Raw genomic sequence first — 57,671 nt, 5'->3', positions numbered from 1 at the left:
GAGGGTGATCGCGGGGTCTTCGTGACCTCCGACACGCAGTTGCGCGAGCTTGAGTTCGGGATCGAGAACACCTCGGACGAGGCCGAGACCGTGCGCCTTCTCTACGCGACACCGTTCGTGGAGCAGGAAGAGGTCTCGATGGAATTGACCCTCGACCCGGGCCCGGATGAACGAGATGTCGATGACATGCGCGGCGTCAGCGCGTGGACCATCGACGTCGCACCCGGGGCCCGCGAGGTTGTCCACATGACGGTCGATCTGAGCTGGCCCGAGGGCATGATGCTGAACTGGCGTCCCTGAGCGAAAAACGCTTGGGCCGTCGCGCACCACGCGCGGCGGCCAAACATCCCGGCGTCAGAACCGTTCAGCGCGCAGCACTTCGCAATCGACGACGCTGACCACCCCAATATGGCGGTCCACCACCGAGAAGGCCGCTTCGAGCAGGGAATCGAGCCGATCGGGGCGGATGATGCAGATCACCGACACCATGCCGCCCGCGCGGGTGACTTGGCCTTCGCGGCTCCAATGGCCCGAGCGTCCCGAGCCGCCCAGAACCGGCAGGATGGTGAACCCCGTGACCCCCGCGTCGAGAAGCGCCTTGGTCAGGCGGTTTTCCATGACCGCCTCGATCGTGATTTCCACGCGTTTCGCCTGATGGGTCTCCATGAGGTCAAGCTCCGGTCAGGGCACGGACAACCGCGAGATAGAGCGGAATACCGAGCGTCAGGTTGAAGGGGAACGTCACGCCAAGTGACAGCGTCAGGTAGATCGACGGGTTCGCCTCGGGCAGGGCCACGCGCATCGCGGCTGGCACGGCGATATAAGAGGCCGAGGCCGCAAGCGTCATCAGTAGGACCACACCCCCCGGGCTGAGACCCAGCAGGAGGCCGAAACCAAGGCCAAGCGTTGCGCCGATGGGGGGCATGAGCACACCGAAGAGGAACAGGGCCGGACGCAGGACCGACCGCGCCTCGCGCAGGCCGCGCCCCGCGACAAGACCCATATCCAGCAGGAACAGGCAGAGCACACCCTGGAACGGCGCGACGATGAAGGGCGCGATCATATCCAGCCCCTCATCCCCTGTGATCCAGCCAATCAGGAAGGACCCGACAAGAAGCACGATGGACCCGTTCAAAAGGATCTCGCGGATCAGGCCGCTTTCCATTTTAGCCGAGGATTGCCCGAAGCGTGCGATGATCCAGAGCGCCGACAGGATCGCAGGCGCTTCCATCACGGCGGCGACGGCGACCATGTATCCTTCGGACGCGATGCCCGCGCCTTGCAGAACGGAGGACGCTGCCACGAAAGTCACGATGGAGATCGAGCCGTAATGCCCGGCGACGGCGGCCGCATCCGTCACGCTGAGCCCGGACATCAGCCGCAAAAGCCCGAAGGCGATGATCGGCATCGCGAAAGACAGGACAATCCCGGCCCCAAGCGATAAGAGCAGCGTGGCGTCGATCCCGTGCGCCGCGACGCTGGCCCCGCCTTTGAACCCGATCGCAAACAGCAGGTAGAGTGACAGGCCCTTGGCAACCGCCTCGGGGATCGACAGGTCGGACCGCGCGAACGCCGCGGCAAACCCGAGCACGAAGAACAGGATGATCGGCGAAAGCAGGTTGCCCACGGCCAAGGCAAGCATGTCACTCATAGGAACCTCTTCGCTCGGCAGGTCATTGCAGCGGACCTAGTGTGCTGCACGCAAAAGGTAAAGAATCAGCCATGGCTGAACCGGCGGACGGACCCGTCGAAGGTTTCCAGGTCCATGTCCGAGATATTGGCCCAGATCCCGTGCAGCGTGAGCTGGCCCGCGTCCACCGCCTCCTTGACGAACGGATAGCCCATCAGGTTTTCGAGGCTGACCTGGATGCCCTCTTTCTCCAGCGCTGTCTGGCGCATGGCCTTGTCCTCGATATCCTTCACCTGCTCGAACCCAGGCCGCAGCACGTCGAGCCAGCGGCCAACAAGGCTTTTCTGCTCCAAGAGCGCCTCGTTGTGGCCCGTGCACATATCGATGCAGCCGCGCACCCCGCCGCAATTCGAATGCCCCATGACAAGGATATGCTCCACCTTCAGCGACGTGACCGCGAATTCCACGGCTGCGCCCGTGCCGTGGTGCTGACCGTCCGGCGTATAGGGCGGCACGAGGTTTGCAATGTTGCGGTGAACGAACAATTCGCCCGTCCGCTGACCGAAGATCGAGGTGATCGCCACGCGGCTATCGCAGCAGGCAATGACCATCGCGCGGGGGCTTTGCCCTTCCTCGGCCAGCTTGCGAAACCATTCGCGGCTTTCGGGAAAGGAATGCTCCATCCAGTCGTGGTACCGATCCAGCAGGTATTTCGGCAGCGATTTCACACGGTGCATGGCAAACCTCTTTTCAACCTTGGGACGTGTTAGCCTGCATTCAGGGAAAATTGCAGGTGCTTTTCGCCGCGCGCTCAATCGTTTTTTCAACGCAAGCGTGGCATCACCACCCGCGCGGTGGGGACCGTTGGTGGAGTGGAGTGAGGTATGAAGCCGTTCGTTCGAGAATTGCGGCCCGATGAACCTGCGCGGTTCAATCCGGACAAGCTCGAGGATCTTTGTTTGCGCATAGGCGAAAACCGGGCCGAGGCGGAGGTCGCGCTTGCGCTTGACCGCATAGCAAAGGCCTTGGCCGACTTGCCCGACAGCAAACGCATCGCCGGTGGATTGCGACAGGTGATCACGAACCTGCGCGACGATGCCGATTTGATCGGCATGTCGACCCTTGCCCGCGCGGCGCGAAACGCGCTCGATTGCCTCGACACCGGCCATGTCGTGTCTCTTTCGGCGGCGCTTGCGCGGTTGGAGCGGGTCGGCGACCGTTCGATCCAGGCGGTTTGGGACCTTGAAGATCTTTCCGGCTGATCGACCCTTGCGGCGCTGTTTCCAGAGGATAGGTTAGCGCCGTCTTTCCCGTGGGGTTCGTTCATGTCGCTTGCCTTTTCCGCACCGGTCGATGGTGCGATCCCGATCCGCCTGGTTGCGCCCGAGGATTGCGAAGAGACACTGGCCACTCTGCCCGATGCCGCGGCCTCCTGGACCCGTCATCATGGGTTCACCGGAACACTTGGCCAAACCTGCGCGTTGCCGGGTGAGAGTGGCAAACCGATGGCCGTTCTTGTCGGGCGGGGCGGCCCCTCGGACCGCGCGCGGCAACGCTTTGCCGCGGGGGCGGCGATCGCCGCTTTGCCAGAAGGCGACTACCGGATCGAATCCCTGCCAGACGGCACCGAGGGCCAAGAAATCGCGATCGGCTATCTGCTGTCACTGTACCGTTTCGAAAAATACCGCGCGCAATCGCCCACACTCGCGCGCCTTTCTCCGCCCGATGGTGTCGACGCTGCGCGCCTGGAACGCATCGCCGCTGCCGAAGCCCTGACCCGTGATCTCGTGAACACGCCTGCCGAAGATATGGGACCCAATGCGCTGGAAGCCGCCGTTCGCGCGCTGGCCACCGAGTTCGGAGCCGAGGTGACGGCCACCCACGGCGACAGCCTGCTGGACGCGAACCTGCCGCTCATTCACACGGTCGGCCGCGCCTCGGACGAGGAGCCGCGCCTGATCGAGATGACCTGGGGCGACACCGGCCCTTCCGTGACGCTCGTCGGCAAGGGCGTGTGTTTCGACACGGGTGGTCTCAACCTGAAACCCGGCGCCTCCATGGGGTTGATGAAAAAGGACATGGGGGGCGCGGCAAACGTGCTGGGGCTTGCCCGCATGATCATGTCCGGGTCCGAAAAGATGCGCCTGCGCGTCCTGATCCCGGCGGTCGAGAACGCCGTTTCTGGCAACGCCTTCCGCCCCGGCGACATCCTGACGGCACGCAATGGCATGACGGTCGAGATCAACAACACGGATGCCGAAGGGCGGCTTGTCCTGGCGGATGCGCTCGCGCTTGCTGCTGAAACGCCGCCGGACCTGCTGATCTCGATGGCAACGCTGACCGGCGCGGCCCGCGTTGCGGTGGGCCCGGATATCGCGCCGTTCTTCACCGATGACGATGGGTTCGCGACCGCGTTGACCTCGGCGGCACATTCGGTCGCCGACCCGGTTTGGCGACTGCCGTTCCACGCGCCCTACGAGGCGATGATCGAACCGGGCATCGCCGATCTGGACAACGCGCCCAAGGGCGGCATGGCCGGGTCGATCACCGCGGCCCTGTTCCTCCGGCGCTTTACGGCCCCGGTCACGAAATACGCCCATTTCGACATCTACGCTTGGCAACCCAGCCCCGCGCCTGCGCGGCCCAAGGGCGGCGTCGGCCAAGGCATCCGCGCGATCTACGAAGCCCTTCCCGAGGTGTTGCAACAATGAGAGATCCCCGCATCACCGCCAGCAACGGAGAGGTCGCTCACAGCTCGCTCAAGGGCGAGGTCGAGGCCGAACGCTACACCGATGGCCGCTGGATGATGGTTCAACAGCCGATCGTGAACGTCTCTCAGGAACCACGCGGCCCCCGCGTCAGCCAGCTTTTGTTCGGCGAGCGTTTCCTCGTTCTCGAAACGCGGGACGGGTTCTCCTTCGGGCAGGCGGAACGGGACGGTCAGGTTGGCTGGGTCCTGTCCGGCGCCCTGACGGGCCCCGAAGAGGCGACGCATTGGGTCGTCGCACCGGCGACGCACCTTTACCCGAAGCCCGACCTCAAGGCGCCGCCCGATGTGGCGCTGTTCTTTGGCAGCATGGTGCGCGTGACCGGCGAGCGCCCCGAATACCTGCGGATCCACACCGGCCATTTCATTCCACGTCAGCACCTGATGCCCATCAAGGCGCGCTTTGCGGACCCGGTCGGCGTGGCCGACCTGTTCCTTGGCACGCCGTATCTCTGGGGTGGGTCCAGCCGTTGGGGCCTCGATTGCTCGGGCCTTGTGCAAACCGCGCTGGTCGCCTGTGGCGTGGACTGTCCGCGGGACAGTGACCAGCAGGAAGCATTGGGAGACGAGATCGGCACCGATGATGCCTTGCAGCGCGGCGACCTGGTGTTCTGGGGCGGGCATGTCGGGTTCATGGCCGGACCCGATATGCTGCTGCACGCCAACGCGCATCACATGGCCGTGGCCTACGAGCCCTTGAAAGAGGCTGCCGACCGGATCGAAGCCAATGGCGGCGGCCCGATCACCGCGCGAAAGCGCGTCACGCTGGGCTGATCACTCTACCGCGCGGATCAGTTTGCGGTCGAGCACGCGCAAAACCGTTTTGAGGTCATGGCCACGCTTCAGGATCTGGCCATCCATCCCGATGACCGAGTATTGGCCCTGCTTGTCGCGTAACTTCGGCCGTTTCTCGATCCGGTAGATCGGATGTTCCGCCGTGCGCCGGAACACCGCGAAGACGGCCACATCGCGCAGATGGGAAATGCCGTAGTCACGCCATTCCCCTGCGGCCACGAAGCGCCCGTAGAGACCAAGGATCACGCCCAGCTCGCGGCGGTCGAACGCCACCTGCTCGGGCTGGGTTTGCGGGCCCGTGGGCTGAAAATGCATCACCATGAAGCGATGGTGGGGGTGGTGCGGACCGAAATCAAGAAAAACGCGCCGAAAAGAAAAGGCCCCGCATCTTTTCGGGGCCTTTCCGGAGTGGTGGCTCAGGTGCCGCTGTCAGGCGCGCACAAGGTTCTCGTAAGCGGTCGAGATATCGCGCGCCATCTCGCCAACTTCGAAGTTGTAGTCTCCGATCTGGCCCACTGGCGTGACCTCGGCCGCCGTTCCCGTCAGCCAGCATTGCTGAAAACTCTCCAGCTCCTCGGGCATGATGTGACGCTCGTGCACCTTGATCTGGCGATCTTGGAGCATGCCAATGACCGTCTGCCGGGTGATCCCGTTCAGGAAGCAATCGGGCGTGGGCGTATGCACCTCGCCATCCTTCACGAAGAAGATGTTGGCGCCGGTCGCCTCGGCCACATAGCCGCGATAATCCATGAAGAGCGCGTCCGAGCATCCCTTGGCCTCGGCCGCGTGCTTGGACATGGTGCAGATCATGTAAAGGCCGGCAGCCTTGGCATGAACGGGGATCGTTTCAGGGCTGGGACGCTTCCACTTGGAAATGTCCAGCTTGGCGCCCTTGAACTTGGCATCGCCATAATAGTTGCCCCAGCTCCACGCGGCCACGGCCAGGCGCACCGGGTTCTTGGCAGAGCTTACCCCCATATCCTCGCCCGACCCGCGCCACGCGACCGCGCGCACATAGGCATCAGTCAGGCCGTTGGCCTTCATGACCTCGTATTTCGCGGCTTCGATTTCGTCGATCGTCCAGGGGATGTCGATATCCAGCATCCGCCCCGAAGCGACAAGGCGTTCAGAGTGCCGGCGGGATTCGAAGATCTTTCCGTTATAGGCGCGTTCGCCTTCGAACACGCTGGACGCGTAATGCATGGCATGGGTCAGAATGTGCACGTTTGCATCGCGCCAATCCACCAGTTTGCCATCCATCCAGATGACGCCATCGCGATCGTCATAAGCTCCTGCCATCGGTCCCTTCCTTCGCCAATGGGCCGGCTCTCCGGCGGTTTCTTTTCGAAAGTTGCGTAGATTTCGTCCGTATCGGACATAAAGTTGCGCAAAATCTGGTCGTGGCTATCAATTGATTCTTGGAAAGTCAACAAGGCTGACATAAAGTGATGGCAACAAGCCGAACGCAACCGGCAAGGAAGGGACAGGCGATGGCAGAGCGCAACGCGAGCCCCGCTATGGGCAGCAGGGGGGAAAGCCTGCTGTTTCTGACCGAAGATCAACTGCGCCGCGGGATCGAGGCGATGTTCTTCGCCTATCGCGGCTTCACGGCGGACCCCGACCGCATCCTCCAGGAATACGGCTACGGGCGGGCGCACCACCGGGCGATCCACTTCATCAATCGCACGCCCGGCACGACGGTGAACAACCTTCTGTCGATCCTTGGCGTGACCAAGCAGTCGTTGAACCGCGTGCTTCGCGCGCTCGTCGAGGACGGGTTGGTCGAAAGCCGGGTCGGCACCCGCGACAAGCGCGAGCGTCACCTTTACCTGACGGATGAGGGTAAAGCGCTGGAACGCGATTTGTCCGAAGCGCAGCGCGCCCGTATGCGGGCCGCGTTCAGAAATGCCGGGCCCGAGGCCGTCGCGGGGTTTCGTGCCGTGCTGGAACAGATGATGGACCCCGAAATGCGGCGTCACTACCTCGACGGGGTCGATAACGGGTGATGGCCGATATCGGTGCACATCTTCTGATCGTCGATGATGACGAGCGTATTCGCGGACTCCTGCAAAAGTTCCTGATCCGCAATGGCTTCATGACGACCGTCGCCCGCGATGCGGCCCACGCGCGGCGCCTTCTTGCCGGGCTGGATTTCGACCTGATCGTGCTCGACGTGATGATGCCGGGCGAAGACGGCATCAGTCTGACAAAATCGCTGCGTGAGACGATCCACACGCCCATTCTGCTGCTCACCGCCAAGGGTGAGGCCAGCGACAGGATCACGGGGCTGGAAGCCGGGGCCGATGATTACCTGCCCAAGCCGTTCGAGCCGAAGGAACTGCTGCTGAGGATCAATGCGATCCTCAGACGGATGCCGACCCAGCCGGATGAAACCGAAGTGCCGCAGGTTCTGTCACTTGGGCCGATCCGCTACGACATCGAACGCGCCGAGATGTGGCATGGACAGGAGATGGTCCGCCTGACCGCGACCGAAGCCGCCCTGATGCGGATCTTCGCGGGGCAGCCGAACGAACCCTTCAGCCGCGCGGACCTTGTCGGCCTGTTGAACCGCGACAAGGGTGGGCCTGCCGAACAGGTTCAGGAACGCGCAGTGGACGTTCAGATCACGCGCCTTCGCCGCAAGATCGAGGTGAACCCGAAGCAGCCGCGCTACCTTCAAACGGTGCGGGGCGCGGGCTACATGCTGGCCCCGGATTGAGGCAAAGATGACCACGCTTCTTGTAGAAAACCACGCCGGCCTGTCACACCAGATGCCGCCGGGCCATCCCGAACAGATCGCGCGGCTTGAGGCCGTTTTCTCGGCCCTGTCGGACCCGGCCTTCGACGCCTTGACAAGAGCCGAGGCGCCCCTGTGTACCGAGGATGATCTGTTGCTGGGTCATCCCGCCGACTACGTGGCCGCCGTCAAAGCCGCGATGCCCGAAAGCGGCCTGAAATCCCTGGACCCCGACACGCACGCCTCGCCCGGAAGTTGGGACGCCGCGCTGAAGGGGGTGGGCGGATGCCTGATGGCGGTCGATGCCGTCCTGTCCGGTGCGGCGACCAACGCGTTTGTCGCCACCCGTCCGCCCGGCCATCATGCGGAAAAGACCCGGGCCATGGGCTTTTGCTTTTTTGGCAATGCAGCGATCGCGGCCAAACACGCCCTCGATCGTCACGGGCTGTCGCGCGTCGCGGTCGTTGATTTCGACGTGCACCACGGAAACGGCACGCAAGACATTCTCTGGGACGAGGGCCGCACGCTTTTCGTGTCGTCCCACCAGATGCCTCTATACCCCGGTTCCGGCAGCGCCGGGGAACGCGGCGCCAGCAACAACATCCTCAACCTGCCGCTGCCACCCAATTCCGGCGGGGCCGAGATGCGAGCAGCTTACGAACGCCGCGCCTTTCCGGCGCTCCGGGCCTTCGAGCCAGAACTGATCATCATCTCTGCCGGGTTCGATGCGCATCACGACGACCCGCTTGCGAACCTTGTCTGGACGACCGAGGATTTCAACTGGATCACCCGCGCCCTGCTGGACCTTGCCGATGAGCTTTGCGGCGGGCGCGTGGTCTCGACACTCGAAGGCGGCTATGATCTGACTGCGCTCGCGACGTCAGTCGCGGGGCATGTGACGGAATTGATGGAGCGAGGCGCATGAGCGACGAAAAGCCGATCGAGAAGATGAGCTTCGAGGAGGCGATCCGCGAATTCGAGCAGGTGGTCACGGCGCTTGATCGCGGTGATGTCGCGTTGGAAGAGTCCATCAACCTTTACAAGCGCGGTGCGGCCTTGAAGGCGCATTGCGAAACCAAGCTGAAGCAAGCCGAGGAACAGGTCGAACAGATCACCCTCGACGCGGGTGGCCAACCCACCGGGACGACGCCGGCCGAGGGGCTTTGAAGACCGATGTTCAAGACCGCACTGGCGGAGGCGCAAGGCGCCATTGGCGACTTTCTGATCCATCAACTGGCACGCCTTGGGGATGATCGCGTCTCCGAGGGGATGCGCTATGCGACCAACGGCGGCAAACGCCTGCGCGGGTTCCTTGTGATGGAAACCGCCGGGCTGTTCGACGTGCCGCCAGCCCAATCGCTGTTCGCGGCCGGGGCCGTGGAATGCGTGCATGCCTACAGCCTTGTGCATGACGACCTGCCTTGCATGGATGATGACGACCTGCGGCGCGGCCAGCCCACCGTACACAAGAAGTGGGACGAGGCGACGGCGGTCCTGGTCGGCGATGCGCTCCAGACCTTTGCGTTCGAATTGCTGGCTCGCCCCGACGCGGGCGATGCCGCGCAGCGCATCGAATTGGTCGCCACACTGGCGCAAGCCAGCGGTGCCGAGGGGATGGTACTTGGCCAGGCCCAGGACATTGCGGCCGAAAGCGCAGGCACCCCATTGACGCTGGACCAGATCACCGAGTTGCAGGGCAACAAGACCGGCCGCCTGATCGAATGGCCCGCGATGGCCGGTGCGATCCTTGGTCGGGAAGACCCCGAGGCGCTTTTGACCTATGCACGCGCGATCGGCCTCGCCTTCCAGATCGCGGATGACATCCTCGATATCGAGGGGGACGCGGACAAGGCTGGCAAGGCGCTGCGCAAGGATGCCGATGCGGGAAAGGCCACCTTCGTGTCGCTTCTTGGCCTCGACGGGGCCAAGGCCCGCGCAGGCGACCTTGTCGACGAAGCCTGTGCGGCACTATCGCCCTACGGCGAAAGGGCGCAGAACTTGCAGGCGCTGGCGCGCTACATTATCGCTCGCGATATGTAAATCTGACCTGACAGTTCACGGCCCGGGAGGCCAGCGATGAGCGAGCGACCCCATACACCGATCCTTGATCGCGTCAAAAGCCCGTCCGATCTCAAGGGCTTGAGCGATGCCGACCTCGACCGCCTCGCGCATGAATTGCGCGCCGAGGTGATCTGGTCGGTCAGCCAGACCGGCGGGCATTTCGGCGCAGGCCTCGGCGTGGTCGAGATGACCGTGGCGATTCACGCCGTGTTCGACACGCCACGCGACAAGCTGATCTGGGACGTTTCGCACCAGTGCTACCCGCACAAGATCCTGACGGGCCGCCGTGAGCGGATGCAGACCATCCGGCAGAAGGACGGCTTGTCAGGGTTCACCAAGCGCTCGGAGTCGCCCTACGACCCGTTCGGCGCGGCGCATAGCTCGACCTCGATCTCGGCGGCGCTCGGCTTCGCCATGGCGCGCGAGTTGGGCGGTGATTGCGACACCGGACATGGCGACGCGATCGCCGTGATCGGTGATGGCGCGCTGTCGGGCGGCATGGCCTACGAGGCAATGAACAACGCGGGCCACCTCGGCAAGCGCCTGATCGTCATCCTGAACGACAACGAGATGTCCATTGCGCCCCCGACCGGTGCGATGTCGTCCTACCTGTCGCGTCTTTACGCTGGCGCCCCGTTCCAGGAATTGAAGGCCGCCGCCAAGGGCGCGGTATCCCTCTTGCCGGAACCCTTCCAGGAGGGTGCGCGTCGCGCCAAGGAGCTGCTCAAGGCCGCGACCGTGGGCGGCACGCTCTTCGAGGAACTGGGCTTTTCCTATATCGGCCCCATCGACGGGCACGATATGGAGCAGCTTCTGGCCATCCTGCGCACCGTCAAGGCGCGTGCCGACGGGCCGATCCTGATCCACGCGATCACGAAGAAGGGCAAAGGCTATGCCGAACATCGCCCCGACCGCGGCCATGCCACGGCGAAATTCGATATTCGGACCGGCGAACAGAAGAAAGCGCCCTCCAACGCGCCGAGCTATACCAAGGTGTTTGCCAACGCCCTGATCCGGGAGGCCGAGGACGACCCGCATATTACCGCCGTCACGGCCGCGATGCCCGATGGCACGGGTCTGGATTTGTTCGGCAAGCGCTTTCCCGCGCGGACCTTCGATGTGGGCATTGCCGAACAGCATGCCGTGACCTTTGCCGCCGGGATGGCCGCCGGTGGGCTGAAGCCGTTCTGCGCGATCTATTCGACCTTCCTGCAACGGGGCTACGACCAGATCGTGCATGACGTCGCGATCCAGCGTCTGCCCGTGCGCTTTGCCATCGACCGGGCTGGGCTGGTGGGGGCCGATGGCGCGACCCATGCCGGCAGCTACGACACGGCCTTCCTCAGCAACCTGCCGGGGTTCGTCGTGATGGCCGCCGCCGATGAGGCGGAGCTGGTACATATGGTCCGCACCGCGCTTGAAATCGAAGATCGTCCGTCGGCCTTCCGCTACCCGCGTGGCGAAGGGGTGGGTGTCGAGATGCCGGAACGCGGCGTCGCACTCGAAATCGGCAAGGGCCGGATGATCGCCGAGGGCAACCGGGTTGCATTGCTGAACTTCGGCGCGCGGCTGAAAGAGGTTCAAGACGCCGCCGAAGCGCTTGAGGCCAAGGGGATCAAGCCCACCATCGCGGACGCGCGTTTCTCGAAGCCGCTGGATGAAGAGATGATCCTGCAACTGGCGCGGCACCATGAGGCGTTGATCACGGTCGAAGAAGGCGCCGTTGGCGGCTTCGGCAGCCATGTCGCGCAGCTCCTGGCGGAAAAGGGCGTTTTCGACACCGGCATCAAGTATCGCTCGATGGTTCTGCCGGATATCTTCATCGACCAGGCCAGCCCGCGCGACATGTACGCGGTGGCCAAGCTGAACGCCGAGGATATCGAGGCCAAGGTCCTGGATACCTTGGACGTGGCGCGGATGGAAAAACGCGCCTGAGGCGCGACCGCCAACGGCGGCGGGATACCTCCCGCCCTATCGGTCCAGCCGTTCCTCGATCTTGCGCAACCGTTCCAGCACCTCGTCGCGATAGGCGTCTGTCGCGGCGTTGCTTTCCTCTGCATGGGCATCCTGCATCGAGTTCACGATCAGGCCGACCAGCAGGTTCACCACGGCAAAGGTGGTGATCATGATGAAGGGCACGAAGAACACCCACGCGTAGGGGTAGACGTCTAGGACAGGGCGAACGATGCCCATCGACCAGGACTCCAGCGTCATGATCTGGAACAAGGTGTAGAGCGACGCGCCGAGTGTTCCGAACCAATCGGGGAAGGTTTCCCCGAAAAGCTTCGTCGCCATGACGGCCCCGATGTAGAAGATGATCCCCATCAGCAGGAACACCGAGCCCATGCCCGGCAGCGCGGTCACGAAACCCTCGACCACGCGGCGCAGGCGCGGCGCGACAGAGATGACGCGCAACACCCGCAGGATACGCAACGCCCGCAGGACGGACAGGCCCTGCGCGGCCGGAACCAGCGCAATGCCGACGATGACGAAATCGAAAAGGTTCCACCCCGACCGGAAGAACCGCGTCCCGTAGGCGATCATCTTGGCTGCCAGTTCCACGACGAAAATGGCAAGGCAGATGCGATCCAGCGTCAGGATAAGCGCCCCGGCGGTTTCCATCGCGGTGTCGGATGTTTCCAGCCCGAGGATGACGGCATTGAACACGATCACGGCAATGATCGTGTAGCGGATCTGGGGCATCTCCAGCCAATCGGCCAAACGCTGCCGGAACCCGGGGTTCGTGGTTGTATCGCTCATCTATCCCTCGCGCGGTTACGCCGGGATATGGGCAAGGCGAAGCGCCGCCGCAAGTTCGACATGCGCGCTCCACCGAAACTGATCGACGGGTTGCACCCAATCGATGGTATAGCCCCCTGCAACGAGCATTGCCGCATCACGCGCGAAGGTGACGGGATTGCAGGACACCATGGCGATACGGGGCACCTGTGCCTCGGCCAATTCGCGGGTTTGCGCCTCGGCCCCGGCGCGGGGGGGATCAATCACCACGGCATCGAAGCGAGAGAGTTCCTCGGGCAACAAGGGGCGGCGAAACAGGTCGCGGGTCTCGGTCGTGACCGGGCGCAGACCCTGGGCATGGCGCGCGCCGGAATCGAGCGCGGTCAGCAGGTCGGCGGCCCCTTCAACGGCATGGACCGTCGCCTTGGCGGCGAGCGGTAGGGCAAAGGTGCCGCAACCGGCAAAAAGATCGGCGATCACCGTGGCGTCGTGGGTGGCCTCCTTGACGCTGGCGAGAAGCGCGCGTTCGCCCTCCTCCGTGGCCTGCAGAAACGCGCCAGCGGGCGGGCCGACCATGGCTGGGCCAAACTTCAGGATCGGGGCGGCGTCCATGAAGACGGGCTCATCCCCCCAGGTCAGGCGTGTGAAATGGCTGGCGAACTGCGGCAGGGCGGCACGCAGCGGCCCATCGAGCGGCTTGCCCCCGGACACGGCGAGGTCGATACCCGTCGCGCTTTCCGTCAGGGCGAAGGCTAGCGTGGCCGAGCGTGATGCGCCAAGGCGCGTGATCTCCTCCAAGACCGGAACAGTCGCCATGAGCGCCGGTGTCAGCACATGGCAATCCGTGATCTGGACGACGACATCCGAGCGGCGGGCATGAAACCCCACCAGCGCGCCCTTCTTGGTGCGCTTGCCCGCCAGCGTCGCGCGGCGGCGCGATCGCGGCGGCGAAGTCAGGGTCTGCCGCATCGGCGCCGTCAGGTCGTGGGCGGCAAGCGCGGTGGAAATCACCTCCGCCTTCCAGTCGGCGACGAAGCGGTCGCTGGCATGCTGCAGGGAACACCCGCCACATTGCCGGTAATGGGGACAGGGCGGGCGCACGCGCTCGGGGGATGGCGACAGGATCCTTGCCCCGTCCATACGATCACCCTCGACCTCACCCGCCACGCGTTCGCCCGGCAGGGCCATCGGCACGAACACAGCCCCGCCTGGCCCGCTGCCGACCCCATCGCCGTGGTGGCCAAGACGGTCGATGGTGAGCTCAGTCGTCATGCGCGATGGCGGGGGTAAAGGCATAGCCTTCGGGGGAAAGGATGGTCGCTTCGCGCAGACCGTGGGGCTTGTTCGCGACATGCTCGATCACGAGGTGCCCGGCCGCATTGGCACGGGCCACGGCCGCATCGGGATCAACACCGAAAAGATAGAACTGCGCGCCAGCGCCGCGTGGCGGATTTTCCGGCACCAATGACATCAGAGGATGGCTGCCATAGGTCGGATCGGCATGAAGCTGCAGGATCGTTTCGTCGTGGCGGATGATCGCGAAATCGTCGGACAGGCGAAACACCGTCAGACCGAAGATCTCGACAAGAAACGCGGCAAGTTCGCGGACATCACCTGTCAGAAGGTTGACGCCCATCCCCTTCAGGCTGCGTCCGAATTCTTCGGCTGGGACGGCGTCTAGATCCATGGCCTCGCCTCTTTGCTTCTCGCGCCAAGCTGCCGGAAAGACCAAAGAAACGCCAGCCTATTCGGCCGCTGCGGCCTCGTCGGACTGGATGAACCCGCCCGACTGGCGCGACCAGTAGCGCGCGTAAAGACCGCCCTGCGCCAGCAGGTCTTGGTGGGTGCCGTCCTCGACGATACGGCCAGCGTCCAGCACGATGATGCGGTCCATTTCAGACAAGGTGGACAGGCGGTGGGCGATGGCGATCACCGTCTTGCCCTCCATCACGTCGTGCAGGGTTTTCTGGATCGCGGCCTCAACCTCGCTGTCGAGGGCGCTGGTCGCTTCGTCCAGCACAAGAACCGGCGCATCCTTGAGGAAGGCGCGGGCCAGCGCGATGCGCTGCCGCTGCCCGCCGGACAGCTTCACGCCCCGCTCGCCCAGATGCGCGTCGTACCCGCGCCGCCCGCGATGGTCGGTGAGCGTTTCGATGAACGCATGCGCTTCCGCCCGCTTGGCGGCAGCGATGACCTCGGCGTCGGTTGCGTCGGGGCGACCGTACCGGATGTTGTCCATGGCCGAGCGATTGAACATCGCGGTTTCCTGCGTGACCATGGCGATCTGCTGGCGCAGGCTGTCCTGCGTGACCGTGCGGATGTCGATCCCGTCGACGGTAACGCGCCCGGCCTCGACATCGTAGAGGCGCAGAAGGATCGCCACGAGCGTGGATTTCCCAGCGCCCGAGGCGCCGACGATGCCCAGCTTCTGACCCGGCTCGATGGTCAGGTCGATCCCCTGGACACCGCCCACCTTGCGACCATAGGCGAAATCGACCCCTTCATAGGCAATCTGGCCCGCGATGGACGCCATCGGCCGGGCACCTGGCGCATCCGTCAACCCATGCGGCGGGGTCAGGGTGCGCATGCCATCCTCGACCTCGCCCACATTGGCGTAGATGGCCATGAGGGTGAAACTCACCCAACCCGTCATCTGGGCGATGCGCATGGCGATGGCCCCGGTAGCCGCGATCTGGCCCGCGCTGACCTCGCCCACCTGCCACAGAAGCACCGCGCCGAGGACAAGCACGACCGGCAACACGCCCGCCGTGGTCATCAGCGCGAAGCGAAACCCGGTGGACAGGTAGCCGAAAGACAGCGCTTCCTCGCGATAACCGCCGAGTGCTTCGAGCGCTGCCTCGTCCTCGTGGCTGGTGTGCCCGAACAGCTTGACCGTCTTGATGTTGGTGATCGTATCGACGATCTGCCCCGTGACGTTGGCGCGCGCAGCCGCCCGCCGCTTGGAGCGCTCGCGGATGCGCGGCATGAACCATCGGATCATGACCGCGTAAAGGCCCAGCCACAGGACCAGCGCGGCGGCGATGCGCCAGTCGATCAGGGCCAACATGCCCACCGCCCCGATCAGTGTCGCGATGGCAAAGGCCGCAGCGTTGATGACCTCGGTCACCACGTTGACCAGCGCAGTGGCCGTCTGCGCCTGTTTCTGAGCGATCCGACCCGCGAAATCGTCGTCAAAGAAACTGACCGCGTGCCCGAGCGACCAGCGGTGCAGCCGGCTCTGGATCAACGGGGCGAGGTTGGGCGGCAGGACGATCCCGTTGAAGGCCGCCGATGCCCCGAAAAACAACGGCCGCAGCAGCAGGTAGAACGCGGCGTACCCGACGATCAGGACCCAATGCGCGGCGAAATAGCCCTGCGGGTCGGCCCCCACCGTGGTGTCGATCACGACGCCCAGGAAATAGGCCGCGCCCACTTCGAGCACGCCAGCCAGCCCCGAAAGCACCGCGGCGAGGATCAGGATGCGCCACGACCCGGCAAGGCACCACCTGATGAACGCCCACAAGGTGCGCGGCGGCGGCCCCTCGGCTTGGGCAAACGGTTCGATCAGACCGGACAGCCAATTGAGAATGGGGGCAAAACGCGTCATTCGGCTGCCTCGGTCTCGTCCGTGCCGATGAACCCGCCCGATTGCCGCGCCCAGAAGCCAGCATAGAGACCCCCGCGCGCCAAGAGTTGATCATGTGTGCCTTCCTCGGCCACATGCCCATCTTCCAGCACAAGGATCCGATCCATCTGCGCGATGGTCGACAGGCGGTGCGCGATGGCGATGACTGTCTTGCCCTCCATCACGCCATAGAGCGTTTTCTGAATCGCGGCCTCCACCTCGCTGTCGAGCGCGCTGGTGGCTTCGTCCAGCACCAGGATCGGCGCATCCTTCAGGATCACGCGCGCCAGCGCCACGCGCTGCCGCTGCCCGCCGGACAGTTTCACGCCCCGTTCGCCGACATGCGCATCATACCCTTTGCGTCCCTGCGGATCTTCGAGGTCGAGGATGAACTCATGCGCCTCGGCCCGTTTCGCAGCGCCCAGCATCTCGTCCTCGGACGCGTCTGGACGGCCATAAAGGATGTTGTCGCGCACCGAGCGATGCAGCAACGAACTGTCCTGCTGCACCATGCCGATCTGGTGGCGGAGGCTATCCTGCGTGACCTGCCGGATGTCCTGCCCATCGATCAGGATGCGGCCACCCTCGACATCGTAGAACCGCAAGAGCAGTTTGACCAAAGTCGACTTGCCGGCACCCGACCGGCCGATCAGGCCCACCTTCTCGCCGGGGTGAATGGTCAGCGATATCTTGTCGAGCCCCCCGGCCCCACGCCCGTAGTGGTGGCTGACCCCGTCGAAGGTGATCTCGCCCCTCTCGAACCGCAGCGGCGTCGCGCCGGGTGTGTCGGTCAGGGTGATCGGCGCGGTGATCGTCTCCATCCCCTCGGCCACCACGCCGAGCGATCGGAAGAAGCTGCTGACCGCCCACATGATCCAGCCGGTCATGGCGTTGAGCCTGAGGGTCAGCGCGGTGGCCGCCGCGACCACACCGACGCTGGCCGCGCCCGTGGACCACAGCCAGATGGCCCAGCCGACTACGGCCACGATCAGGATACCGTTCAGGGCCGTCAGCGCCACGTCCATCACGGTGAAGATCCGCATCTCCGCGGCAAAGGTCCGGCGTGTGGTCTCGATCGACTCCTTGGCATAGTCGATCTCACGCTCGTGATGCGCAAAGAGTTTCACCGAATGGATGTTGGTGTAGCTGTCTACAACGCGGCCGGTAGTGGCAGACCGGGCGTCCGCGCTGGCCTTTGACGCGGGCCCAACGCGCCGGATCGTCCAGCGCAACAGCAGCGCATAGAGGCCGAACCACGCAAATAGCGGGATGGCGAGGCGCGGGTCGGCGCCGGCCAACAGCACCGCAGCCCCGATCAGGTAGGCCAGCGAGAAGGTGATCGCGTCAAAGATCTGGAAAACGGCCTCGCCCCCACTGGTGGGGGTCTGCATGATCCGGTTTGCAATCCGGCCAGCAAAATCGTTCTCGAACCAGCCAACGGATTGGCGCAGAACCTGTTTATGCGCCCGCCAACGGATCAGCGTTCCGAAATTCGGCAAGATCGCATTGTTCAGAAGCGCGACGTCGAGGCCTTGGATCATCGGCCTGAGGAACAGGATGAAGAGCGCCGCGAGGATCAGTTCCAGGCCGTGATCGGCCAAAACCGCGGCAGGCTCTCCCTGCCCCATCAGATCGACGATGCGCCCCATGTACCAGATCAGCCCGATCTCGATGGCCGCCACCACCACGGACATCACCGCGGTCAGCGCGTAGAGCCGCTTGAAGGGTTGCGAGTAGTCCCACAGGAACGCGAACAGGCGACGCGGCGGCGCGTCGGTTTCCGGGTAGTCGACATAGGGGTCGACCATGTTTTCGAATAAGCGGAACATTGACGGGGCTCACGATCCTGAAGATCAGATATAGGTCAGAGCTTAGGCAAAAACCATGACAGCCGAACCAGCTAATGCCATGGCCATGACCCGGGCAAAGACACGCCACGCACCGGGTGTCGTCAGGAGATACCCCAGAAGCGACCCGGCAAAGCTCCAGAACAGGCAGACGAACAGGTTGATGCCCGCAAATGCCGTGGAAAGCCGTGCCGCCTCTCCCCATGGCGACAATCCCGCCGCATAGCCGGACGCCGCACTCAGGATCACGGCCCAGACCTTGGGGTTGACCCATTGGAACAGGACAGCCCGCCCGATGCTCCAGGGCCGATCTCCCCGGGCGTCGGGCGCGCCGGACGGTCGCGATTGCCACAGGCGCCACGCCATCCACAGAATCCAGCCCGCCGCCACGAGTTTCAGTGCCTGCTCGACGCCCGGCAGCGCAGCCATCAACGCCCCCATGCCGAGCCCCGCAAAGGCAGCCAGCACACCCACTCCCAAGGCCACGCCCAAGACGTGCGGCAGGCTGGCGCGGAACCCGAACCGCGCACCCGAGGCTGTCAACAGGATGACGTTCGGGCCAGGCGTGAACAGGCCAAGGAAGACAAAGGCATAAAGCGGGTCCATGGCGATGCCCAAGACCCCGGCGAAGGCCGACTGTCAAGCGCCCTGCGCCATGCATCTTTATCCTTCAAATATGCCCGTCGGCGGCGAAGCCGACGCACGCTCAGAGGGACAAGAGCGCTTGTTTGGTCAGCGTGAACCCGGACGCGATCCAGCGCGCTTCCAGCCGTGCAAGTTCGCGCCCAAGCTCCGGCCCTTCGAAAGCCGGCATGAGATCGGCGGCCTTGATCGGGAAAACGGCTTGGCCACCGAGTTGCGCTCTGTGCAGATCTTGCGGCCCGAGAGGGGTTTCAAACTGGGCGGCCCGCAAAAGCAGCACATCCCGCGCACATTCGAAGCCATGGCGGTAACCCAGTTCGCCCGGCCCCTTTCCGCTGCCCATTTCCTCGCGCAGCGTCTCAAGCTCTTTCGCTTCGGCCCGGCTCAGGCGCAAACGGTCGGCCACGCCCTCGCCGCCCAGCGCGGCAAGGCGACGGATCGCGTTGGGCGCCAAGCCGCCTTCGACCGCAACGAGTACCGGCAAAAGCCGCGCGTCCGCGCCCGGCAAGGTCTGGCTCAGGACACCGGATGTCGCCATGGCGGCGACGGCCGGGGCCGGATCCTGCGCGGCGAGGAGTTTCTTCATCTCCGCGCCGATGCGTTCTTTCGAAAGACGGTCGATGCCACTCGCCATCTCGGCGCAGGCGGCCAAACCTTCGGGGTCGATCCCGCCCGTGGGGTCGGCATACCACGCATGAAAGCGGAAGAACCGCAGGATGCGCAGGTAGTCCTCGGCGATACGATCACGGGCATTCCCGATGAACCGCAGGCGCCGGTCGTTCAGGTCCGCCAAACCTTCGCCGGTCGGGTCGATGACGGTACCATCTCGAGTCGCATAGAGCGCGTTCATCGTGAAATCGCGCCGATGGGCGTCTTCCTCCAGCCGTTCGGTGAAGGCGACGGTCGCGCGGCGCCCGTCCGTCGATACGTCACGGCGGAGCGTCGTGATCTCGTAGGGCGTGTGATCGGCCACCAGGGTCACGGTCCCATGGTCAAGCCCCGTGGGCACGGCCTTGATCCCGGCGGATTCCGCCAATTCGACAACACGTTCGGGGCGCGCATCGGTGGTGATGTCGATATCCGAGACATCGAGATCCAGAAGTCCGTTCCGCACGGAGCCGCCCACGAACCATGCGCGGTGGCCGCCGTCTTCTATGGCGTCGATCACCGCTTGGGTGGCGGGCGCGGTAAGCCAATCGGTGGTCAACTTCATGTCGCCACCCGATCGGCAAGGGATTTGAGGATACGCGCAGTTGCCCCCCAGGTGTAATAGGGCCCCCAAGGCGCGACGTAGAAATGCCGCCACGTGCCGCGCCAACGACGGCGCTCGACGCGGTAGCTGCCCGGGTTCATCAAGAAAGACAAAGGCACGCGAAAAACCTCGGCCACTTCCCCTTCCTCCGGCACTGCCTCAAACGCATGGCGAACACGCGCAAGGATCGGGGTCACGGAATAGCTCGTCACCGTTTCATGCGGCGGCAGGTGGGCCAGTAGCTCGACATTGGTCGGGTCGAGGCCGATTTCCTCATGCGCCTCGCGCAGGGCTGCCGCGGCCGCATCGGCATCGGTCGCGTCAATCTTGCCGCCCGGAAGCGCGATCTGGCCGGGATGGTGTTTCAGATGCGAGGCCCGCTTGGTCAGGATAACGCGATCCCCCAGCACCGGGATCAGCACTGCCGCCGGGCGCAGTTTGCGACCCTCGGGCAAGCTGACATCCCGGTTGAGATCATAATCCGACGACGGCGCGGCGGGACGCTCCGCCAACCGCGCCACCATCGTATCGAGATCAATGATCGGGGCCATCCTCACCTTCCTCGGGCGCACGCTCGGCCTCGAAACCCAAAGTCTTGGGATCGAATTCGTAATGCGCACCGCAGAACTGACAATCGGCGGTGACGATGCCGTCTTCGGTTGTCATGTGGGCGATGTCCTTGGCCGAGTAGATGGACAGGCTTTGACGCACCCGGGCATGCGAACACGTGCAGCCGAATTGCACCGGTTGGGCGTCATAGACACGGGGGCCTTCCTCGTGGAACAGCCGCAAAAGGAGGTCGGTCGGCGCAACGGTCGGGCCGATCAGTTCGAGATCCTCGACCGTATCCAGCAGGATATTGGCGCGGTTCCAGTTCTCGCCCTCGTCATCCTCAAGCAGGTCTGCGCCGGACAGCAATCCGCCCTCGCCCGATCCGCCCTCGGGCGACGACGCAAAGGGCGAGGCCTTGGGCATATGCTGCAACATCACGCCTCCAGCCCGCCATGCCTCAGGGTGGCCGGGTTCGGTCGAACGACCATACCCCAAGGCAAAGCGCGTGGGCAGTTGCTCGGATTGAGCAAAATACGTCTCCGCGCAGGACGAGAGCGAGCCGCCTGCAATCGGCGTGATCCCTTGATAGGGCGCGGATCCTTTGCCCTGATCCAGAAGGATGGCGAAGTAGCCCTTGCCGATCTGGCCGAACGCATCGCTCGCTTCAGTCAGCCGCTCTGCATCATAACTGGCAAAGCCACGAATCTGGGCTGGCGTGCCCTCTTTCGACGGGGCGTAGAAATCCGTGGCGATCAGGCGGATCGGCCCATCCCCGCGCACCTGAAGTGACAGTTTCCAGCGCAGGTCGATCGTCTGACCGATCAACGCGGTCAACAACGTCAGTTCGGCAACCAGCGCCTCGACCGGCGCGGGATAGTCATGCTGTGTCAGGATACGGTCGAGCGTCTGGTCAAGCCGCGCCACCCGACCGCGAATGTCAGAGCGGTCCAGTTGGAAGGGCAACACGGTGTCATCCCAGGCGATCCGGGTTGTCAAAGTCATGGCATTTGATCCTAGCGCATTTCGGAGGTTGCGTTCCCATATAGGCGCGCGCCCCGCAATCCCCAAACCGGTGCCATGGTCATGCCACAGGCTTGTTTGATACGTGGCGTTCAACGACAATATCGAAAATGGTCAAACAGGCCGGGCAGAGCATGAAGATCCTATTCGTTCACCAGAATTTCCCTGGCCAGTATCGCGAGTTGTTCCGCTGGTTCGTGGAGCAGGGTGAGCATGACGTGGTTTTTCTGACCCAGCGGCAGGACGTGCCCAAGATCAAGGGCGCCAGGATCGTCACCTACAAACCGCATCACAAGCCGCCGAAAGGCACCTATGCCCTGACGCAGTATTGGGAGGAATGCGTTGGTGCGGGCTTCGGCGCGGCGACGGCGGCGCAAGCTCTGGACAAGGCCGGGTTCAAGCCCGACATCATCATCGGGCATGTGGGCTGGGGCGAGCTGACCTTCATGAAAGAGGTTTGGCCAGACGTGCCGATCATCGGCTTTTTCGAATACTACTTCCTGGCGCGTGGCGGATCGGTCGGGTTCGATCCGGAGTTCCCGGCAAGCGAACACGCCCCCTTCATCATGCATGCCCGCAACGCGGTGAATTTCGCAAATATCCAGACGGTCGATCTAGGCCACTCACCCACGCAATGGCAACGCGACACCTTCCCCGAAAGTTTCCGGGACAAGATCTATGTGTGCCATGACGGGATCCGCACCGACAAACTGGTCCCGAACGCCAAGGCCTCTGTGCCGCTCGGGCGATTGGGGCGGGCGGTAACCCGCGAGGACGAGATCTTCACCTACATGGCCCGCAACATGGAACCGACGCGCGGCTTCCATGTCTTCATGCGGGCGCTTCCCCACATCCTCGAAGCGCGCCCTAACGCGCGCGCGCTCATCATAGGAGGAAACGAGGTTTCCTACGGCAAGGCGAGCGACCGGAAGGGAGGCTACCGCGCCGAGATGGAGCGCGAGGTTGGCGACCGGGTCGATTGGGACCGGGTGCATTTCCTCGGGCGAGTCCCCTACGAGGCATACCAGCAGATCATCCAGGTCAGCCGGTGCCATATCTACCTGACCGTGCCGTTTGTCCTGTCGTGGTCGCTGCTGGAATCGATGTCCATGGGCGCGACCATCGTGGCCTCCGATGTCGCGCCGGTGCGCGAGGCGATCACCCATGGGAAGACCGGGCTGCTCGTCGATTTCTTCCAGCCCGAGAAACTGGCCCAACAGGTGGCCGACGTGCTGGAACGCCCGGGCACCTATGCGCATCTGGGGCCAGCGGCGCGGCGTCATGTGGTTAAGACCTACGACTTCCAGACGGTCGCCCTGCCCGAGCACCTCAAGCAGATCAACGACCTTTTGCCGTCAGCGAGACGCGTCGCGCTGCCTTGACCGCGATCAGTTCGAGGCCAGCGCGTTGGTCTGACCGACAAGCCCGAAGGCCGACCCGATCAGCCCGAAGATGGTCTGCGTGCGCGTCACGGGGCTTTCGGTCACGAGGACGAGGTCGCCCGGATTGATCTGGAAATTGCGTGCGCTGAACAGCCCGTCGGCGGTCGTCAGATCAATCGTGAAGACCACTCGTTGCTGGTCAGGCCCGGCATTGTCGGGGCGCACCGCCGACTGGGGGTATTCCCGCAGGACAAGGATGCCGCCGGGATCTCCGCGGCTGGATTGCACGCCGCCAATGATCGACATGGCGTCAAGCGCTGTGACCGCGTCGCGCGGGAAGACGTGCTGGCTTTGGTCGCCGGCAGCCCCGAGCGACAGGAAATACCGCCGGTCTTCTTCCACGATCACGCGGTCACCCGCGTGCAGCAGCGTATCGAGGTTCGGCTCCGCGAAAAGCCGGTCCACGGATGTGCCGTAGATATTGCCGTTGCGGATCAGACGAACTTGCGGGTTCGCCAATCCGCGTGCAACGCCACCGCCATCTGCGATCAGGTTCAGGATCGTGTAGTTGCGGTCCGGCATGGGGAAGCGCCCCGGCGCGCCGACACCACCGACAAGATCGACGGAATTGCCGCGCCCGCCCTCGACGGTCAGCTGCACCTGCGCCTGCGGTACGATCATGCCGATCTCGTCCTGAAGGTGCTCACGCGCCAATTGCAGCGTCATGCCCGCCACGCGCGTGTTCCCAAGGTATGGCACAAAGATCGTGCCATCCGGCGCGACAACAATGGATTCAAGCAAAGCCGACGGTTCGCCATTGGTGATGAGCGAATCGTCGATGCTGTCCCACACCGTCACGCTCAACCGGTCACCCGGGGCGATCACTTGCGTCCGCGCGCCACCCGACGCGGAAATCCAGCCATGGGCGCGGCCACCGGTTTCGGGCCAGTCCGCCACGATGGGCAGGAAGGCGCGGTTCACCGCATAGACCGCAAAATCGGATGTTTCCGCCTCTCCGGAGGCTGAGACGATTTCGCGCTGAACCGGTGCACCACCCGGAAGGGCAGAGCACGCGGCCAGAAAACTGGCGATCACGAGAGATGTGAGCAGTCGGAAGAACGAAGCTGCGGGCATCTGGTCGACGCATCCCCTTGTCGGCACCATGCGATACCTTGATAGCGGACGTGGTCTTCGGGTCAATCGTCCGAAGCCGAAACAGGTTGTTCGGTGCTATTTTGTCGTACTGCGGTTCAATGACTTTGATTCAAATGCAATTCCGTGATTGTTAGCGCGTATATTTGAAGTTCAAGGTGGTTTCGATGGCGGCACGACGCATCCTTTTGACCGGTGGGGCGGGCTATATCGGGTCGCATACCTATCTGGCGCTACACGACGCCGGATACCGCGTTACGATCCTCGACAATTTCGCCAATGCGCGGCGCAGCGTCATCAACCGGCTGGAGATGATTACCGGCGCGCCGGTCCACTTCATCGAGGCCGACGTGCGCGATTCCGTGGCATTGGGCAACCTGTTCAACGAGACCAATTTCGACGCTGTCGTCCATTTCGCCGCGCTCAAGGCTGTGGGCGAAAGCGTGGCCCGACCGCTGGACTATTTCGATGTGAACGTTGGGGGCCTGACAACCCTGCTGCGCTGCATGGACAGTGCCGGATGTCGTCGCCTCGTCTTTTCCTCATCGGCAACCGTTTACGGCGTTCCCGACGTCACACCGACCCCGGAAAGCGCCGAGTTCCGCGCCATGAATCCGTATGGCCAGACAAAAATCACATCGGAACAGGTGCTGGATTGGGTCTCGGCCTCCGACCCGCGATGGGCCATCGGCATCCTGCGTTACTTCAACCCGGCCGGCGCGCATGCATCCGCCATGATCGGCGAAGACCCGAGGGATATCCCGAACAACCTGATGCCCTACATCGCACGCGTGGCGACCGGCGCGTTGGAGAAGGTCTCGGTCTTCGGTGACGATTACGAGACCCCCGACGGCACCGGGGTACGCGATTACATCCATGTCGAGGATTTGGCGCGTGGGCACCTGCTGTCTCTGAAAAAGCTGTTCGAGACGGATACGGGTCACACCGTCAATCTTGGCACCGGGCGTGGGTATTCCGTTCTGGAGGTCATCGACGCCTACAAACGGGCGTCAAACAAGGACCTGCCCTACGAGATCGTCGGCAGGCGCGCGGGCGACGTGCCGATTTACGTGGCCGAAGCCAGCAAGGCGGCCGAAATCCTCGGGTTCGAAACGGAAAAGGGCATGGACGAGATGTGCGCCAGTTCCTGGGCATGGATCAACAGCCCCCATAGCGGAGATGATGCATGACCGAGCCGCGCACCGCGCTTGTCACCGGCGCAGCCGGGTTCATCGGCTACCACCTCTGTGTGCGTCTTCTGGAAGACGGGTGGCGTGTCATCGGGCTGGATGCCCTGACCGATTACTACGATGTCGCCCTGAAAGAACGGCGCCAGTCGATGCTTTTGCAGTCTCAGGGGTTTTCCGCCGTGAACGAGCGGATCGAAACGCCGGGCGTCCTGCATGACCTGATGGACGCGCACCGGCCCGACGCCGTGATCCACCTCGCTGCGCAGGCCGGCGTTCGCTATTCGATCGAGGCACCGGAAAGCTATGTCGAGGCCAACCTGATCGGCACCTTCCGCCTGTTGGAGGCGATGCGGGCCTTTCCCCCAGCGCACAGCCTGCTGGCCTCCACCTCGTCGGTCTATGGCGCAAATACCGAGATGCCCTATGCCGAGACGGCAAAGGCAGATACCCAGATGTCCTTCTACGCCGCGACGAAGAAGGCTAACGAGGCGATGGCGCACAGCTATGCGCATCTCTACGACTTGCCCGTCACGATGTTCCGCTTTTTCACGGTTTACGGGCCGTGGGGGCGCCCTGACATGGCGTTGTTCAAGTTCACCAAGGCGATCCTCGAGGGCGACGCGATCGAGGTTTACAACCACGGAGACATGCGCCGCGACTTCACCTATGTCACGGACCTGGTCGACGGGATCGTGCGGTTGATCGACTCTGCCCCGGTCCGGCCCGACACCCCCGACGACATCGCCGAGGGGGACAGCCTGTCGCCCGTGGCACCCTACCGAGTAGTGAATATCGGCAACTCGGAACCCGTCCCGTTGTTGGAGTTCATCGAAGCCATCGAGGACGCGACCGGGCGGACCGCCGAAAAGATCATGATGGACATGCAACCCGGCGACGTTCCTGCGACGTGGGCCGATGCTCGCCTTTTGCAGGCGTTAACCGGATATCGACCCAGAACCCAGGTCCGCGATGGCGTGGCACGGTTCGTGGCATGGTATCGCGACTATTACCGGGTCTGACCCAGCCGCTTGTTTCAAGGCGGCCCCTGGCTGCTCCGAAGTCAAACCCCAAAACCAGCGCATAGCGCTGGCCGCGATGCAGATGCCAGCATGCGAAACGTCGCCTAATCACGATCCTGAGACGGCAAACAATCGCGCAATTCTGCGCATATTGTTGATGTGCCTTCTGGTGACGGCCGACCTTCGGTAGGTGAAGTAACCTAACGTTAAGGACCGGCCCGTATCATGCACCGTGAAATGCATGATGAAACCTTCGCAAGCGGGTGGACGACACCCATAGCAATTACGCACCACCCCCATCCACGACCAGAAAACGACACCGCGAGTTCACAGGAGCGCCTGATTGAGGGCGCAATCGACACCTATCGTGAGTCCAAGTTTTCGCCCGGAATGATGAGCGTTCCGTCACAGAAGGGCCGTGCAGGGACCCTGCGGAGCGGTCGACAATACGAACTTGAATGAGGTGAGCTTATGAGAAGCCACTTGTTGGCCGCCCTTGCGGCTTGTTTCACCCTCGCAGTCGGCGTGCCTGCGGAAGCAGACCGGGTGACCTTCAATCGTGACTACGTGATCGTCGCCAGCGGCAATGGTGGAAGCGTAATCGACTACGCCAGGCGGGCCTCTCAAGTGCGCGCCACGGGCGCAACGGTGCAATTTTCCGGCCGATGCCAATCTGCATGCACCCTGTACCTGTCGGCTCCACGCCAAAACGTCTGCATCATGCCGGGCGCGTCCTTCACTTTCCACGCGGCTTACGGCTCGAATCCCGATTTCAACCGTTGGGCCACCAACTACATGCTGGACCGCTACCCGTCCTGGGTACAGACATGGATCGCGGCCCACGGTGGGCTATCCCGGCGCCTGTTGCGGATGGACTATTCCTACGCATCCCGCTTCATTCCCACGTGCGAAGACCGCCGTTACGCAGCCGCTGACATTCGGGGCTGACCCGCGCACGACCAGTGGCCCAGGGCGGCAGAACTGCCGATATCCAAGAAGTAATTCGCTCAAGATATGCGGAACAGGGGCGCAACTGCGGCCCTGTTCAACGCCAAATTCGTTGACACGTCCGCACGAACTCGGGCAACCATTTGAAAGGTAGCCTATTTTTTCCCTTTGAATGAAGTCCAATTCGCCAATGCCCGACGAGGCCCAAATTCAGAATTACGATGTGGTCCTGCTGGCGGACATGGCGCGGTCAAGCGATGCCGGGTTGCGTTTGCGCCATGAGATGCTGGCCTTGCGCAGCCAGGGGTATCGCGTCGGCTTGGTCAACCTTGCGCCAGCGGACGGTCGCAAACCCATTCTTCCAGATATTTCCTTGTGCATTCGCGAAGGGCTGGCCGACCCCCTCACGCCAGGGGCAGAGCTTCGCGCGAAACTGGCGGTCGTCTACTCCCCCGGCCTGATAAAAGAGCCCGTCAAAGACCTTGCGGGCTTCAAGGCCGACAAGGTCGTTCTGGTTCTGGATCGCGCGCCAAATCTGGGCCAGATGGGGCTATGGCTGAGCTTCAATGTTGGACAGATGATCCTTGCGCCGACCAACCGGTGGGTGCGCGCAAAACTGGACGAGTTGCAGCTACCGATCGAGATCGAGGAAGAAGACTGGCGCTCCGTCGCACGCGCAATCCGACCGGCAAGTGACCACCGCCCCACGGCGCGGACTCGGGTCCTGGGGCGGATCAGCGCCCCCGGCGGCGCTCAATGGCCGACGACGGCAAAAGAAATCGCCGCCACCTATCCCAACGATGCATCCCTTGATTTTCGCGTCATCGGCCCCCCGCCATCCGAGGTCGTTGCCAAAAGCAAGGTCACCAAGCATTGGTCAGTCCTAGGCGCGGCGGACACGACGGTCGCACGGTTCCTGGAGCCGCTCGACGTCTTCTTGTACTTTCCCAGCGCATTGACCCCGGAATTCCCGGAAGCCGCGATCGCAACAGCCATGGCTTCGGGTAAGCTTGTCGTTCTTCCGCCCCGGTTTTCACCGCATTTCGGGCCCGGTGTGCTGTATTGCGAACCCGAGACCGCCCTCGCAGAGATCGAGCAGATTTTCGAAGACGAAGATGAGCTGGACAACCTGCGCGAACAGGCGCGCAGCTATGCTGCCCTGCTGTTCGGGCAAGACACCTATCTTCGGCGCATTGCCCGCCTCATCGGACGCCCTGCAGCCGAGGCGCCTCGGCAGGCGCCGCAAGCCAAGAAATCAACGGTTCTCTTTGTGCCCTCGAATGGCGTCGGTTTGGGCCACGCGACCCGACTTTTGGCCATCGCTCGTCGCATGGGCGATGGGATCGAGCCCATTTTCCTGGGGTTTGGGCAAGCTACCGGAGTGCTCGAGTCCTTCGGATACACCGCGGAGTATTGCCCGTCCTACTCGGATATCGGGGCGGAGATCGCCGACTGGGACGAGTGGCTGCGCTACGAGCTTGGCGACGCGCTGGAGCGCCATGACCCCGCCGCCGTCATCTATGATGGGAACCACCCGACACCCGGCCTTGTGCATGCCGCGCTGGCGCGCGGGGACTGCCGGCTTGCCTGGGTCAGGCGTGGCATGTGCCCCGAGAAGCCATCCCCCTACTTGGAAAACTCGCGCTTCTTCGACTGCATCATCGAACCAGGCGAACTGGCGACCGAATACGACACCGGTCCCACCGCACTCAGGCGGCACGAAAGCGTCTCGGTCGCGCCGATCCGCCTTCTGGACAAGGAAGAGCTGCTGTCGCGCGACGAGGCGCGCGCAAAGCTGAACCTGTCGGGCGACAAGCCCGCGGTGTTGGTGCAACTCGGGGCGGGCGCGAACCGCGACATCCTCGATCTTACGGACCGTATCGTCACCGAGTTGCAACGGTTCGACGGTGTGCAGATCGTCATCGCGGAATGGACGAACACGGCCGTGCGCATGCCGCACTGGCCGGGGACGAAGCTGCTCAGGGGGTTCCCGATCAGCCAGGTCTTCAATGCGTTCGATTTCTCCGTCTCCGCGGCCGGCTACAACACCTATCACGAAGTCGCGGCCTTCGGGTTGCCGACCATCTTTGTCGCGAACCGCCATCCGTCGATGGACGATCAAGGCGCGCGCGCGGAGTTCGCACAAGACAACGGCTTTGGGTTCGACCTTCGGGAAGAGGAGATGCACCTCTTTCCGTCGCTTTGCGAAGCAATGCTGAATGCTAGGGCCAACGCGTTCCTCAGGCAGGCCAGCCGAAAGTTCGAGACAGAAAACGGCGCTGACGAGGCCGCGCGCATCCTTTCGCAAATGGTGTTGGGCCAATGACGAAGTCAGAAAAATCGGGCAAAACACCCGCCGCCAAACCATCGCCGCACAGCTTCCAGACGACCGGCGTCTACTACAAGCTGGCCGAGAAAGCGTCGGAAGAGCACGTGGTCGAGATCGGGTGGTCCAGCGCCCGCACCCCCGCCCCCGTCCGCGCCCACGAGCTGGTGCCCGAGGATCTGGCCGCCGCATGGCCCACCTGGCCACATCCCAGAAAGGCCCTGACCCCGAGAACCGGGAACAACAGCCCCCAGCCGATCGGCAGCGTGGGTGTGATGTTCGTGGCCCTGTTCGGCCTGAACGCCGAACAGATCGCCGGCGCAACCGCCAGCATCCAGCGGCGTTATCGCACCGCTCGGAACTTCCGCCCCCTGTTTCTGACCGACAATCCCGACACGTCCGCCTTCCGTCACGCCGGGCTGACTTATGAGTACTTTCCGAAATCGGTCTTTGGCGGCGAGGATCGGATTGCCCTGTTCGAGGCACGCTTTCAGCGCCTCTGGCGCAAATGGCGCGGGAGCATGCTCATCGATTTCAGCAAGGCAGGCTTTCTGTCACAGCGGCTTTCAACCTACGGAGAGCTTATCGACCGGGAAACGGCGCCGGAGAACCGCTATGACCCCCGCAAGGCCCGGCCCGCGCCGCCCAAACCCGCGCCGACGGACGTCATCGCGCTGCAAGCGGCCTATCGCGCCAGCGGGCTCGATCAGGAGCCAGACAATTTCGTGCTCTACCGGATCATCGGCAACGATCTTCCGCCCCGGCACGAGCTTGGCCAGACACTTCGCAACGTCCAGTTCATCCTTGAGAACGAACCACCCCTGAAACTGTGCGAAAAGCGCTGGGTCGTGAACAGGATTGCCGACCCGGACCAGGAAGCCGCGGTCATCGCGCTGTTGGAACGACACGGTCAGCCGTACCTGCACATCCCGTTCGTGTTGGAGGATTATGCCGAAACGGATTGGGACCTGTGCAGTTTCCCTGACCCGGCCTTCTTCCTGCATGGCCGATATGACCGGATGACCGAGTATGACCAGAAGCGCGCCGAGGCGCATGCCCAGCGCTTCAAGAACAACTATGTCATCAACAATAACGGGGCCCGAAACGCGGCGCTGCGCGACGGGCGTGACCGTGCGAAATGGGTCCTGCCGTGGGACGGAAACTGTTTCCTGACCGATGCGGCCTGGGACGCGATCGTCGAGGGCGTGACGACCCGCCCCTACCTCAAGTATTTCACCGTCCCGATGTCGCGCACGCTCGACAATGCGGACCTGCTGGACCCGCACTACAGCCCCGAAGCTGATGAGGAACCGCAGATCCTCTTCCGGCGCGACAGCGAGGAAGAGTTCAACGAGGCTTTCTATTACGGGCGCCGGCCCAAGGTCGAACTCTTCTATCGGCTGGCCATTCCGGGAAAATGGGACGCATGGGCAGATGATGCCTGGGACCTTCCGCGCGCCGATCGCTCGCCCGATGCCGGCACGACAGGACAAACCGGCTGGGTCGCACGGCTGTTTTCAGGCCAGACCCAGTTGGAAGCCGACAAGATCACCGGCCTGAGATCACGGGGCGAGGCGCGGATCAGCGCGATTTCCCAGATGCTCGAACGCCTCGATATCGAGGCGATGCAGCTGATCTATGATCCCGCGACCCTGGTGGCCTACGACGAAGAGGTGGTGAAGGCCCTGGCCATGGCCGACCCGAAAGCGCCCGAACATCGCGTGCGCGACCGGTTGCTGGCCGAAGCAGAACTTGCGCTGCAACGCGGGCCCTACTCGGTCACGCAAAAGACGACGGTCGCCCCCAGCGGTGACCCGCATGACTATTATCACCCGGCGCCCTACTGGTGGCCCAACCCGGCGACCTCGAACGGGATGCCGTTCATCTTCCGGGATGGCGAGCGCATTCCCGGAACGCGCCTCTATGAACCCGACAGCGCACGATACGACCGCACCCGGCTACAGCAGCTGTTCGACGACACCACCACGCTTAGCCTGGCTTGGTTGGCGTCGGGTCGCGAGGCCTATATCGCGCACGCGGCCCAACTGATCCGAACATGGTTCCTGGATCCTGCGACGCGGATGAACCCGCACCTGCTGTATGCGCAGATCCGATCACAGACGATGAGGGATATCGGGTCGAAGTCGGGCCTCATCGAAATGAAGGACCTCTACTATTTCCTCGATGCCGTGCGCCTCGTGGAACGGGCTGGAAAGCTTGCGGATGCTGAAAAGGAGGCGTTCCGCGCGTGGCTGAGAGAGTATGTCGAGTGGCTGCAAACCAGCGACCAAGGGGTGGCCGAACATGACACCTCGAACAACCACGGCACCTGCTACGATTTGCAGGTCGGATCGATCGCGGCGTTCCTCGGCGATGCGGCCCTGTTGCAAAAGACCTTCTTCACCAGTCGTGAACGCATCCTCGAACAATTCACCAAGGATGGTCAGCAACCACACGAGATGAAGCGGACCCAGACGGCGCATTATTGCTGCTTCAACCTGCAAAGCTGGGTGAACCTCGCGTCGCTGGCCGATGCGTGCGGTCACGCGCTCTGGACGTTCGAAGGCCCGGACGGGCGAGGAATGGCAAAAGCCTTCGACTGGCTGCTTCCGCTTTTGGCGCAGGCGACGTGGAAATACCAACAGATCGAGCCCTTTGATCGTGGCCGCTTTCTTCCGCTGTTCTACGCCGCGCGCGCCGCTGCCGGTCGTTCCGGGGGCGCGCAGCTTTCGGACCCCATGCAGGCCCGGCCCCTGTTCTTTCCCCATGACGGGATCAAGCCGTTCTGGATGCTGGGCAGAACGCCGTCCAAGACGGGCGATACCGGCGCGTGGAAAACTCTGGCCGGCAAGCTGCGCAGGCTGGAGCCGTCAGCGTTCGAGATGGTCGCGGGAACAAAAGGCGCCTCGCGCGAGGAACGCGACGTTCCGACATTGGACAAGAAACTATGGGGCGGGTTCTCGGCCAACGCCATCGACGCGCTGGAAACCGTTCGCGACGACCCGAAATCGACCGAGCCAGAGGTCAACCGGGCAGCGCGCATTCTGGCGCGATGGCATTTTACCCATGGCGATTTCGCCGAGACGCTCGCGAATGTCGACCGGATCGGAGAGCTGGGGCCAAACGGCGATCGCGAACGGTCGCTTCTGAGGGCCTATTGCCTGCAGAAGCTGGGCCGCACGGACGAGGCAGCCGGACTTCTTCGCGAACTTTTGCGCATTTTTCCGAAAGATACCGGCCTTTGCCTTGCGATGGCGGGCATCGACACCGCCACCGAAGGTGATCCTCGGACCCTGGGCTTTTCGGCCTGGATCAACAGGGCATACAAGAACGCCGGCCTGCCCGATTTCCTTGCAGAGGACGCGGACGCGGTACTGTCCCTGCGTCAGACCGTGCAACAAAGCGCCACCCGGTCCGACGGCCACCACCGAACCGGGTCGGTTGTCAGCGTGATCGTTCCCATAGATGCGCCGTCACCAAGCCTGCCCCTGTCGCTCAAGTCGCTGCGTCTGCAAAGCTGGCCGCATTTCGAGGTGATCATCGTCGACCACTCCGGGGACCCCGACATCAGAGGGGCGATCACGGACGCGATTGGCGACGACCCGCGTTTCCTGCAAGTTCACCTTCCAGCCACGACCCCGTCATTCGAAGCCCGGAACATCGCCCTCACCCATGCCACCGGCCGCTACGTGACCGTGCAGAACCCGACGGACATCGCCCACCCGGCCCGCCTCGAACTTCAGGTGACCGCCCTTGAGGACGAGGACGTCCCAGCCGTTGTCGTGCAGCGCGCTTGCGTGACGAAGGAGGCGCAGTTGTTGGGCGGCTGGTTCCCCAATTTCTCCCTCGTTGGCCCCGATCGCGACAGCCTGATGCTGTCGACCGAGCGTCTCAGGGATTACGGGGGCTGGGACAATGCAGCGGTTCATCCCGAGAATTACCTCATCTGGCGCCTGAAACATGTGGAGGGCAAGGACGCCGTCGAAACCGTGCAACCCGGCGTGCCGATCATCTTGACCTTGGCAGACTCCAACTTCGACGACCCAACACATCTGGAGTTTCCATACGGTCCCCGTCGAGACAGGCTGAGGGCGTTGCTGCGCGCCGCCCGCAATTTGGCGTTAGAAAGTGACGAGGCGAAGCCGCCCGCTGCCATTTCCTTCCCCACGTTGTCAGCGGAGGAAAAGCTGGATTGCGCCCTCGTCGGCGATTTCTCGAAGGGTGCAACAGCCATAGACGAGCTTCGCGCCTTCGTTGCAGCGCGGGTCGCCAATGGCGAGAAGGTCGGGCTGTTCAATTGGCCGGACTATCACAGCACGTGGCGCGAAGATCTGGACCCCGAGATCGCCGAGATGGTCGATGGCGGTCAGGTGGCTCAGATCAGCGCGTTCTCCCGCGTCGCGACAACGCGGCTTATCCTGTGCAATCCCTATGTCATCCACAACCAGGTCGACGGGTTGCCCAAGTTCGACGTGGATGAATTCCAGGTTCTGGGCGACCCCGGCCTGAACTTGGCAGAGTTCCACACAGGCGTGCGGCGCATCATGCCGACGAAGGAAGAGATCCAATCGGTCTTCGACTTCGAGTTCTCGTGGCGCGCGCTCTGATGATTCTTTTTTAAGCCCGATTCGACGCCGCAGGTAGGGTTTTCCCGCATCAAAAGAACTTTCTGACCGCCCGCAGCATGGCAGGGCGCCGTCCCGTACTGTTGATATTTGGTATGGCGAAATAGCAGCACACCTATATGTTGCATAACCTGGCCAAATTCGACGACCGGACGAGAAAGTGTCGAAACTATGGCATTTTTTTGAAATTGGCGGTAACGTCGCGGTGTTACGTGTGGATAGGTATCAATTTTTTTCATGGGATCGTAAGCATTTCGATCCGGCTTGACGCAGGGATGAATTATGGGACGCAAAATCTCTACGCTTACAGCTTTGGCTGTCTTGGGCGCTGCGATCAGCTCACCGATTCCTGGCGAATCCCAAGAAGTCGGCTCCGAGTTTTGTGAAATCTATGACGAGATGGATCGTGCCGCATTGCAGGCGGAACTTTCCGTATTGCTGGACGAAGATCCCGCCAACGTGTGTGTGGACTACATCGTCAGCCTTCTTGGCGAAGCGCCGGTGGCAGAGGTCGTACCTACCGACCCCTACTAGGCAGACTTGCAGAATAGTAAAAAGAACCCCCGCAAACGCGGGGGTTCTTTTGTTTTTTACCCTCGTCCTTCCGAACCATTGTGGCGGCCGGTATCAGTCCAGGGCCTCAAGCCAATCAACGGAACGTGCCGGCAGTCTGGGCGCCGTCAACAAACGGCCATTCTGCCAGCTGTCGCGCGGTGTTTCGGCGCCAAACAGGAAGCGAATGCCAAGTCCAAAGGTCAGGTCAGAAAGATCCACGTCGCCAACACTGATTTCGTAGAAATCCCTGCGGGCAAAATAGGTGACTTCAAGCGGAATTCCCGTCGGCAGGACAGTCTCGCCAGACAGACCGATTGAGTGGAAATTGCCCGAGTCATCGCCACCATTGAGGAAACTGTCGGCCGAAGCGCTTTCATACTCAAAGGTGATCACCGTACTATCAAGCGGGAACCATGTCACGCCAGCGCGAACAAACCGCGCGTCACGGAACCCTTCAGGGTCTCCGGTTGATTGATCGGGCGGGAACTCAAAAGTATCCCCAAGCCCGGCTTGGCCGAACACCATGAAATCATCACCCAAGAAGTACTGAGCCTCGATGCCGCCGTAGATGGTTTCATAAGGCTCCCGTTGCAGATCGTCGGTCACGAGCGCGGACCGGGAATATGCGGCAAACCCGCCGACACGAAGATCCGGTGTGACGATATGAGAGTAGTGCAGCGCAACCCGCATCTCGCGTTCCGGGTTATCCTCGTCGAAATCCGCTTGGCTTTCGTCCCAGTCAGCATAGCCGAAATACCCTTCGGCCCCGAAGAACCCCATATCGTAAACCGGGAAGGAGTATTGCCCTTCGATGTAGAAAGGCATGTAGGAGACATTGCTATCGGGAGAGCGGTTCTCGACAACCTCTCCGTAAGTCAGCCCACCACCAATATAACCCACTCCGTTACCGAAGTCCTGCGCAGTGGCAGATGTAGCGGCAACGACCAGCGCAGATACAGGAACGAACAGTTGCTTCAGCATCGGCCTCAATCCTCCTGAAAGGTACCCACTCGATACCAAATCAGGCTCATAAGAACACGACATATTGGGGCTAAACTGCGCATTCCCTCAACAGGTGTGGTCCGGCAACACTATGGGGGCTATTTCGCGTTGTAGGAGACCATCTGGAGTGCTTGCGCTGAAGTCGAAAGCGGCTGCTGGTCACACAAGGAAATCGAAATCCGATGCCATGAGGTCATCCGCCCCGATCGTGATCGCATGCGTTCCGGACGGCGCGCCATAGAACGCGGAGAGATCTATGGTCGTATCTCCACCATTAACGGACACGAGGGCATCTGCCCCGTCAAGGATACCGTTGCCATTGGTATCAAGGTCTCCGAACGTCGAGAGGTCGGATCCGAAACCTTCAAATACTACAAGGTCTTCACCCTGATCGAAGTCGTCGATCATATCTTGATCGAACCCGATATCCGCCCGGAAGATGAACACATCTTCATCATTGCCGCCGACAAGAATGTCGGCTCCGGCACCCGCGATCAGGGTATCCTGGCCGTCATCTCCCTTCAGATGATCATCGCCCTCGCCATCGATCAGGAGATCGTTGCCCTTGTCGCCGCGCAGTTCATCGTTCCCGGCGCCGCCGATCACCGTGTCGTCGCCACCCTCGCCATTGACACGATCATCGCCATCACCGCCATCGACCCAGTCAGCGCCATCGCCGCCGCGCGCGTCGTCTTTACCCGCTCCGCCGAAAATCTGGTCTGCGCCTTCGTCGCCATCCAGCTTGTCGGCACCGTCGCCACCCAACAGCGTATCGTTGTCCCGACCGCCGGAGAGGTCGTCATCGCCGTCGCCGCCGTCGAGCACGTCGTTCCCGGCCTCACCTTCAAGGTCATCGTCGCCCAGACCGCCCATGATCAGGTCGTCGCCCTCACCTCCGCGTGCGTCGTCCTCGCCCGCTCCACCGAAAATCTGGTCCGAGCCGTCGTCGCCTCGCAGCTTGTCGGCGCCGTCGCCACCCAACAGCGTGTCGTTGTTCTGACCGCCAGAGAGCTCGTCATCGCCGTCGCCGCCGTCGAGCAAGTCGTTCCCGGCGTTCCCCTCAAGGTCATCCTCGCCCAAGCCGCCGACAAGCAGGTCGTCACCATCGCCGCCGCGCAGGTCGTCCCGCCCATCCATGCCCCACAGTTCATCGTGCCCGGCACCACCGCGTAGGTCGTCGTCGCCATCACCACCGATCAGGCTATCGTTGCCGGAGCCCCCCCAGAGCTCGTCCGCGCCAGAGCCTCCGTCCAGCAGGTCGTCACCGCCCTCGCCAAACAGCTTGTCGCTCCCTCCGTAACCGACGATGACATCGTTTTCGGCGTAGCCGTAGATACGGTCCGAACCATCCGTCCCTTCAAGCAGGTTTTCGGGCTCAGGCTCAGGCTCAGGCTCAGGCTCAGGCTCAGGCTCAGGCTCAGGCTCAGGCTCAGGCTCAGGCTCAGGCTCAGGCTCAGGCTCAGGCTCAGGCTCAGGCTCAGGCTCAGGCTCAGGGATGGGGTCCGGAACCGGCTCGGGGTCAAGCCCTTCCATCCAACTCCCGTCGAAAAGACCGAGGGCATCCGCACCCCAGAACAACTCGGCTTCCGCCGACCTGTCCCGAAGCCAGTCGTCACGGTCGAAATCGTTTCCAAAGAACCCGATCGCGTCGGAGAACCATGGCTCGTGGAACTTCGACGAGTCGTCGATCTTGATGAGCGCGCCGCTGCCGCCGATCGTGTTGTCGGCCACCAGAACGTGGGTCGCCCCGATCAGGCGGATGGCCGAGTTCCCTGAATCCGTAATCGTGTTGCCGGACACAAGGACATTGGTCGCCTCATAGGCCAATCCCGCTTCGAGGAAGCCCGGAGGGTAGGAGTCCAGGTTGGTGTATCCTCCAACCTCGATTGCATTGTGGCCAGAGCCTGAAATCACGTTCTCCAGGATCGCGATGTTGCTCGAGCCGCCTTTCACCATGATGCCGACATAGCTGAGGTCGGTCAGTGTGTTGCCCTCGATCACCGCGTTCTCGACGCCGACGAAATCAATGCCGGATTCGTTACCCGACCCACCCTCGATGGTATTGCCGAGGATCTGGATATCGCTCGATTTGCTGACCTTGATACCGTCGCCTTCGCCCTTGAAGATCGTACTGTTCGCGATGACGATGTTGCTTGCCGGGTCCGTATTTCCGTCGACGGCGTGGATGTGGACAGCGGGCCGATCGCCCGTGTCGCTGCCATGCACTTCAAAGCCATCGATCACGATGTAATCGCTGCCGTCGATCTGGATCGTGGAGTCGGTATCATCGGCCGGGCGAATGATGGCTGCGCCCGGTCCATCCGCCGACACCAGCGTGATTGGGGCGCCGTCTTGGCCGCTCACCGAAATCTCGATGTTTTCTTCATAGGTGCCCGCAGCGACCTTGATCACGGCACCGGGGCCGGCGACATCAAGCGCGGCCTGGATGCTGGAATACGGATTTTCGGGCGATCCATCGCCACCGTCTGCCGCATCGGCAGAAACCCAGATCTCTTGCGCCAATCTTCACCCTCCGAAATGCCAAAAGGGGTGATATTCTGGAAATGCGAAATTCTTGTGCCGAACCTGTGGCACGCGCGTGCCCGCTGGCAACGAAAGCTCGCATCGTGTGACATGAAAATCGACGTATTGCCGCTTGTGCTGGCAGAACGCCCGTTTTTGTCGCGGCTCACAAACGAAGGCGGGATCGCCGCAGCCCTGCAGCCGGATCCGCCTGTTGCGACCTTCAACTTGGCGGCACGTCGGAGAGCGGCATGAAGTAGAGGCTGAGATAACCGCCCAAACTTCGATTGTAGAACGGCCTGCGACCATCCATCAGCGCCGCAGCACGCGGATCGCCGGTACGGGCAAAGTAAGGTTCGAGCCACACAAGGAACTGTCCATCCCCTTCGTGGGGGAGGATCTGTTCGTCGAAAACCCCGTATCGCTGCACCAGCACCGGGTCGAGCAACATATCGAGCGCCACATCGATCAACTGCTGCAACCTCACGCCATCGACTTCGATCTCGTAGGCTGCAATGCCCTGCCGTTCCATCATCTCGGCGATCATGACGAGGTACATGACCGCGAAATTCTGGTAGTGCACCGCGCGGCGGCCCCGGATGATCTCGAACGGCAGGTGCCCGTCATCCTCGGCCTGCCAAAGCGCGCCAAGAAACGCCCGGACCGCGTAACCGAACAACGCTTCATCTTCGGTCATGATGCCGATCGACATGGCGTAGACGGCCCGCCGGTACAGGTGATTGTTGCAACAGGACGTGGCGGGAAGGCCGGAGATGCCGGAATGCCGCCGCGCTAACTCCAACAGCCAGGCATCCACCTCGCGGAGGTCGTCAGCCCGGCTTTCGGCGACCGCCGGTCGCACGGCCATCAGGGCGAGCGATGCGCTGAACATTGTGCTTTCAGTGGTATACCACGCCTGTCTATCCTCGGTCGAATAGTCGAAATCCAGCAAGGCATCGGCTCTTGCCCAGTTCAACAGCACGTCAACGATGCAATTCGCATGGTACCCGTCGCCGATCACCACTTCGGCTGCGGCCAGCCCGCTCATCGTATCCTCGAATGTCAGGAACACCTCGACCATGCGCCGCCACGAGGCGTTGTCGACGTAGAAACCGGGAAGGATGATCGTGTGATCCAGCACGGGCAGGGCCAAGGCCGCCTGGCAACTCTCCCCCATCCGGTGATGGTCGATCCAGTCCAGAAGCATGGGATCGCGCGTTCTGGAAAGTGCGTCACGCCGGCTATCCACGTCGAAATATCCCGCAAGCGGGTCGGTTACCGTGTACCCGGATGTATCGTTGAGAACGAAGTTGGCGTATGCCTCCTCGGCCGTCAGCGCGCGCGCAGGTTGGGCCGTGACGGCCGCAGCGACCGCGAAGAACGCCGATATGAAAGCGCGCAGATGGCTCATTGGTCAGCTGCGGCAAGACCAAAGCCTAACAGCTCGGTTCGGCGAATTGCGACTTGCATGGGTTGGCCGATCATCCCGGGGTCAAGGGCCTCGTCGATGGACAACATGACCGACGCCACGGTCGGTTCCTGCCTCAGCCACTGCGGAAATCCGACGCGCGGCTGCTGGCGCGGATCAAGTGTGATCCGCTCGACGCGGGCCGGGATGGTTCGCCCCGTCGCTTCGTCGGTCACGACGGCGGACTGGCCGATATGGACATCTTCGATCTGAGACACATGAACCAGGGCCTCGACCCGCAGCGCCTCGCTTTCGGTGCGCGCGAGGACGGCAACCGTGTCCCCGGGGACGACCCATGCGCCATCTTCCTGAAACCAGCTGACCATGCAGTCGCAAGGCGAGAACCCTTGCAACTCGGCAATCCGCAACTGGAGGGCGCGCAATTCGCCCTCTGCCAGCGCCAGCGCCCGACGCACTTCGGCTGGCGAACTGAACGGAATGCCCGCGGGCGACAGCGCCAAGACCTCGGGGTCGTTCTGCATCTCTTCGTTGATTTCGGTGAGGTAATCTATCTGTGCCACAAGAGAGGCTTCCTCACTGGACAGTTCCGCCGAGGAGATCTCGTAGATCGGGTCATCCCTCTGAAGGATCTGCCCGACGGCTTCGATCGGCGTGCGCACCTGCCCCATATCCGCGCTGATCATCTCGACTTTGGGCGCCGTGATGGTGGCGAAACTTGCGTTGATCAGCACGAAGCGCTCGTAAAGGGCTGTGCCGATGAAGGCGAACGTCCCGACGATCACCCCGACAGACAGACCCATCCCGACCACGCGGCGCCATTTCAGCCTTGCATCCTCGGGGGCCGGTTCATCTTTCTTTTCGTTCAGTGTCTGAGGATCCTGGTTTTCCAACAGGTCGCTGGGGCTTGCGACATACCCGGCGTGGTAGCTTCGCGAAATTCGGCGCAACGCCTCGCGCGTTTGACGCGACATGTCGCGGAAAGCGAAGCGAATGACCCGGTCTTCCCGGTCTTCGATAATCTCGATCACCTCGGCGAGCACGGTCACCTCACACACGAACCCGTACAAGGAAATCCTGAGCCGGACTTCGGTCCTGGTGCCGACATCAATCGCAAATTCATCGCCCTCGCGCTGCCACGACGGCGCGTGGTGAGCGTCGAATTCTTCCAGCGACAGGGAATGGCCATCGAGGATCACATCGTTGAGCACAACGAAGAAAGGCAGCTGTATCGCGTGGTACAGTGTTGAACTGCGCTTGATGGTCTGGATGCCTTTGTGATCCGGCGCTTGGTGCTGTTTCGTCTCTAATGTCATTCCGCCAACCTGGTAATGCTGCCTGTCGCGCCGTTCGGCGCATGAAATCCCAAAGCTCTCAGGGCATCAAAACGCGCCGCTTCGCTGGCGGCGCTGAGTTGCCCGGTGAACAATCCTATTCCGACAATGAAGACCGAGAGCGCAGCGGCATGCAGAAGCGTGCCGCTGAGCGCTTTCGCGGCCCGACCAGAGCCGTCCCGCTGGATGGATTGCCGCGTCCAACTCTGGCGGTCGAGATGAAAGAGCAGTTTGCTCTTCATCATCGCGCCCCAGATCTGGTTGTAATACATGAGAAACGGCCAGATCGGGGAGATCCGGCCGTAATTCGACGCAGCCGCAAGGCTCATCACGGTGCGCGTGAAGATGGCCCAGGCGAAATAGTAGACAATGAAGACCGGCGAGAGGAAGATCGCGAGCAGAACCGTTGCAACCGGGCCCGCCAGCGAGGACCAGATGGAAACACGCTGATCCACGAGGGCCCACCAGACGAAGAAGCCAAGCCTCGGGGCGCCTAACGCGATCGCCCGGCCATTCGCGCGCAGCATGTTCCCGAACCAGCGATGCATCAGCTTGGTCGAGGCCGGAAAGAACCGGCCGGGCGGCGGAAGCTCTTCCAGCCCGTAGGTCACCACGTCGGGAACATAGAGCATCTTTCCACGGGTCTTGAGCACGTGGAACCAGGTGCTTTTGTCGTCGCCAGTCAGGAACTTGATCTCGCCCAGACGCCAGTGCCAGATCCGGTCATCCTCGACCTGCGCGATGAACTCGCGGGACGTGGCGATATCGGTGCGAAAGAAAGAGCATCGCCCGGTCAGGACAAGTAGCGTTTTCGACAAGGCCATCGAGGCCATCAGGGTATGCCGCTGCGCCAGCCGAAGGATATACCAGTTCTTCGTGAGGTAGGTGCCCTGGACGATCGCATCATTGTTCGTCGTCGCCGCGGCAAGCCCGGGGTCCGCGGCAAAGAAGGGCAAGACGCGCGCGATCGCGCCATCGCCCAGCACCGTGTCGCCATCCATCAGGATCGTGACAGAGCGGTCCGGCGGGGCATCACGCGCCACGACGCGCAGCCCTTCCCCGATTGCCGAGCGCTTACCGTCCCCCTTTTGGAATTGGGCAACGATCTCAACGCTATCGGGGCACCCGGCGGCCGTATACACCCGATACAAAAGCCGCCGGTCCCTGTCCGTCGTAATCGAGGCCACGATGGTGGTCGGCACGCCGCTTTGGACGGCCGCATCGATGAGCGACGTGTAGCATTTCACGAACACGTCCTCGTCGATGTTGTAAGATAAAACCACGGCATAGAGATGCTGGAGCGGGGTCGCGTTCCGCTCTGCAGCCGCTCTCAACCTTGGAAAGACGCGCTTGAGAAAAATGCGCGAGCGGACCTGATGGATGGTCCACCAGGCGTAGCGCCAACTGGCAACGATGCCGATCGTAGTGAAGAAGAGCTCAGAAGAGGCCGGACGAGGCATGGAGAGTGCCATGTACCACACGGCAACGGTGACCGAGGTGTAGATCGCCCACCATCGAAGGGATGCCTGTACATCACGCATATCCCTTGCAGCGCCAGCCATATGCACCCACCAGAAAATGGCTTAAGAAAAATCTTACTCCACCGTACAACGGCGGCAGCGATTCCCGAACCAATTTGGACCTTGAGCAGCCATCGACCGGCGCAGCATCCCCCTTGAACTGCCGCCGGCGCCGCCTGCCTAAAATTTGGGCTGATCATGAAGCCAACCAAGATTTGATCCCTGCTACGCGCGGTTTGCCCACCGGGAATAAGTCGCAGGGTGCCTGGGCGAGTCGAATTCGGAACGCGCCTGCAAGGCTAACCGATAGCGCGCGCCGCAAATGGCCTGCTCCGAGGGTTCTTGAGCTTGCTCCGACAAACCCGGAAACCAGCCCGCCGCGAACAGCCCTCGTCGCGCCGCGCAGAAAACATGGGCCGAGAGTATCGATCCGATCCCATTCGGGGCACGCGCATTATGCGTCGGCGCACAGGACGCGCCGGCGAAATCAGCTTGCTTTCACCCGAGCCAGGTCGAGCGACACTTGCATGACGTCCTCGAGGAATTCGGTGAATTCGCCCGAGAGGTCATCGCGCTCCAGCGCAACCGCTACCGTGGCCATGAGAAACCCGATCTTGGAGCCACAGTCGAACCGCGTCCCGCGGAAGCGGTAGCCATAGACCGGACGGCCCTCGTCGATCTCGCGGGCGATGGCATCGGTCAATTGAATCTCGCCACCGACGCCGGTCGATGTCTTCCCGAGGTTCTTCATCACGTCGGGCGACAGGACATAGCGCCCGATCACGGCAAGGTTTGACGGCGCCACATCCGCGTCGGGTTTTTCGACAAGCCCCTTCACGGACACGACATGCCCCATGTCCTCCTGAATATCGAGCACACCATAGGACGAAGTCTTTTCAGGCGGCACTTCCATCGCCGCAACGATCGACCCGCCTGTTTCCCGATGCGCTTCGATCATCTGCTTGAGACAAGGCGTCTCGCCGCGGATGATGTCATCGGGCAGAATGACCGCGAATGGCTCGTCGGACAGAAGCCTGCGGGCACACCAAACGGCATGACCCAGACCCTTGGCCTGGTGTTGCCGGATATAGGCAATCGCACCCGAGTCCATGTTGGTCGACTTGAGCGTTTCCAGCAGCTCGGTCTTGCCTTTCTTGCGGAGCGTCTGGGCAAGCTCGGGCGAGTGGTCGAAGTAATCCTCGAGCGCGCTCTTGCCGCGGCTGGTCACGAAGATGAACTCCTCGATACCGGCAGCGCGCGCTTCGTCGATGGCATACTGGATCAACGGCCGATCGACGAGGGTCATGATTTCCTTGGGAATGGATTTGGTGGCTGGCAGGAAACGCGTTCCCAAGCCAGCCACCGGGAAAATTGCTTTGGTAACTTTTTTCGTCATCAAAGGTCGCTCCGTTAATAATGCGTTAACCGTTACATGATTCGCGAAACATTCCGATTCATTTGTGGATCATGGCTTTCCATGAGATGGCTCCCAGGAAAAAAGCGCCCCCAATGAAAACGGCGCAAGTAACTGTATAGAAAACAAAAAGAACTCTGGCTTGAGAGGCCGCGGCTACCGTCCCGTTTCCGCGTTGGAAAAAGTCATTCCATTAACTCGATAGTAATTTTTTGTTTCCAGAATGAAAACGATTCATTTCGATATGGTGAACAGAAATCTTATTCCGTAACAGCTTAGGATTTATCGAGGCGATGAACTCACAACGCAACCATCGGGCCTTGGATGGCTCAATTTCCGTCGGATCAGCACTCTTGTGCCGCGCAGCCCATGCCAAGACGGGTTGGATGACGCACCCGTAAGCGCGACCGCCGCCCATCCGTCGCGGCGCGGCCTTGGTCGCAACATGCGTTGCCAGACCAGGTCGTTCCCCGGATGTCGTCAATCCATTGGAGTCGCAAAGTCCACGCATCAAGCGTGGGGCGCGACTCGCCCAACATGACACTCAAGTAGACGACATGTGAATTTTTTAATAAGATTTTGTGACGCTCGCTGCGAGGAACGCTATTTTTCCTCGGACAAGCATTTGGAGACCCAGATTTGAAACCTGATTTCATCTTCGTAGGCCCGCATAAAAGCGGTACCACTTGGATCGACAACTACCTGCGAAGCCGTGGCGATGTGCAACTTCCGGTTGCGCTCGGCAAGGAGACCTTTTTCTTCGACAAGCTCTACCACAAGGGCTGGGACTGGTACTCGGGCACCTTCGGTGAGCGTTCGAGCGATCACAAGATATGCGTCGAAGTCGCGCCGTCGCTGTTGGACAAACCGGAGGCTATCGAACGGGTCGCGAAGGATCTCCCGGACGTGACCATTATCGCGACCCTGCGCAATCCGATCGATCGGGCCATCGCGCACTACTTCCACTACCTCAAAGGCGGTGAGCCCGACCGAGGCTTTCGCTGGATGGCCGAACACCACCCGGCCATGATCGAAAATGGATTGTACTATCGAAACCTGAACTGGTGGGCCGAAGCGCTGGGGCGTGATCAGATCAAGCTGCTCAATTATCACGATCTGAACGACAGCCCGTCGGGCTACGTGTCCAGCATCTGCAAAGTGCTGGACCTACCAGAAGTTCAGCCAAGTGACGATGTTCTCTATGCCCGGATAAACGAGGATGGCGACCCCCGGGTGCGGTTCCTCGCCAAAATCGCCCGGCGAAGCGCGCGCACTCTGCGCCTTGCCGGGGTGCATTGGTTGGTCAACGCGGTGCGACAGCCAGCAGTCAGGCGCGCTGTCTACGGCCCGCCTCCGGCCAAAGAAAAGCGGGAGCGCATCCGAGAGGAGGCGAACACTTATTTCTATGACCTGTTCTTCGAGGATTTTTCAAAGCTAGACGATGCTTACGGGTTCGACACATCGGCTTGGCGTGTGCCCAAACCGGCAAGCGAGAATGCCGAAGCAGAGTGTGAGCAACCGCTGACAAAAGCCGCGGCCGGATAACGGACCCGGGCTGACAGGTCTGCAAGGCTTTTACCGAATCGGCTCCGTTCCTCTAGGCGGAGACGTGGAGTCACCAGACTGTCGAAAAGCGCCGTCCCTAAGCTGCTTGTCTTCCAACACATGGATCACAAGGTGTGGGTCACGGTCGCGTCAAAGGGACCGCGAAGCATACTGATCGGGGATGGCTTGATCGATCACGCCTCCAGATGAGGTATTGCCAGGATGTTGGCGTTGGACAAAGCCGCATGCCAGGGCACGTGAGGTTGGTGGCAACGACTTGTGACTTTACAACAGCGACCAAAACGCGCTCGTGTCAGGGTGCAAGTAGCTTCTCATACAATGACCTGAAAGCCACCATATCCAAACCACCTTTATTTCATGTTCTCTTGCCACCGTTCCGGCCTGCCTTGCGTGTCTGTACGAGAGTTTTCGGCACAACGGTCAAGAAGTGCCGAAAAAACCATCAGGCCAGGTATGGCCGGCGCAATTCGATCATTGTGCAGGTCGATGGATGGACGGATGGCCCCATTCTGCCGCATTTTAAGGGGGATGCGGGAAAACAGCGTCGCAAGACACCTGCCGATTTGATGAAAGATTTTTCGGGGACACATGAACAAGGCCCACACGCATCTATCTGAAACCAGGATGCATCGTGCCGCTCGGGGCGTTGAGAGCCGGGTGATCCATTTCTACCTGCCCTCGTTCGAGGGGGGCGGAGCAGAGCGTTTTTTTGTCCGACTGGCGAACCACATCGCATCGCGGGGTATTCCGGTCCACCTTGTCGTGAACAATGACAACGGGCCGGTCAAAGAGCTGCTTTCGAAGGAGGTTGGCCTCCATGTTCTTGGCGGTCGCAAGGCCATTCTCTGCCTGCCAAAGCTGGTCGCGCACCTGAAGGCGACGCGGGCACCGACCCTGATCTCGGCGCTAACCCGCACGAACATCGCGGCCTTGATCGCCGCCCGTGTTGCGCGAACGGGAACGCGGGTCATCGTGTGCGAACGGAACCAGTACACGGCCTTGTTGCGCGAGATGGACCCGCTGCGGCGCGTCGCGATGAATGCACTTGTTCGGAAACTGTATCCCAAAGCACATGCCGTGATCGGAAACACCGATCTGGTGACCCGAGATATAGCCGAGGTCGCTGGCCTATCCGCGGAGGCGACCGGCGTCATCCATAATGCGGCTCCCGACTCGGCGCAGTTGGACGAGGCGCGCGCCGCGCCGCCCGACCACCCCTGGTTTCACGATGGAAAGCCCACGGCCATCGCCATCGGACGTTTGATGCCACAAAAGGACTACGCAACAATGCTCCGTGCCGTTGCTCAGTCCGGCGATGATCTGCGCCTTGTTGTTCTTGGCGAAGGTCCAGAACGGCAGAACCTCGAAGACCTGGCCAGAGAGCTCGGCATAGAAGATCGCGTCGATTTCCTCGGGTTCCGCATGGATCGGTTCAGCTATCTCGTGGCCGCCGATCTCTTCCTCATGAGTTCCGTGACCGAGGGTTTCCCGAATGCGTTGATCGAAGCGGTCGCGGCGGGCATCCCTTCGATCTCGACGGATTGCCTCGGCGGCGGCGCGCGGGAGATCCTCGGCCGGGAATTTCCTGACCGCATCACACCGATTGGGAACCCCGCGGCCATGGCAACGGCCATTCGCATGGTGATCGACACCCAAGATGCGGGATCTCTTGAACTGCAATCCGAACGGATCGCGCGCATTGCTAAACGATACCAGATGTCCGAGGTTGCTGACGCCTTTCTAGCGAGAGCTTGGGAATGAAGAACCCCTTGCGCACCATAGAATACGCCATCGCGATGTTCGGATTGTTCTTCATGTCCGGGTCGCTGACGTCGACCCTGACACCGGAAGGCTCGGAAACGGCCCCGATGGTGCAAATCCTTGGTGCGTCGCTCGGCCTTTTCGGTGGCATCGCCCTGCTGACCATCAAGGGATCAATCGCGCGCATTTTCACAGTCTACTGGGCGTCGATCCTGCCCGTGTTGTTCGCACTTGCCACCCTGGCCTGGACGGCTGCCCCGGACCTGACCTTGCGCCGTGTCGGCAGCCTCGGGCTGACCACGGCCTTTGCGTTCTGGCTCGCCTTCCGCTTTTCGCCGAAACAACTGTTTCACCTTGCGGTCATGGCATCGGCGGTGATCGTGCTGGCCAATTTTGCCAACATACTGCTCAACCCGGCAAAGGGCATCCATCAAGCCTACGACGAGATAGCGGCACATCATGCCGGCAGTTGGCGGGGGCTTTTCGGTCACAAGAACGACTTTGGCCGCGTGATCTCGCTGACCGCATCGATCCTGATCTTGGGGTTCGTTTTCGGCACCGGCGGCCGATATGGCCGTTGGCTCATGCTGCCAATATTCGCAATCGCGGGACTGATGGTGTTGCGATCCAACTCATCGCAGGCCGTGCTGCTCGCCGCGACGGTTCCCGTTGGCATCGCGCTGCTTCTTGCCATGCGGCGCATGTCGCCCGCGGGACGTTCCCTGTTGATCCTCATGGCCCTCCCCGTTGCGGTGACTTCGGCGGTTTCGGCGCAACTCATCTTTGAATATACGCTGCACCTCCTTGGGCGGGACGCGACCCTCACGGGCCGAACCGTCATTTGGGAGGGGGTCATTGTCGCTCTTGGCGGCACAAGTGTCGCGGGCGGTGGATACGGCGCCGGTTGGATCATCATCGGCCCGCGGCTTACAGCCTTGACCGGGGCAGATGTCGGGCACGCGCACAACGGCTTTCTCGATCTGTTGGTGGATGTCGGCTATATCGGCGTCGGCCTGACACTGTTTTTCATGGCATGGCTGGGGGCCAAGGCGTTCGGAAACCTGATGCGCGACGCCAAACCCGAACTTTCCGCACTTGCGCTGACCTTGGTCCTCTTTTCCCTGATCGGGAACGTGGCCGGCTCATTCCTCCTGGAGCACAACAGCATCTATTGGGTGCTTCTGGTCGCGGCATTTGCAAAGCTGCGCGACGCACCGGATGGAGAGCTTCTGACACATCGGTTTGCGACACACCCCTACCCTTACCCCTCTCGCTACCCTTCCATGATTTATCGATCGAATGTGCATGAAAACTGATCGTAGTCTTGGACCCGACACCTCTGCGATGCCGCGCATCGCGCCGGGCACGCGCGTGGCATTCCTCATCAATTCGATGGAGGGCGGGGGCGCCGAGCGAGCGATGGCAAACCTGCTTGGGCATTTGCTGCCGCACTTGGATGATTGCGAAATCGAACTGATCCTGCTGGACGATCTTCCCCGGAAGCAAACGCTGCCGGACGGCCTCAAGATCACCACCCTGGATGGCAAGCAGAAGATGGCACGCAGCCTGCTCCAGCTTCATCGCTATTGGTCGTCAAACGGCCCGCACCCAGAGGTCTGCATCAGCTTTCTTGCGCGCGCCAATGTCATCAATGTCCTGCTTGCCTACCGTTTCGGCCACAAGACCATCATCAGCGAGCGCGTGAACACATCCAGCCATATTGCCGGGTCCCGCGCAGAGCCCTTGTTGGCTTGGATCACGAAGCGCACCTATTCGAAAGCTGACCATGTCATACCGGTCAGCGGCGGCGTTGCGGACGATCTGGCCGGACGCTTCGATGTGCCAAGATCGCGCATGTCGGTCATCGGGAACCCGATTGATGCCGAACGCCTGAAGACCCTGGCCCAACAGCCGCCTGCAATCGATCTGCCCGAGGACTATTTTCTTGGCGTTGGCCGGCTGGTGCCCAACAAGAATTTCAGCCTGCTCATTGATGCATTCGCGCAGTCAGGAACCGTGTCGTCGCTGGTGCTGCTCGGTCAGGGACCTGAGCTGGAGGAACTGAGGGAAAAGGCCACGCAGCTCAGGGTTGCGGACCGGGTGCTTTTTGCGGGTTTCGTAGAAAATCCCTATCCGATCATGGCCCGCGCACGCGCTCTGGTCTCCGCCTCGCGCGCCGAGGGCTTCCCGAACACTCTTATCGAAGCGATGTCTGTCGGATGCCCCGTGGTCGCGACGGACTGCCCCTCGGGCCCCGCAGAAGTCCTGGACAGTGTGCCTGCGCGTCATGCCCCCTGGCCCGATGGGGCATGCGGATTACTGGTGCCGATGGAAGATCGCACGGCCATGGCGGAGGCGATCAAACTGCTAGGGGACCCTGCCACGCGGGAGCGCTACGCCTCGAAGGCATCGGCCCGAGCCGCGGATTTCGGGCATGACGCCGTCACCAAAGCCTATCTCGCCCTGATCGCTTCGATGACAGGAGAGGCCTGCCGCGCGATAGACTAGAAATTCTCCGTTAAGATACCGACCGAATCATGCAACGGTCTCTTGATGTAATTTAAGGACGTAGGACTATGACACTAGCCCGTATGATGGCCCGAGGATTTTACGCAGGCTTCGCCTTGTGGCTCTTGGTTGGCACGGCCGCAATGGCGCAGGAGCGCTATCTTATCGGCCCCGGCGACAGGCTGAGCGTCACTTTCTTGGCCAACCCCACATATGACAGGCAAGTGCAGGTCGGCATTGATGGCGCCGTCCACCTTCCGCTTCTCGGGGAACTCAATGTGAGCGGCCAAACCATCAACGAATTGCGGGAACAGATCCCCAGCTTGATGACCGGCGCGGTGTATCGGGAACGCGTGAATGGTGAATACCTCCTGGTCTCGATCGAGCCCGAGGAAGTGCTGATCGACGTCGTGGAGTATCGTCCCGTCTATTTTGACGGTGCGATCAACAGCCCAGGGCAACAGTCTTTCCAGATTGGCATGACGGTGCGCCAGGGGATTGCCGCAGCATCCGGGCTTGCGATTGCAGATCAAGGGTCGATTTCAGGATCAGAACTGCGGAACCACCCAAGGGTTCTGATGGCCGATCTAATCGGACTGCTTGCGGAAATGGCGGTGCATGAGGCCATCCTCGCAGGTAGCGATGAACTGGACCTGTCCGACCTCGAGGCGCTCAATGCGCCTGCCGATCTAATCGAGGAGGCGATCGCGCTTGCGCGTAGCCAGGTCCAGACGTCAGGAGACATCCTGAGCGAAGAAATCACCTTTCTCGACACTTCCGTGCAAGAGGCAGAAGCGCGGGTCATCGCGGCGCTTCGTCATGAAGAGACCATGACCGAAATCGCAGAAACCGAGGCCGCCGAGGTTGAGCGTGTCGAAGGACTCGTCGCGCGGCGCATCGTGTCGAGTGAATTGCTGACAACGACGCGCCGCCTGTATCTGCAAGCGATCGAGCGGCTCGGAGATGTGCAGGCCGAGCGATTGGAAGCGGAAGCCTCGCGTCGTGAACTGGTCCTCGAACGGAACCAGGCCATGCGTGAGCGCGCGCTTGAAATTCAGGCGCGTTTGCAGGAGCTGTCTCAACAAGTGGCTCAGTTGCGGGTCCGGATCGAGCTGAGTTCGGCAGTCCCAACCACCATGGCCCTTGACGAAACGCCCACGACCGTTCCGCGCATCATCATTTTCCGCCAAATCGGTGGGCAATCCCAAGAGATCGAGGCACGGCCGGAAACCCTGCTGTTACCCGGCGATGTCGTGAATGTTAGTCTCCGAAACTGAAAGGGACTTTGCACGCTTGGGGCAGTAGTTCCACTTCAGGTTAAACTGTATTGGTATGCGTATTCATGTCGCGATTTTCTGGCAGTGATGTTTCCGGGGCCGGTCGACCTATGCCTGGCCCCAAGGAGAGGTTGAATGAACAATAATAATTCTGGCGCGAAACAAAGTGGTTTTCGCCAGGTTCCGACGCTCATGATTGGCGGTGATGACGGGCGCGAATTTGGCCGCTCTTCATCTGCGCCCCTCTTCGATTTCAGATCGGTCCGGCGTCTGCTGCGTCGGCATCGGTTTTTCATTGCCATCGTATGTGCAATCTGCGTCGCCGCCACCGTGGTCCTGGACCGCCTGACCCCAACGGTCTACTCGGCCTCGACACGCATCCTGCTGGACGAACAGGTCATCAACCCGTTTGGCCGAGATGAGATTTTCTCCGACCTGAGCCTCAGCAACCCTGCTGTGGAAAGCCAGATGCAGGTCATGCGATCGCCTTACCTGCTGTCGCGCGCGGTGGATCGACTGGAACTCGGCGAAAACGAAGAGTTCATGGCACCTGCCACCACCGACCTCGCCCAAGGCATTCGACGGCTGAGAGACCGCGTATTCCCGATGTTCGCTGAGGAACCGCCTGAAACCACACCGGCCGAGCGGTTTCAAATGGCCGTGGAAAGACTGGGCGACAACCTTCGCGTCACGCGCAACGCGCAGACCCTGGTCATCCGGCTTCAATACACCGCCAGTTCCCCGGAACTGGCGGCCGAGATCGTGAACGCGGTCGCGCAGACTTACATCGACAACCGCCTTGGCGTGCGCCAGGAAACCGCGCAGCGGGCCGCCGAGTGGTTCGACGAGCGCATGGCAGAGTTGAACGTCCGGGCGCTGGAAGTCGAGCAGCGCATGGAACGGATGAGCGGCGGGGGTGGTGATGCGCTGGATGCCTCGGAAACGGCCGCAAGCTTGCAGCGGGCCCGGCAAGAGTTGCAGAACGCACTGGCGGAACGCGCGCGCGCTCAGACAGATGTCTTGCGGCTCCGGGCATTGGTCGAGAGTGGCCGCGGGCTGAGGGGCGTGCCGTCGAGCCTCGAGTCAGACGCGTTGCAAACCCTCATCGAAGAGGCAGACGCGGTGCGGGCCGAGCTTGCCCTGGCGCTTCAGGCGTCGCCAACCGACCGGGCGCAGGTCGAGAGCCTGACCGATCGGGTCGAGTCGCTCGAAGCGGCGGGCGCGGCTGTCATGAACGGATTGCTGCAAAACGCGGAGGCCCGCGCGACCGAGGCCGAGACAAATGTACAAACCGCGCAGGCCATCTTTGACGAAGCACGCGACTCCAGCGGCGGGAGCGTCACGAACGCGATCGATGTCGAACTACGCTCGCTTGAGGGCGAGGCGCGGATCTACCGTGAACTCAATGAACGATATCTTCAAAGCTACCTGGAGGTCGTTCAACAGCAAAGCTTCCCCTCGACCGAGGCGACCATCATCGAAACCGCGCTCCCTCCAGAATACCCCGACGGCGCAAGCCTCAGGGAACTGGGACTGCTTGCGTTCCTCGTGGGGATATCGCTCGGGGCCGGCGGGGCGTTCCTGCGCGAGTCGATGGATGGAAGCATTCGCACCACCTCGCAACTTGCCAAGAGCGCGCGCGCGCCAGTCCTGGGGCTCTTGCCAGCCGCCACGTCCGACGAAGACGAGGACCAGGAGAACAGCGCGCAACGACGTTTGCCGGCAATCAGCGTGCCCAACCGTCGGATCAACTACTCTCACGAGGTGATTGCGCTGCCGGAAAACAGGGTTTCGCTCACGAAAACCGCGCCCCAGATCTATGCCACGATCTCGTCCCCTCTCTCGGCATATTCCGAAGCGATCCGCCGCGTGAATGTCGAAGCCGAAAACATGCGCTCCCTTATGGCAGGGGACAAAGCGCTTTACCCGAAGTGTATCGGGTTCATTTCCGACCGTCCAAGCCAAGGCCGGTCCGTTGCAGCCGCAAACTACGCCGAAATGCTCGCGGTCGGTGGCGGGCGCACGCTGCTGATCGACATGGACTGGACTGGCCTTTACTTGACGGAGTGTATCAGCCCCGCGGCGCATTTCGGCCTCGCGGAACTTACCGCGGCCACGTCGTCGATCGAGTCGAACGAAGCCTTCTGGTACGATGAGCGGACATCGCTCTATTTCATGCCCAACCGTTCGATGGACAAGGAAGCCACCGTCGATCCGGGTGTGTTCGACCAAGCGAAGCTCAAGTCGCTGCTGCATGCACTGACCGACAAGTTCGACAACGTGGTCCTCGACATATCACCGCTAGCTCATTCGTCCGATGCTGCCGGATTCAGCGATGTGGTGCTTGGCTACGTGGCTATTGCCGACTGGGGCGTCACGCGATCGGACTCCCTCGCCAAGGAGTTGCGACGCGCGGCCATCTTCCCACCGAAGCTCTTGGGAACCCTGATGAATGGAGTCTCGCAGCAGGAGTTGGATGAATACGAAACCGCTGTATGACACCGAACAGGTAAGAAGGATCGGCTGACATGGCCATCACCCCGCCTTTCGCGTTGTTCGTTGGGCCGACGAAGTCGGGCACAACGTGGATACACGCGTATCTCGAATGGCGCGGCGACGTCGCTTTGCCGTCAGCGATGAAGGAGACCTTCTTTTTCGACAAGGTCTACGAGCGCGGGTTTGACTGGTACACGGGGTTGTTTCCGCCCGAGACCGACACACGTCTGCGCGTCGAAGTGGCGCCTTCGCTGTTCCACAAACCCATTGCTTGCGTACGCGTCAAAACGCATGTGCCCGATGCCAAGATCATCTGCACGGTTCGCGACCCGTTCGACCGCGCCGTGTCCCATTTTTTTCACTACCGGCAAAGGGGTGCCCCGCGGTCGAGTTTGAAAGAGATGGCAGAAACCTATCCAGACATAATCGAAGCTGGTCTTTACGCCCAACACGCCCCGCGTTGGGAGGCCGCGTTCGGGGCAGGCCGTTTTCACCTGATGTCATACAAGCTGTTGCGTGACGATCCTGAAAGCTTTTGCCGCGAGCTCTGCCAGATCCTGGATCTTGAATACCGCCCGCCCCCGGCGTCACTGACCGATCAGCAGGTCAATTCGGCGAAGGTACCGCGTAACCTTTTCCTGGCGCGCATGGTTCAGGGCACGTTGACTCGTCTTCGGCGTCACGGTGCGCATAAAGTCGTTTCGCTGTTAAAGCACACCCAGATCAAGAAATGGCTCTACTCTCGCGGAGAGTCACTTGCAGAAGAACGGGCTGAGATCAGAGCGCAAGCCGCGTCGTTTTCGCCCGCCCTGACAGCGGACTGGTCGGCGTTTCAAAGTCAAAACTCGCTGTCCGGCGTACAAAAGGCACAGTAGGCCGGTCATACCAATGGCAGGCATATGGGCTGGATAAGACTGCTGCGCAGACCGCCCATGGATGCGTCTCAACGCCGAGATCGGACCGGTCGTACTTTTGGTGAAGTCTTCCGCGATTGCCGCGATGCGCGTGTTTGGTCACAGCGCGGTTAGAACAGCCGAGGATTTGTTGACTTGATGCAGGACACAACGCAAAACTGTCCGAGTATGCTGCAAGACAGCAATTGATTGTTTCTGAAATATTTTTCGCCAGTGATCAATTCGAAACGGTGACCATGGAGCGCGACCGATGAGCAGATCGGAGGAAGATTTGCCGAGCTCTCAGGGGTCGCCGCCAAAGCCGCCAAAAGAGGAATTGACGGGCCGCACCCTCAAGAATTTCTTTTGGATGTTCGCGGGCGGTAGCGCGGAAGCGGTCCTGAAAATCGTCGTGGTACTGATCCTTGCGCGGTTGCTTCTTCCGGAGGAGTTCGGCGTTGTCAGTGCCGCCTTGACGGTGGTCGCCCTTGCCGAAGTCATGGGGCGGATCGGCGTTGCCCCCTCGATCATTCAGGTCAAGACCCTGACCGACGACCATATTGCGACCGGGTTCACCACGACCCTGGCCTCCGGCATCCTGATGACGGTCGCGTTCTTTTTCCTCGCCGGCCAGATCGCTGATCTGTACCGGATGCCCGACCTGAAGATCATCGTTCAGGTGTTTTCCCTTCTGTTCGTCATCAAGGGGGCCGGACTTGTCAGCGAGGCGCTACTGCAACGCAAAATGCGGTTCCCCGAACTGGCCGTCATACGCTTGTCCAGTTATCTGTTCGGCTACGCCATTGTGGCGATTGTGCTGGCGTTTCTGGATTTCGGTCCATGGGCGCTTGTTTGGGCACAACTCGCCCAGACACTCCTGTCGACCGTGCTGTTTCTGCGCCTTGCCTGGGACGGGATCGCCATTGGCTTCAAATGGTCGACCTTTGTGACCATGATCCGCTTTGGTCTTGGCGTCACGCTGACCCAGATCGGCAACTACGCTTCACAGAACGCCGATTTCTTCGTCGTGGGCCGCTGGCTCGGGGCCGAGGCGCTTGGCTACTATTCCAGATCATACCTGCTGCTTCAGCAAGGTGCCCAACTGGTGGGCCGCATGGGCGACCAGGTTCTGTTTCCAACCCTCGCCACCATTCAGGACGACCGTTCACGGCTTGAGCGCGCGCTGAACCGGGCGCTCGCCCTGACGGCGATGACGCAGATTCCCCTGACCGCGCTTTTGGTTGTGGCCGGCCCCGAAATCGTCCTGACTCTTCTGGGGCCGCAATGGGAACGCGCGGTGCTGCCCTTTCAGATCCTGATCTCGGTGCTGCTCTTCAGAACCGGGTACAAGTTCGTCGGCTCCATCTTGCGAGCTGCGGGAAGGGTCTACATCGCCGCGCTTTGGCAATGGAGCCACGCACTCGCCGTCATTCTAGGTGCCTTGATCGGGCAACAGTTCGACCTTGAAGGCGTTGCCGTGGGCGTGTCGCTGGCCATCGCCTTTTGTTATTTCTCCGGCCTTTTCCTTGTCAGGCATTTCATCAACGTCAGCGGCCGCGACAGCCTTCGGCGCTTGTTTGGCTACATCATCCTCGGACTTGCTTTCACCGCGTTGCTTGTCGCGTCCAAGATGGTGCTTGCGCCTGTCGGCTTGGGGAACCTCTGGATGCTCGTGATCCTGTTCTCCGAGTTCTTCGTCGTTTATCTTTTGCTGTTCACCTTCGCGCCAAAGATGTTTGGCCGCGAGGGAGAGATCTTGAAAGAGCAGGTTCTCAACCGAATTCGTCGTCGCCGCGCGAAAAACTGAGGAAGACCGCGATGCCCGCATTCCATATTGGTGAGAAACGGATCCTCTTTATCCACATACCCAAATCTGGGGGGACATCCATCAACGCTTGGTTGACCTCTCTGTCCGAACAGAGCTTGTATCAGAAGCACCGCCCGAAAGCGTTTCCTTGCGTTCCGCAACACTTCCATGGGGCCCTTCTGGACACGCTATTCGCGCCGGGATTCTTCGACTACAGCTTTTGCGTCACCCGCAACCCGTATGCACGCATCCTGAGTGAATATAACTATCGCATCACCCGACCGAGGCTGAAAAATCGGATCCTCCCGAAACCGTCCTTCGATCGGTGGCTCAGCACGGCCTTCGCCGGTTTCGCCCGTGACCCTTACATGCATTCCAACCACATCCGGCCCCAGCACGAGTTCCTGATCGACGGAACAGAGGTTTTCAAGCTGGAGGACGGTCTCGATACCCTGCGTGCGAAGCTGGCTGAACTGACGGGCATCGCATTGGATGCAGAAGTTCCAAGAAAGAACCCCTCGATCAAATCCGTCACAACGATATCCGAGGATGCAGCGGAAAAAATCTACCGCTTCTACGAGACGGATTTCGAACAATTTGGATATGCGAAAGACAGCTGGCAGTCGCTGTAAGCGTCTTTATCAACGACGGCGCAATCGCCGTCCCGTCCAATGAAACCGCCCGCTGGTTTCCACACCGTTCACCAGAACGTTCTCCAGTTCGAGGGTCCCGGCCGTCCCGGTGACAAGCCTTTCACGCTCGTCATAGGAAATCTCGCCGCCTTCGATCCTGAGATGAGAATCCGGCGTTCCATCGGCCCCAGCGCCGAACCGGATCGGTGACATGTCCCCCGCCGAAATCAGCGAACAGTTCCGGGCCGTCAGATTGCCGGCCACCCACAGGCACGATCCATCGTTATGGGGGCGCGTGACAGGTTCGGACATCACGCAATTCTCGATCAGATTGTCTGGATGATGGCTCCAGATACGGATGCCAAGCTTGCAACGCTCTGTCCGGCAGTTCGCCATGTAGACATGCTCGGATTTCAGGTCGAACCCGCCGTCGCCCATGTCCGCCGCATAGCAATCCTCGATGCGGACATTCCGGGTCTCCTCCTCAAGGACAAGGCCATCCCCCTGGATATAGGTCGAGCCGCGCTCCTCGGCCGCAAGGCTGTTGACCGCCTTTTCAAGGCGCAGGTTCCGGAAGGACAGGTCGGCACCGCTTTTGACGCTGATGATCTGACAGACGGCACCACCACCACCGTCCACGAAGTCGGC

At 61.7% G+C, this 57,671-nt stretch carries 48 protein-coding genes (2 of these 48 cut by a window edge); 26 read left to right on the top strand and 22 right to left on the bottom strand.

The features are described from left to right. Nucleotides 1-300: the end of a DUF4139 domain-containing protein gene (locus KUV65_RS10085; protein WP_222190179.1), read on the top strand. It extends 1,356 nt beyond the left edge of the window; the window shows 300 of its 1,656 coding nt (coding positions 1,357-1,656); its start codon lies off the left edge, out of view; it ends in the stop codon at nucleotides 298-300. Between the two features lie 54 nt (nucleotides 301-354). Here the strand turns inward: KUV65_RS10085 and KUV65_RS10080 are convergent, their stop codons facing one another. The 3 genes from KUV65_RS10080 to KUV65_RS10070 all read right to left on the bottom strand — a co-directional run bounded on the left by KUV65_RS10080 (nucleotide 355) and on the right by KUV65_RS10070 (nucleotide 2,367). Beyond that, the gene (locus tag KUV65_RS10080) at nucleotides 355-666 is read right to left on the bottom strand and encodes a P-II family nitrogen regulator (protein ID WP_222190177.1); all 312 of its coding nucleotides are present in this window, start codon (nucleotides 664-666) and stop codon (nucleotides 355-357) included. Nucleotides 667-670: 4 nt separating this feature from the next. Next, complete coding sequence (locus KUV65_RS10075; RefSeq protein WP_259548967.1) at nucleotides 671-1,651, bottom strand: sodium-dependent bicarbonate transport family permease; 981 nt, start codon at nucleotides 1,649-1,651, stop codon at nucleotides 671-673. Between the two features lie 65 nt (nucleotides 1,652-1,716). Then, a complete protein-coding gene (locus KUV65_RS10070) occupies nucleotides 1,717-2,367 on the bottom strand; it encodes a carbonic anhydrase (protein ID WP_222190176.1) in 651 nt (216 codons plus the stop codon). A gap of 147 nt (nucleotides 2,368-2,514) precedes the next feature. Between KUV65_RS10070 and KUV65_RS10065 the strand changes: the two genes are divergently transcribed. The 3 genes from KUV65_RS10065 to KUV65_RS10055 all read left to right on the top strand — a co-directional run bounded on the left by KUV65_RS10065 (nucleotide 2,515) and on the right by KUV65_RS10055 (nucleotide 5,171). Further along, entirely contained in the window at nucleotides 2,515-2,892 is a 378-nt protein-coding gene (locus tag KUV65_RS10065; RefSeq protein ID WP_222190165.1) for a hypothetical protein, read from the top strand. 63 nt (nucleotides 2,893-2,955) lie between these two features. Beyond that, entirely contained in the window at nucleotides 2,956-4,341 is a 1,386-nt protein-coding gene (locus KUV65_RS10060) for a leucyl aminopeptidase family protein (RefSeq protein ID WP_222190163.1), read from the top strand. Beyond that, entirely contained in the window at nucleotides 4,338-5,171 is an 834-nt protein-coding gene (locus tag KUV65_RS10055; protein ID WP_222190161.1) for a C40 family peptidase, read from the top strand. Before KUV65_RS10060 ends, KUV65_RS10055 begins: the two co-directional genes overlap by 4 nt. Here KUV65_RS10055 and KUV65_RS10050 read toward each other — a convergent pair whose 3' ends face one another. Together KUV65_RS10050 and KUV65_RS10045 are read right to left on the bottom strand one after the other, a co-directional pair. Next, on the bottom strand, nucleotides 5,172-5,507 hold the full coding sequence (locus KUV65_RS10050) for a DUF2794 domain-containing protein (protein WP_259548943.1): 336 nt from the start codon (nucleotides 5,505-5,507) through the stop codon (nucleotides 5,172-5,174). 114 nt (nucleotides 5,508-5,621) lie between these two features. Then, complete coding sequence (locus tag KUV65_RS10045) at nucleotides 5,622-6,491, bottom strand: branched-chain amino acid aminotransferase (RefSeq protein WP_222190159.1); 870 nt, start codon at nucleotides 6,489-6,491, stop codon at nucleotides 5,622-5,624. Nucleotides 6,492-6,682: 191 nt separating this feature from the next. Between KUV65_RS10045 and KUV65_RS10040 the strand changes: the two genes are divergently transcribed. Genes KUV65_RS10040 through dxs form a run of 6 tightly spaced genes read left to right on the top strand, consistent with a single transcriptional unit; the run spans nucleotide 6,683 to nucleotide 11,925 of the window. After that, entirely contained in the window at nucleotides 6,683-7,198 is a 516-nt protein-coding gene (locus KUV65_RS10040; RefSeq protein WP_261331734.1) for a MarR family winged helix-turn-helix transcriptional regulator, read from the top strand. After that, nucleotides 7,198-7,911: a response regulator gene (locus tag KUV65_RS10035; protein WP_222190157.1), complete on the top strand. Its 714-nt coding sequence runs from the start codon at nucleotides 7,198-7,200 to the stop codon at nucleotides 7,909-7,911. The genes KUV65_RS10040 and KUV65_RS10035 overlap by 1 nt, the downstream gene beginning before the upstream one ends. 7 nt (nucleotides 7,912-7,918) lie before the next feature. Continuing rightward, complete coding sequence (locus KUV65_RS10030; protein ID WP_222190155.1) at nucleotides 7,919-8,854, top strand: histone deacetylase family protein; 936 nt, start codon at nucleotides 7,919-7,921, stop codon at nucleotides 8,852-8,854. Next, nucleotides 8,851-9,096 (top strand): exodeoxyribonuclease VII small subunit, encoded by a 246-nt coding sequence (locus KUV65_RS10025; protein ID WP_222190153.1) that lies wholly within the window; start codon nucleotides 8,851-8,853, stop codon nucleotides 9,094-9,096. Before KUV65_RS10030 ends, KUV65_RS10025 begins: the two co-directional genes overlap by 4 nt. A gap of 6 nt (nucleotides 9,097-9,102) precedes the next feature. Further along, nucleotides 9,103-9,969 carry a polyprenyl synthetase family protein gene (locus tag KUV65_RS10020; RefSeq protein ID WP_222190151.1) on the top strand — a complete coding sequence of 289 codons (867 nt, stop codon included), beginning with the start codon at nucleotides 9,103-9,105 and terminating at the stop codon, nucleotides 9,967-9,969. 36 nt (nucleotides 9,970-10,005) lie between these two features. Next, nucleotides 10,006-11,925: a 1-deoxy-D-xylulose-5-phosphate synthase gene (gene dxs, locus KUV65_RS10015; RefSeq protein ID WP_222190149.1), complete on the top strand. Its 1,920-nt coding sequence runs from the start codon at nucleotides 10,006-10,008 to the stop codon at nucleotides 11,923-11,925. 36 nt (nucleotides 11,926-11,961) lie between these two features. Here the strand turns inward: dxs and KUV65_RS10010 are convergent, their stop codons facing one another. The 9 genes from KUV65_RS10010 to hslO all read right to left on the bottom strand — a co-directional run bounded on the left by KUV65_RS10010 (nucleotide 11,962) and on the right by hslO (nucleotide 21,649). Next, the gene (locus tag KUV65_RS10010; RefSeq protein ID WP_222190148.1) at nucleotides 11,962-12,750 is read right to left on the bottom strand and encodes an ion transporter; all 789 of its coding nucleotides are present in this window, start codon (nucleotides 12,748-12,750) and stop codon (nucleotides 11,962-11,964) included. A gap of 15 nt (nucleotides 12,751-12,765) precedes the next feature. Beyond that, nucleotides 12,766-14,001, bottom strand: a complete 1,236-nt coding sequence (locus KUV65_RS10005) for a class I SAM-dependent RNA methyltransferase (protein ID WP_222190146.1) — start codon at nucleotides 13,999-14,001, stop codon at nucleotides 12,766-12,768. Next, the gene (locus KUV65_RS10000) at nucleotides 13,991-14,416 is read right to left on the bottom strand and encodes a VOC family protein (RefSeq protein ID WP_222190144.1); all 426 of its coding nucleotides are present in this window, start codon (nucleotides 14,414-14,416) and stop codon (nucleotides 13,991-13,993) included. The genes KUV65_RS10005 and KUV65_RS10000 overlap by 11 nt, the downstream gene beginning before the upstream one ends. Nucleotides 14,417-14,473: 57 nt before the next feature. Further along, nucleotides 14,474-16,336, bottom strand: coding sequence for an ABC transporter ATP-binding protein (locus KUV65_RS09995; protein ID WP_222190142.1), 1,863 nt, complete (start codon nucleotides 16,334-16,336; stop codon nucleotides 14,474-14,476). After that, entirely contained in the window at nucleotides 16,333-18,183 is a 1,851-nt protein-coding gene (locus KUV65_RS09990; RefSeq protein WP_222190140.1) for an ABC transporter ATP-binding protein, read from the bottom strand. Before KUV65_RS09990 ends, KUV65_RS09995 begins: the two co-directional genes overlap by 4 nt. Before the next feature lie 42 nt (nucleotides 18,184-18,225). Then, nucleotides 18,226-18,807, bottom strand: coding sequence for a LysE family translocator (locus tag KUV65_RS09985; protein WP_222190138.1), 582 nt, complete (start codon nucleotides 18,805-18,807; stop codon nucleotides 18,226-18,228). Between the two features lie 100 nt (nucleotides 18,808-18,907). Beyond that, entirely contained in the window at nucleotides 18,908-20,056 is a 1,149-nt protein-coding gene (locus KUV65_RS09980) for a CCA tRNA nucleotidyltransferase (protein ID WP_222190136.1), read from the bottom strand. Beyond that, nucleotides 20,053-20,646, bottom strand: a complete 594-nt coding sequence (locus KUV65_RS09975) for a CoA pyrophosphatase (protein ID WP_222190134.1) — start codon at nucleotides 20,644-20,646, stop codon at nucleotides 20,053-20,055. The genes KUV65_RS09980 and KUV65_RS09975 overlap by 4 nt, the downstream gene beginning before the upstream one ends. After that, nucleotides 20,630-21,649 carry an Hsp33 family molecular chaperone HslO gene (gene hslO / locus KUV65_RS09970; RefSeq protein WP_222190132.1) on the bottom strand — a complete coding sequence of 340 codons (1,020 nt, stop codon included), beginning with the start codon at nucleotides 21,647-21,649 and terminating at the stop codon, nucleotides 20,630-20,632. The genes KUV65_RS09975 and hslO overlap by 17 nt, the downstream gene beginning before the upstream one ends. A 152-nt stretch (nucleotides 21,650-21,801) precedes the next feature. On the opposite strand from hslO, the gene KUV65_RS09965 reads away from it, so the two are divergent. After that, nucleotides 21,802-23,049 carry a glycosyltransferase family 4 protein gene (locus KUV65_RS09965; RefSeq protein WP_222190130.1) on the top strand — a complete coding sequence of 416 codons (1,248 nt, stop codon included), beginning with the start codon at nucleotides 21,802-21,804 and terminating at the stop codon, nucleotides 23,047-23,049. Nucleotides 23,050-23,055: 6 nt separating this feature from the next. Here KUV65_RS09965 and KUV65_RS09960 read toward each other — a convergent pair whose 3' ends face one another. Next, nucleotides 23,056-24,213 carry a polysaccharide biosynthesis/export family protein gene (locus KUV65_RS09960; RefSeq protein WP_222190128.1) on the bottom strand — a complete coding sequence of 386 codons (1,158 nt, stop codon included), beginning with the start codon at nucleotides 24,211-24,213 and terminating at the stop codon, nucleotides 23,056-23,058. 155 nt (nucleotides 24,214-24,368) lie between these two features. Between KUV65_RS09960 and galE the strand changes: the two genes are divergently transcribed. From galE to KUV65_RS09930, 6 genes are all read left to right on the top strand, one after another. Beyond that, nucleotides 24,369-25,391 (top strand): UDP-glucose 4-epimerase GalE, encoded by a 1,023-nt coding sequence (galE, locus tag KUV65_RS09955; protein ID WP_222190126.1) that lies wholly within the window; start codon nucleotides 24,369-24,371, stop codon nucleotides 25,389-25,391. After that, a complete protein-coding gene (locus KUV65_RS09950; protein WP_222190124.1) occupies nucleotides 25,388-26,410 on the top strand; it encodes an NAD-dependent epimerase/dehydratase family protein in 1,023 nt (340 codons plus the stop codon). Before galE ends, KUV65_RS09950 begins: the two co-directional genes overlap by 4 nt. A 525-nt stretch (nucleotides 26,411-26,935) precedes the next feature. Further along, nucleotides 26,936-27,358, top strand: coding sequence for a hypothetical protein (locus KUV65_RS09945; protein ID WP_222190123.1), 423 nt, complete (start codon nucleotides 26,936-26,938; stop codon nucleotides 27,356-27,358). A gap of 190 nt (nucleotides 27,359-27,548) precedes the next feature. Further along, a complete protein-coding gene (locus tag KUV65_RS09940) occupies nucleotides 27,549-29,684 on the top strand; it encodes a glycosyltransferase (RefSeq protein ID WP_222190122.1) in 2,136 nt (711 codons plus the stop codon). Beyond that, nucleotides 29,681-34,291 (top strand): alginate lyase family protein, encoded by a 4,611-nt coding sequence (locus KUV65_RS09935; RefSeq protein WP_222190117.1) that lies wholly within the window; start codon nucleotides 29,681-29,683, stop codon nucleotides 34,289-34,291. The genes KUV65_RS09940 and KUV65_RS09935 overlap by 4 nt, the downstream gene beginning before the upstream one ends. A 300-nt stretch (nucleotides 34,292-34,591) precedes the next feature. Further along, nucleotides 34,592-34,843, top strand: a complete 252-nt coding sequence (locus KUV65_RS09930; RefSeq protein WP_222190116.1) for a hypothetical protein — start codon at nucleotides 34,592-34,594, stop codon at nucleotides 34,841-34,843. Between the two features lie 93 nt (nucleotides 34,844-34,936). Here KUV65_RS09930 and KUV65_RS09925 read toward each other — a convergent pair whose 3' ends face one another. The 6 genes from KUV65_RS09925 to galU all read right to left on the bottom strand — a co-directional run bounded on the left by KUV65_RS09925 (nucleotide 34,937) and on the right by galU (nucleotide 44,065). Continuing rightward, nucleotides 34,937-35,845, bottom strand: coding sequence for a hypothetical protein (locus KUV65_RS09925; RefSeq protein WP_222190115.1), 909 nt, complete (start codon nucleotides 35,843-35,845; stop codon nucleotides 34,937-34,939). Nucleotides 35,846-36,025: 180 nt separating this feature from the next. Further along, entirely contained in the window at nucleotides 36,026-38,389 is a 2,364-nt protein-coding gene (locus KUV65_RS09920) for a right-handed parallel beta-helix repeat-containing protein (RefSeq protein ID WP_222190114.1), read from the bottom strand. A gap of 223 nt (nucleotides 38,390-38,612) precedes the next feature. After that, nucleotides 38,613-39,800, bottom strand: coding sequence for an alginate lyase family protein (locus KUV65_RS09915; RefSeq protein ID WP_222190113.1), 1,188 nt, complete (start codon nucleotides 39,798-39,800; stop codon nucleotides 38,613-38,615). Beyond that, nucleotides 39,797-41,131 (bottom strand): HlyD family efflux transporter periplasmic adaptor subunit, encoded by a 1,335-nt coding sequence (locus KUV65_RS09910; protein WP_222190112.1) that lies wholly within the window; start codon nucleotides 41,129-41,131, stop codon nucleotides 39,797-39,799. Before KUV65_RS09910 ends, KUV65_RS09915 begins: the two co-directional genes overlap by 4 nt. After that, nucleotides 41,128-42,690 (bottom strand): glycosyltransferase, encoded by a 1,563-nt coding sequence (locus KUV65_RS09905; RefSeq protein WP_222190111.1) that lies wholly within the window; start codon nucleotides 42,688-42,690, stop codon nucleotides 41,128-41,130. Before KUV65_RS09905 ends, KUV65_RS09910 begins: the two co-directional genes overlap by 4 nt. A 466-nt stretch (nucleotides 42,691-43,156) precedes the next feature. Continuing rightward, on the bottom strand, nucleotides 43,157-44,065 hold the full coding sequence (galU, locus tag KUV65_RS09900) for a UTP--glucose-1-phosphate uridylyltransferase GalU (protein WP_222190110.1): 909 nt from the start codon (nucleotides 44,063-44,065) through the stop codon (nucleotides 43,157-43,159). A 657-nt stretch (nucleotides 44,066-44,722) separates the two neighbouring features. Here galU and KUV65_RS09895 point away from each other — a divergent pair. The 9 genes from KUV65_RS09895 to KUV65_RS09855 all read left to right on the top strand — a co-directional run bounded on the left by KUV65_RS09895 (nucleotide 44,723) and on the right by KUV65_RS09855 (nucleotide 57,023). Further along, nucleotides 44,723-45,628, top strand: coding sequence for a sulfotransferase family protein (locus KUV65_RS09895; RefSeq protein ID WP_222190109.1), 906 nt, complete (start codon nucleotides 44,723-44,725; stop codon nucleotides 45,626-45,628). 609 nt (nucleotides 45,629-46,237) lie between these two features. Further along, on the top strand, nucleotides 46,238-47,410 hold the full coding sequence (locus tag KUV65_RS09890; RefSeq protein WP_308124605.1) for a glycosyltransferase: 1,173 nt from the start codon (nucleotides 46,238-46,240) through the stop codon (nucleotides 47,408-47,410). Nucleotides 47,411-47,631: 221 nt separating this feature from the next. Then, nucleotides 47,632-48,726, top strand: a complete 1,095-nt coding sequence (locus tag KUV65_RS09885; protein WP_222190106.1) for an O-antigen ligase family protein — start codon at nucleotides 47,632-47,634, stop codon at nucleotides 48,724-48,726. Continuing rightward, on the top strand, nucleotides 48,716-49,918 hold the full coding sequence (locus KUV65_RS09880) for a glycosyltransferase (protein ID WP_222190104.1): 1,203 nt from the start codon (nucleotides 48,716-48,718) through the stop codon (nucleotides 49,916-49,918). Before KUV65_RS09885 ends, KUV65_RS09880 begins: the two co-directional genes overlap by 11 nt. A gap of 68 nt (nucleotides 49,919-49,986) precedes the next feature. Beyond that, a complete protein-coding gene (locus KUV65_RS09875) occupies nucleotides 49,987-51,195 on the top strand; it encodes a polysaccharide biosynthesis/export family protein (protein ID WP_222190101.1) in 1,209 nt (402 codons plus the stop codon). A 135-nt stretch (nucleotides 51,196-51,330) separates the two neighbouring features. Further along, nucleotides 51,331-53,694, top strand: a complete 2,364-nt coding sequence (locus tag KUV65_RS09870) for an exopolysaccharide transport family protein (RefSeq protein WP_374107069.1) — start codon at nucleotides 51,331-51,333, stop codon at nucleotides 53,692-53,694. Between the two features lie 29 nt (nucleotides 53,695-53,723). Continuing rightward, the gene (locus tag KUV65_RS09865; protein WP_222190097.1) at nucleotides 53,724-54,566 is read left to right on the top strand and encodes a sulfotransferase domain-containing protein; all 843 of its coding nucleotides are present in this window, start codon (nucleotides 53,724-53,726) and stop codon (nucleotides 54,564-54,566) included. Nucleotides 54,567-54,921: 355 nt separating this feature from the next. Next, the gene (locus tag KUV65_RS09860) at nucleotides 54,922-56,391 is read left to right on the top strand and encodes a lipopolysaccharide biosynthesis protein (protein WP_222190095.1); all 1,470 of its coding nucleotides are present in this window, start codon (nucleotides 54,922-54,924) and stop codon (nucleotides 56,389-56,391) included. Between the two features lie 11 nt (nucleotides 56,392-56,402). Beyond that, a complete protein-coding gene (locus tag KUV65_RS09855) occupies nucleotides 56,403-57,023 on the top strand; it encodes a sulfotransferase family 2 domain-containing protein (protein WP_222190093.1) in 621 nt (206 codons plus the stop codon). A 9-nt stretch (nucleotides 57,024-57,032) separates the two neighbouring features. Here the strand turns inward: KUV65_RS09855 and KUV65_RS09850 are convergent, their stop codons facing one another. After that, nucleotides 57,033-57,671, bottom strand: partial view of a right-handed parallel beta-helix repeat-containing protein gene (locus KUV65_RS09850; protein ID WP_222190091.1) — the end only. Its footprint extends 768 nt past the window's final position; the window shows 639 of its 1,407 coding nt (coding positions 769-1,407); its start codon lies beyond the right edge, outside the window; it ends in the stop codon at nucleotides 57,033-57,035.

The organism is Maritalea mobilis (assembly GCF_019800885.1).
In the GTDB taxonomy this organism is placed as follows: domain Bacteria; phylum Pseudomonadota; class Alphaproteobacteria; order Rhodobacterales; family Rhodobacteraceae; genus Roseibacterium; species Roseibacterium beibuensis.
Note: the sequence above shows the minus strand (reverse complement) of the source record. Positions and strands in the feature narration are given on the sequence as shown.

Bases quoted from the DNA above. Each gene is read 5' to 3' on its own strand.
- KUV65_RS10080 (WP_222190177.1), bottom strand. From the start codon at position 666: ATGGAGACCCATCAGGCGAAACGCGTGGAAATCACGATCGAGGCGGTC.
- KUV65_RS10075 (WP_259548967.1), bottom strand. From the start codon at position 1,651: ATGAGTGACATGCTTGCCTTGGCCGTGGGCAACCTGCTTTCGCCGATC.
- KUV65_RS10070 (WP_222190176.1), bottom strand. From the start codon at position 2,367: ATGCACCGTGTGAAATCGCTGCCGAAATACCTGCTGGATCGGTACCAC.
- KUV65_RS10065 (WP_222190165.1), top strand. From the start codon at position 2,515: ATGAAGCCGTTCGTTCGAGAATTGCGGCCCGATGAACCTGCGCGGTTC.
- KUV65_RS10060 (WP_222190163.1), top strand. From the start codon at position 2,956: ATGTCGCTTGCCTTTTCCGCACCGGTCGATGGTGCGATCCCGATCCGC.
- KUV65_RS10055 (WP_222190161.1), top strand. From the start codon at position 4,338: ATGAGAGATCCCCGCATCACCGCCAGCAACGGAGAGGTCGCTCACAGC.
- KUV65_RS10050 (WP_259548943.1), bottom strand. From the start codon at position 5,507: ATGCATTTTCAGCCCACGGGCCCGCAAACCCAGCCCGAGCAGGTGGCG.
- KUV65_RS10045 (WP_222190159.1), bottom strand. From the start codon at position 6,491: ATGGCAGGAGCTTATGACGATCGCGATGGCGTCATCTGGATGGATGGC.
- KUV65_RS10040 (WP_261331734.1), top strand. From the start codon at position 6,683: ATGGCAGAGCGCAACGCGAGCCCCGCTATGGGCAGCAGGGGGGAAAGC.
- KUV65_RS10035 (WP_222190157.1), top strand. From the start codon at position 7,198: ATGGCCGATATCGGTGCACATCTTCTGATCGTCGATGATGACGAGCGT.
- KUV65_RS10030 (WP_222190155.1), top strand. From the start codon at position 7,919: ATGACCACGCTTCTTGTAGAAAACCACGCCGGCCTGTCACACCAGATG.
- KUV65_RS10025 (WP_222190153.1), top strand. From the start codon at position 8,851: ATGAGCGACGAAAAGCCGATCGAGAAGATGAGCTTCGAGGAGGCGATC.
- KUV65_RS10020 (WP_222190151.1), top strand. From the start codon at position 9,103: ATGTTCAAGACCGCACTGGCGGAGGCGCAAGGCGCCATTGGCGACTTT.
- dxs (WP_222190149.1), top strand. From the start codon at position 10,006: ATGAGCGAGCGACCCCATACACCGATCCTTGATCGCGTCAAAAGCCCG.
- KUV65_RS10010 (WP_222190148.1), bottom strand. From the start codon at position 12,750: ATGAGCGATACAACCACGAACCCCGGGTTCCGGCAGCGTTTGGCCGAT.
- KUV65_RS10005 (WP_222190146.1), bottom strand. From the start codon at position 14,001: ATGACGACTGAGCTCACCATCGACCGTCTTGGCCACCACGGCGATGGG.
- KUV65_RS10000 (WP_222190144.1), bottom strand. From the start codon at position 14,416: ATGGATCTAGACGCCGTCCCAGCCGAAGAATTCGGACGCAGCCTGAAG.
- KUV65_RS09995 (WP_222190142.1), bottom strand. From the start codon at position 16,336: ATGACGCGTTTTGCCCCCATTCTCAATTGGCTGTCCGGTCTGATCGAA.
- KUV65_RS09990 (WP_222190140.1), bottom strand. From the start codon at position 18,183: ATGTTCCGCTTATTCGAAAACATGGTCGACCCCTATGTCGACTACCCG.
- KUV65_RS09985 (WP_222190138.1), bottom strand. From the start codon at position 18,807: ATGGACCCGCTTTATGCCTTTGTCTTCCTTGGCCTGTTCACGCCTGGC.
- KUV65_RS09980 (WP_222190136.1), bottom strand. From the start codon at position 20,056: ATGAAGTTGACCACCGATTGGCTTACCGCGCCCGCCACCCAAGCGGTG.
- KUV65_RS09975 (WP_222190134.1), bottom strand. From the start codon at position 20,646: ATGGCCCCGATCATTGATCTCGATACGATGGTGGCGCGGTTGGCGGAG.
- hslO (WP_222190132.1), bottom strand. From the start codon at position 21,649: ATGACTTTGACAACCCGGATCGCCTGGGATGACACCGTGTTGCCCTTC.
- KUV65_RS09965 (WP_222190130.1), top strand. From the start codon at position 21,802: ATGAAGATCCTATTCGTTCACCAGAATTTCCCTGGCCAGTATCGCGAG.
- KUV65_RS09960 (WP_222190128.1), bottom strand. From the start codon at position 24,213: ATGGTGCCGACAAGGGGATGCGTCGACCAGATGCCCGCAGCTTCGTTC.
- galE (WP_222190126.1), top strand. From the start codon at position 24,369: ATGGCGGCACGACGCATCCTTTTGACCGGTGGGGCGGGCTATATCGGG.
- KUV65_RS09950 (WP_222190124.1), top strand. From the start codon at position 25,388: ATGACCGAGCCGCGCACCGCGCTTGTCACCGGCGCAGCCGGGTTCATC.
- KUV65_RS09940 (WP_222190122.1), top strand. From the start codon at position 27,549: ATGCCCGACGAGGCCCAAATTCAGAATTACGATGTGGTCCTGCTGGCG.
- KUV65_RS09935 (WP_222190117.1), top strand. From the start codon at position 29,681: ATGACGAAGTCAGAAAAATCGGGCAAAACACCCGCCGCCAAACCATCG.
- KUV65_RS09930 (WP_222190116.1), top strand. From the start codon at position 34,592: ATGGGACGCAAAATCTCTACGCTTACAGCTTTGGCTGTCTTGGGCGCT.
- KUV65_RS09925 (WP_222190115.1), bottom strand. From the start codon at position 35,845: ATGCTGAAGCAACTGTTCGTTCCTGTATCTGCGCTGGTCGTTGCCGCT.
- KUV65_RS09915 (WP_222190113.1), bottom strand. From the start codon at position 39,800: ATGAGCCATCTGCGCGCTTTCATATCGGCGTTCTTCGCGGTCGCTGCG.
- KUV65_RS09910 (WP_222190112.1), bottom strand. From the start codon at position 41,131: ATGACATTAGAGACGAAACAGCACCAAGCGCCGGATCACAAAGGCATC.
- KUV65_RS09905 (WP_222190111.1), bottom strand. From the start codon at position 42,690: ATGCGTGATGTACAGGCATCCCTTCGATGGTGGGCGATCTACACCTCG.
- galU (WP_222190110.1), bottom strand. From the start codon at position 44,065: ATGACGAAAAAAGTTACCAAAGCAATTTTCCCGGTGGCTGGCTTGGGA.
- KUV65_RS09890 (WP_308124605.1), top strand. From the start codon at position 46,238: ATGAACAAGGCCCACACGCATCTATCTGAAACCAGGATGCATCGTGCC.
- KUV65_RS09880 (WP_222190104.1), top strand. From the start codon at position 48,716: ATGAAAACTGATCGTAGTCTTGGACCCGACACCTCTGCGATGCCGCGC.
- KUV65_RS09875 (WP_222190101.1), top strand. From the start codon at position 49,987: ATGACACTAGCCCGTATGATGGCCCGAGGATTTTACGCAGGCTTCGCC.
- KUV65_RS09870 (WP_374107069.1), top strand. From the start codon at position 51,331: ATGAACAATAATAATTCTGGCGCGAAACAAAGTGGTTTTCGCCAGGTT.
- KUV65_RS09865 (WP_222190097.1), top strand. From the start codon at position 53,724: ATGGCCATCACCCCGCCTTTCGCGTTGTTCGTTGGGCCGACGAAGTCG.
- KUV65_RS09855 (WP_222190093.1), top strand. From the start codon at position 56,403: ATGCCCGCATTCCATATTGGTGAGAAACGGATCCTCTTTATCCACATA.